This is a genomic window from Danxiaibacter flavus (genome assembly GCF_041060425.1).
In the GTDB taxonomy this organism is placed as follows: Bacteria; Bacteroidota; Bacteroidia; order Chitinophagales; family Chitinophagaceae; genus Danxiaibacter; species Danxiaibacter flavus.
On record NZ_JAULBC010000004.1, the window covers coordinates 1 to 57,671 of the forward strand.

Consider the following 57,671-nt stretch of genomic DNA (forward strand, 5'->3'; position numbering starts at 1 on the left):
ATCATAAGGCCGAATAGAAGATTCGATCGAAAAAAGCGGCTTAAAAGGCCGCCTTCCATGAATTATAAACAACTTTAGTTCTTATTTCAACGACATTGATTCACCATTCGCTATTGACGACATCTCGCCCATTTCACTATTGACCATTCGCTATTGACCATTCTGCGCTGCCAGCCCAGAACATTGCATGCCTCACATTTCACTATTCACTATTGACCATTGACGATCTGCACTGTTGCCCATCGACCCCAATCCGCCATCAATCATATTCTGCCTGTCCATTTTGTCCTACATTCGCGACAGTTTAGCATCACTTAAATACTACTCTAATGAAAAAGAAATTGTTATTGAGCTGTTGCCTGCTGCAGGGCGTTCTATCCTTTCCCCAGTCCGTTACAAAATACGTGGATCCTTTTATTGGAACGGCGGCCCATGGGCACACCTATCCGGGTGCAACCGTTCCTTTTGGAATGGTGCAGCTAAGTCCGGATAATGGCACGCAGGGATGGGACTGGTGCAGCGGTTATAACTATTCAGATTCAGTAATTGTAGGATTTAGTCACACACACCTGAGTGGTACAGGCATTGGAGACCTGGCCGATATTTCTGTGTTGCCGGTAGTTGGAGAGGATCCCAACGCGGGAAAATTGTCCAGCAATTTTTCACATGGATCTGAAACAGCTTCCCCGGGATACTATAAAGTAGATCTCAAAAAATACAACATACAGGCGGAGCTTACAGCCGGATTGAGATATGGCGTTCATCGATACACATTCCCGGCCTCAGAAAAAGCAATGATCCGTTTTGATCTTGGTTTCGCCATCAACTGGGATAAGGCCACCGAAACCAATTTCACCCGCATCGACGACAGCACTTTTGCCGGCTACCGTTTTTCAACAGGATGGGCAAATGATCAAAAAGTGTACTTTGTTGTACGGCTGAGCAAACCAGTACAAAAACTGGTTTTGTTTAAAGACGGACAAGAAGCGGGCGGAACTGCGGCCACATCAAAGAAAACTGTTGCGTGCCTTATGTTCAGCACCAAACAGGGTGAGCAAATAGAAATGAAAGTGGCGTTAAGCTCTGCCAATATTGAAGGTGCAATGGCCGTAATCGACAATACTAACGGGATTAATTTTGATCGCACATTAGAATTGGCTCAGCAGTCATGGGAAAAAGAACTTAGCAAGATTGCCATTGAAACAAATGACCAACAAAAGAAAATATTCTATACAGCATTGTATCACTCCTTTGTAGCGCCTACCATTTTTAATGATGAAAAAGGCAACTACAAAACGGCAACTGGAAGTATTGAAAATAGTACTGAACCAATTTACAGTACACATTCTATCTGGGATGTATTTCGTGCGCAAAGTCCCTTGTTTACATTGATACAGACTGATCGTGTTACTGATATCATTAACTCATTTCTTAAATTTTACAAACAGCATGGTTTACTGCCTGTGTGGGACCTTGCCTTTAACGAAACAAATTGCATGACGGGCTATCACGCTGTTCCTGTTATAACCGGTGCAATCCTTAAAAACATTAAAGGATTTGACGTAAATCTTGCATATGAAGCAATGAAAAAAAGTGCCATGCAAGACATTCGCGGCACCGATGTTTACAGAAAATATGGTTATGTGCCGCAAGACAAATATGGCAGCAGCGTTACCATCACACTTGAATATGCTTTTGACGACTGGTGCATTGCACAGGTAGCAAAAAAACTGGGTAAAACAGATGAATACAACACGTTTATGAAACGTTCTTCATCGTGGAAGCATCTCTTCGATACCTCAATTGGCTTTGCCAGGGCTAAAAACAGCGATGGTAAATGGGTAGTGCCTTTCGATCCGTATTATTCTGAACATGATGCTGACAAGGCCATGTTCACAGAAGGTAACTCATGGCAGCATAGCTGGTTTGTACCTCAGGATGTGAAGGGATTAATTGAGGCACATGGTGGTGATAAAAAATTCATTTCTAAACTGGATTCTCTATTTAGTGTATCATCTGCAATGACCGGAGCCAACGTATCTCCTGATATCAGCGGAATGGTCGGTCAGTATGCACAGGGCAACGAGCCTGGACATCACACTGCATATTTGTATAACTATGCAGGTGCGCCTTACAAAACGGCTGAGAAAATAAATCAGATCACTTCAGAATTGTATACAGATAAACCAGACGGATTATGTGGCAATGAAGATTGCGGACAAATGAGTGCCTGGTATGTTTTAAGCTCGCTCGGTTTTTACCCTGTAAATGCAGCAGATGGCCGTTATGTTTTCGGACGTCCGTTGTTTGATAAAGCAACTTTATCATTGGCTGAAGGAAAGAAGTTCACAGTTCGTACAATCAATAATTCTGCGAAGAATATGTATATACAGAGCATGGTGCTGAATGGAAAACCATATACTAAAAGTTATATCACGCACCAGGATATTATTAAAGGCGGAGAGCTGGTTATAACAATGGGCGATAAACCATCGATGAGTTTTGGAAAGGAAATTAAAGACAGACCATAAAGCTGTTAGCTATCAGCAATGAGCTTTTAGCTTTGGTAAAGATTTTTGCCACTGAAACACAGAAGCTCAGAATTTTTACCACGGATTACACAGAGTTTTTTTTCACAGAGGGCCACAGAGATTTTTTAACTCTGTGGCCCTTTGTGCAGCTATCAGCTATGGGCTTTTAGCTTTGGCAAACGGAGAAAGATTTTTTTGCCACTGAAACACAGAAGCACAGAGTTTTTTACCACAGAGTAAAAAGAGTTTTTTCACAGAGGGCCACAGAGATTTTTTAACTCTGTGGCCCTCTGTGCATCCTCCGTGAAACTCTGTGTAATTTTTATGGCAACAAAGGACTTGAAACACGCAGTTAACATCGTTTTTTGTATTACAATCGTGCAGCACCTCCCTTCTTAAGCAGACTTCTTTGTTGAGTCACGCACAACTAATGCTGACTTTAGTATAAAGGTCTCGTCGGGCAACGTGTAATTCTTTTTCTCCAGGGATTTAAACAGAATAGATACTGCTTCTTTACCAATATCAAAAGCCGGCTGTGTGATTGTTGTTAATGATGGATGTAACAAGGGCGCCACTTCCAGGTTACTGAAGCTTACAATCTTTATATCGTTAGGGATATTCAATCCAATATCGGCGCAAACATTATACGTTGAAACAGCCATCTTTTCTACTGCAGAAAAAATCCCGTCCGGCCTTTGCTTGCTACTTAGCAGCTTTTTTATCAGTTTGTAATTTTCAGTGTCATTGGTCGTTCCACTTACTATTAAATGAGGTTTTAGAGGAATGCCATATTTCTTCAGCGCATCTTCGTAACCAGCCATTCGCTTGCTGTTGATGGACTGCCTTGAAAAAGAGAAATAAGCCACATTTTTACAACCCTGCTTAATCAAATGTTCAGTAGCCAGGTAGCCACAATTATAGTCGTCTGTTGTAACCTTGGCCGTTGGAATGGATTCACATACTCTATCAAAAAAAACAATCGGTAAGCCCTTATCCTGCAGGTCCATCAAATGATCCACATTCACGGTTTCGCTTGAAACCGACATCAGGATACCGTCCACTCTTCCATTCTGTAAATGCTGTACAATGTACTTTTCACGCTCATAATCTTCATGCGTAAGATAAATAAGCACATGGTAATTCTTTTCGCGGGCAATTGCCTCTATCCCATTAATTACCAGGATGAAAAAATTATTGGCTATTTCAGGTATAATAACACCGATGGTCTTGCTCTTTTGCTTCCGCAGGCTGCTGGCATAAGGGTTAGGCTCATAATTCAGTTTCTTTGCCATTGCCATTACACGCTGCTTGGTCTCATCACTTATCTCGTGGCTGTTACGCAATGCCCGCGACACAGTAGATGTTGCCAATCCCAGCTCCTTTGCCAGATATTTCAAATTAACAGGTTCCATAGCTTATATGCCGGTGAATAATTATCCGCTACAAATCAGATTTACACTTTTGTATGATGTCAGTCATACAACCTCTTGGACGCGAAATTTACACTCTTTATCCAACAAATTTGCGGAATCGTTTGCGTAAAAAAACATATTATGCCTGCTATTTTACCTAAAATTGTGAGAACTTAGAATCCATAACTTTTGCTTTGCTGTAATAGCTGCAACACAGGTTCACGTTTACAGAATAAAACTTATTAACTAATCAACATGTCCTCAAGAAGAAATTTTATCCGCACTACTGCTGTAGGAATGGCCGGCACGCTGTCCTTTCCTGCAATATCAAAAGCCTCGGCATTCTATGCCGGTGATTCATCAAAAGCAACCACATTTTCTATTGGGATGGCAGGTTACACTTTCCTGAATTTTGATGTAGCTGCATCCATTGAAATGATGAAAAAGCTGGATGTACACAACATTTCGGTAAAAGATTTTCACTTGCCACTAAACAGCTCTGATGAAAAGATAAAGCAGGTATTGCAGCAGTTTAAAGATGGCGGCATAAATGTATACACCGTAGGCGTGATATACATGAAATCAAAAGAAGCCGTTGACCAGGCTTTTGATTATGCAAAACGTGTTGGAGTGAACATGATTGTGGGTGTACCCAATTACGACCTGCTGGATTACACAGAGGAAAAAGTTAAACAAACCAATATTAAGATCGCCATTCACAACCACGGTCCCGAGGATAAATTATATCCCGGTCCTAAACAGGTATGGGATCAGATCAAAGATCGCGATGCGCGTATGGGTCTGTGTCTTGATGTGGGACATGCATTGAGAGCAGGCACAGAACCGGACGAAGCGGTAAAATTGTACAGCAAACGACTGTTCGACATGCACATTAAGGATGTTGTTGCCCGCGAAAAAAATGCATCAGTTACAGAGATCGGTCGCGGTGTTATAAACTACCCGGCGTTGATCAAGGCACTGGAGAAAGTAAAATACAATGGGATGATCAGCGTAGAATATGAAAAGAATATGAAGGATCCTTTGGTAGGGATAGCTGAATCGGTGGGATATGTGAGAGGCGTGATGAAAACGGTGTGAGGTATCAGGTATCAGGTTTCAGGTATCAGGTTTCAGGTATTAGGTATTAGGTTTTGAGCTTTAGGCTTTAGGCTCTAAGCTTTATTTTTAATCAGCAAACAAATTTCAATGTATAAGAAATTATTATTCGCAGCAGGAATCAGCCTGTTGCTGTCATCACAGACAATCGCAGCGGAAAAGAAATCGCTGTTTAATGGCCGCGATCTTTCCGGCTGGAAACAACTTAACGGCAAAGCCAAATATGAAGTAAAAGATGGCGAGATCATCGGTACTACAACCGTGAATGAGCCGAACTCTTTCCTGGTAACAGAAAAAGAGTATGGCGATTTCATTCTCGAGCTTGAGTTTAAATTTGAAGGAGAGTTTAATTCAGGAATACAGGTAAGAAGCGAAAGCACACCTTCGTATCAAAATGGCCGCGTGCATGGCTACCAGATTGAAATTGATCCAAGCGAACGTGCATGGAGCGGTGGCATTTATGACGAAGCAAGAAGAGGCTGGCTGTATCCGCTGACTTATAATCCTGCCGCGCAAAAGGCATACAAAAAAGACGGCTGGAACAAATACAGGGTAGAATGCATCGGCAGCAGTATCCGCACATGGGTAAATGGCGTTCCCGCTGCTAACCTTGTTGACGATCTTACACTGAAAGGTTTTATCGCCCTTCAAGTTCATGGAATTGGAAGCAAGACAGAAGATGCCGGCAAAAAAATCCACTGGAAAAATATCTCTATCGAAACTGCCAATCTTAAACCATCGCCTAACGATGACGTATATGTTGTAAATCTTCTTCCTAATAATGTTTCTGCACAGGAAAAACAAAATGGCGTGAAACTTTTGTGGGATGGGAAAACATCTGCAGGCTGGAGAAGAGCTTTCAAAACTGAGTTCCCTGCAAGCGGATGGAAAATGGACAATGGCGTATTAACCGTGCAGCCTTCTAACGGTCATGAAGCTGGTGGCGGTGGAGATATTGTTACTGAAAAAGAATATAGTGCTTTTGATCTTCAGTTTGAATTTAAGCTGACTGACGGCGCCAACAGCGGTGTAAAATATTTTGTGAAGGAAGAAAATGATTCAAAAGGACTTTCTGCGATCGGTCTTGAATACCAGGTGCTGGATGATGAAAAACATCCTGATGCAAAGCTGGGACGTGACGGCGACAGAACTTTAAGTTCTTTGTATGATCTTATTCCCCGTAAAAATATTCCTGCAGCACTGAAAAAGATTGGCGAATGGAACAGGGGCCGCATTATTGTTTATCCAAATAACCACGTAGAGCATTGGTTAAATGGCTACAAAATGGTAGAGTATGAAAGAGGTTCCAAAGAGTATGAAGCACTTGTTGCGATAAGCAAATACAAGGTTTGGAAGAATTTCGGCACGGCACCTGCAGGACATATCCTGTTACAGGACCATGGCAATGAAGTTTCTTACAGAAGCATAAAAATTAAAGAGCTGAAATAGCTGTCAGCTTTTAGCTATCAGCTATCAGCTATCAGCTTAGTGAAAAACGCGCGACATTGTTTGTCGCGCTTTTTTATTGTATAATTCAATGAAATCCCGAAGGCCGCCTGACCGGTACTCTTTTGTCTGTAGCCCGCAGGGCTTAAAGTTCAATAGAAGTCCTAACATACAAGGCCCTTATTGTCCGTAGGACATTAACCTCCTTATTTCGATTAATGCCCTACGGGCAATGCTCTTCATCTCTTGATTAATTCTATTGAGCTCAATCCCCTAGGGGAAAATTGCAACTGATATGAGCTTTGTCAGCAGCACGACAGTACAGGTCTCTCAAATGTTGATCTGATATTAAAATATTTAAACGCTTAATATTGGCAACTCTTAATTAAATGGCATAGAACTATCAATTTTCAATTAGGGCTATCATCTCAAAAGAAAAGCGCGACAAAATTGCCGCGCTTTTTATCTATTTTTTATTGTGCTCCGCTTATCATTCGCTCCGATCCATTTTCAATTTTCACCTCTCAATTTTCAATTATCTCTCCAATCCATTGTCAATTTTCACCTTTCAATTTTCAATTATTTCACACTATCAACACCTGGAGCGGTAGTGCTATCCGGAGCCTGACCATTCATATCCATGTCAACACTTTCCTTGTGAGGAATGTTTTTTGCAGCTTCAGCTAAAAATTCTGCCAGTGACGCAAGACTGTTTTTCTTTCCATCAACCATTCTCAGCTGCATCGAGCTTTTGATCAGTTTACCGTCAAAATTTTCAGTAGAGCCAACGAGATCTTTAAAGGTGGTTTTAGCCTTATTCATTGTAGCAACCTGGTCCGCTGTTGAACTGGAGTCAAGCGGAAATGCCTGTAAGATCTTATTGATATCAACATACGCTCCAAATGGTTTACCACTTACTTTGCCGTCTACATCAGACGTGAAAGTAGCCTTAGCAGATCCGGCTGAATACTGACCAACCATCGCGCTATCACTTGCAACAATAATGTCCTTGCTGTTGATCAGGTAGCTTGTTCCGGGAAAGTTTTGCGGAAGCAGATACTGATCGCCGTTTTTGGTAAGCATGCCTTTTGAAACCAATGTATTCATAACCTTTTCAAAAGAAGCTTTATCTCCGACTTTTGCGTTGAAAAGATATTTCATATCCGGCTTGGTCATGGTCATCTGAGGATAGTACGGATTAGGTTGTTTAACCACTGCAAGATCAGAAACAACAAAGGAGAATTCTCCTTTAAATGCTTTAGCAACATCATCCAGTGTAAAGCCCATTTCATTCAAATACTGATTTGCCTGTACATCAAAGCCAGAGTATTTAATAATATCAATCAGTATTTGTGGATTAAATGACAACAAAATAAAACCATCAACATTGGATGATGGATATTTATTGATCATATCCATATTGATCTTTTGTCCCGGATATTTTTTCAGGATATCTTTTAAAGCGGGACTGCTATAGCCTTTTGAAGAAGCAACGATTTCGCCATCTTCGAAATTAATTGTCGTTGCAGAATATGCGTTATTGAGAAGATCACTCGCCTTAGTCATGCTGAGCATCGGTACATTGTTCAACAATCCCGAAGAATTAGTGAACACTGTGGCATCAGATTTTTCTTTAGCAAGCTCTACAAACTCAGGAATTGAAGCTATAGATTCCGCTTCTTTTTGCTCGTACAGTGTATTCAACAATAAATGTCCGTCGTCTGGTTGACCGCTTGAGGCTGTATTCCTGTTATATTCTTTATTACCTGCAACAATAATTACATCGCTGTTCCAACCTACCGTAACATCGTTATCTATCACCGCATATGAATATTTGCTTTCTTTCTTGATTGCAGCTTCAGGTTTCTGTTTTTTCAAATACGCCTCAAACTTTCCGGCATCCTTTATCAATGCAATTGCAGCAAATGCATTTTGCTGACCGGTCATTATTGAGCCTTTGTTTTTCAGGAAGAAATAAACATCGGAAGACCAGTCTATCCCTGCATTTTTAAGATCGCCAACAGCAGATTTCATTTTCGCTACCTCAGACTTAGCGGAGTCTTTAAATATGGTATTGAAAAGAGAATCGAGGTTCACACTGCTCTTAGACAGTTTTTCGGTAACACTCTTTGCGTTAACCGAAAACACCATGGTTGCATCTTTGGGAATAAATGTCACCTGCTTGGGAACGGACTTTTTACACGATGTTGCAATCAGCGCAACAGCCATGCAAAACAGGAGGCATCGGGTTACAAAATTTCTTGTCATAAATGTTTTTTAATAGAAAGCTAAATTAGTTTTTATGGTAATATTTAGCGTTTTATTTTTTATAACCGGTTTCCTGGTGGCCAAAAGAGCTATAGATGATTTCCTGGATGTTCGAGCGCACATTCAGATGGCTGAGCCTCAGATTGTCGCCTCCGGTCGGGCATACGCGGTTGGAGAGAAATATGTATACCAGGTTATATTTGGGGTCAACCCACACACATGTTCCCGTAAAACCGGTATGGCCGAAGGTTTGCGGCGAAACACTTCTCGATGGGTAAGGATCTTTGGAGTTGGCGAGATCCTTTTCAGGTTTGTCAAATCCAAGTCCCCTCCTGCTGATATTACTTTGATAAGCGGTAAAATAGTCGATCGTTTCTTTTTTAAGAAAACGCTGTCCGTTCATTTCTCCTCCGTTCGCCAGCATCTGGTACAACTGCGCCAGGTCATAAGCGTTGCTGAACAAGCCTGCATGACCAGCCACTCCTCCAAACATTGCAGCACCGGGATCATGAACGTATCCCCGGATCTGCTGCATGCGGAAATATTTCTCCTTTTCTGTCGGCGCAATTGCTGTCAGTGTTGTATGCTGTAATGGTTTAAAAGTTGTGCTGGTCATATTCAGCGGCTGATAGAATGTGGCTTTTGCATATTCATCCAATGGCTTTCCGGTTACCTGCTCCACAATCTTTCCCAGGAAAATAAAGTCATTATCGCTATAAATGTACTTTGGTTCTTTTCCAACAGGGCTTTCCAGTATCCGTTTGTAGATCGTATCCTCGTAGTCACTGCGCATAAACATATTCCGCGCGACTGGTATTGTGTAATGATCTTCATCTAAAGAATCGTAATAGCCGGGTTTGGGAACACCGCTTTTTTCGATTGTTGCTGTATAAAAAGGAATAAAAGCTACCAGTCCTGCCTGGTGCAACAATATGTTCCGCAAGGTCAACCCTTCTTTATTACTGCCTTTTACCCAGGGCAGATAATCTCCCAATGTTTTATCGATGCTGATCTTTCCTTCTTCGTACAATTTCATTATGCTTACTGTAGTCGCACTTGTTTTGGTAACAGATGCCAGGTCATACATGCTGGATGTACTAACGGACTCTGTACTGTCGTACGTCATGTAGCCATATGCTTTTTGAAACACCACTTTTCCATCTTTAGCAACCAGTACAACACAACCAGGTGTGGCCCTGTTGACAATTGCATCGTTGGCAATACTATCTATCAGCGACAGTTTTTTGCTATCCATCCCTACCGATTCAGGTTGCACCTGGGGGAAATAATAGTTGGTGGTAATGCCCTTGCCAAACTTCAGCTCCGGAGAAATGGTTACAGGCAACGATCCCTTAGCGATGAGTTTACCTGACAAAATATCAAAAGCAGCCTTTTGCGTGATAGAGTCATCCTCGTAACAAGCAAAAAGATTGCTGGAACGGCTGAAGTTCTTTATTGCATATGGATTGCCAAAAGCAAGAACAACGGCTTTACTCTTTTGTTGAATATCATTAACCAATGCTACTGCCTTATCGGGTATTCCAAAATTATTGGCAGGCCGGCGGCTATAGGCATGAACACCAACAATAACCAGATCGTATCTATTTGCGAGCGCAGATTTTATTTTTTCTATCCCGCCAGTGCTGTCTTTAAAGGAGTAATAGTATACATCAGCTTTGTACTGATCCTGCAACAGCGATGAAAATGTATTGCCGCCATCCAATCCTACACCAACGTAAGCCAGCTTTAGATTCTTCTGCAAAGGCAGCAGTTGTGGCTGTTCGTTTTTCAGTAAAGTGATTGCATTTTGCGCCAGCGTGGTTTTCAATGCGTTTGTACCGGCATTCAGATCTGCAGCAAGGTTATTAAGATCGATGGGGTGGATATTATTTAAACCGAGGGCATACTTATACAGCAAAACTTTTTTCACGCGGGCGTTAATGTCGTCCCATTGCAGCACTCCTTTTTTCAACGCTTTTCGGATTTTTTTAATGCTGCCGGGGATATCCTGTGGCAGGCATAACATGTCATTACCTGCGATAAGCGATTGTAAAGAAATTTCTCCGCCGGGGAAAAATTTAGTTACCCCCTTCATTTCCAGGGCATCAGTAAAAGTCAGTCCTTTAAAACCCAGTTCATTTTTAAGCAGTCCGTTTACATTTTTTGCAGAAATGGAAGTTGCCAGGTTGGGTGTTGTATCAATCGCGGCGACTGATAAATGCGCGCTCATTACGGCGCCAACCCCATTTTTAATCAACTCGCGGAAAGGATAGAGTTCCAGTGAATCCAACTGCGCTCTTGTTTTCTTAATTATGGGGAGATCAAAATGAGAATCCACCGCAACATCGCCATGACCCGGAAAATGCTTTGCGCAGGCAAGAACACCTTCATCCTGCATACCCGTTGTATACTCCGTTCCGAACAGTGCCACTTTGTATTTATCCTCGCCAAAACTTCTGTCATTAATTACCGGGTTAGCCGGATTGTTGTTAATGTCAACATCGGGAGCAAAGTTCACCTGTATTCCCAGGCGTTTGCACTGGCGGCCAACTTCCCGTCCAAAAGCATAGATCAACTGTGCATCCGGAACAGCGCCCATCATTAACTGACGTGGATAATTAATCACACTGTCAAGACGCATTCCGAGTCCCCACTCACCATCAATTGACACGAGCAAAGGGACTTCCGTTATGCTCTGATAATAATTTGTGAGATTGGCCTGGCGAACAGGACCGCCCTGAAAAAAACACAATCCACCTACATGATATTTTTTTACCAATCCGGTTACCTGTTTTACATGATCTGGTCCCAGGTTGCTGTGGGCCCGCACGATCATCAGCTGGGCAATTTTTTCATTTTTACTTAGTTTTCTGAATACACTATCCACCCATTTCGTGGCTTCCGGTGTAATTTTCACAAATGGCTGTGCATATAATAAAGATGTGACAGAGAGTAAAACAACAAGTGTCAGTACTTTTTTCATGTAAGGTCGCTGTTAGATGCACAAGATACTGCATTAGAATGTGCGAATGTGCAAATGGGTGAATGTGCGAATAGGAGAATATGAGTTGAGGGACTTTAAAATATTGTAAAAAATACCAATTTGTTGGACGGGCCAAATCTGATCAATTATTGTTTCGTTATTACCCCAATAATGGGCTGGCCGCCTCGTGGGGTTTCGCTTTCTTTTCCTACTTTTACCGGCTAAATTAAGAGGAACTGTGGCGGACATTATTCAATTATTACCTGACAATATAGCAAACCAAATAGCAGCGGGAGAAGTGATTCAACGTCCGGCAAGTGCGGTAAAGGAACTCCTTGAAAATGCCGTAGATGCTGGTGCAACAGAGATAAAGCTGATTATTACAGATGCTGGCAAAAGTTTAATACAGGTTATTGATAACGGAAAGGGCATGAGCGAAACCGATGCGCGTATGTGCTTCGAAAGACATGCTACCAGCAAAATAAAAAACGTAAACGATCTTTTCCATATACGAACAATGGGTTTTCGTGGTGAAGCGCTTGCCTCCATCGCCGCTGTGGCCCAGGTAGAATTAAAAACGCGGAAGGCGGATGAGGAATTGGGCTGCTACATTGAAATTGAAAACAGTGTGGTTATAAAGCAGGAACCTTGTGCTTGCCCTGTTGGTACCAGCATCGCCATGAAGAATTTGTTCTTCAGTGTGCCGGCGCGTAGAAATTTCCTTAAAAGCAATGCTGCTGAAATGCGCCATATAGTTGACGAATTTATTCATGTGGCCATGGCATTTCCACAAATTTTCTTTTCACTTACGGCCAACGGCGAGCAAATGTTCCACCTTGAAGCGGGAAACCTTAAACAACGTGTAGTACAGGTTTTGGGTAACCAATATGCTTCGAAGCTGGTGAGTGTTAAAGAGGAAACAGATTATATGAACGTTTACGGTTTTGTAGGCAAGCCGGATGCGGCCCGCAAGACCCGTGGCGAACAGTACTTTTTTGTAAACAACCGGTATATCAAAAGCGGATACCTGAACCATGCCGTGATGAGCGCATTTGATAACCTGATCAATAAAGACAGTTTTCCTTTATACGCATTATATATCGATCTTGATCCTACCCGTGTGGACATCAACGTTCATCCCACCAAACAAGAGATCAAGTTTGAGGATGAAAAGATCATTTATGCGTTTGTTCAGGCAGCAGTAAAGCATGCACTGGCACAGTTCAGCGTGGCACCGTCTCTTGATTTTACTTTAAATGCGGAGATCCAGCAGCTCGATGCCGTTAGTAAACCGTATACTGAAGGGACAAAAGAAGATGTCAGCGGTTCTCAGTTGTTTAAAACCTTCACTCAAAGACATCAGGCTCACAAAGTCGATCCAAGTGAAAAAAGTGAACTGAAGCACTGGAAAGATTTTTTTACAAGTCCCCAGCAACCGGCATCTGCTTCTCAGCCGGAAACCATTGGAGAGTATTCACTGGATATAAGTGCCGGTTACGCGGCGCCTCAGAAACAATCCAGCCTCTATCAGCAATCTGATAAACTGATTGCAACGGATGCGCATTTGTTGCAATTGCATACAACATATATCATTGCACCCACACAGAGCGGCTTTTTGCTGGTTCATCAGCAGCTTGCACACGAACGCATTTTGTATGAGCGCTTTAGCGTTGCTGCTCACGGCAGACAGATGGTGACACAAAAACTGTTGTTTCCCTCAACCTTAACTGTTTCCCCTTCTGACGCTGTTTTGCTCACAGATTTATTGCCCGAGTTAAAAATGCTGGGCTACGACGTTGAGCCGTTCGGCAAAGACAGTTTTGTTATACAAGGCGTACCGGCCGATGTTAGCCAGGGAAATGAAAAGCATTCTATCGAGTTGCTAATAGAACAGTTTAAACATTTTAGCAGCGATATCAAGTTCAGTAAGCGCGAAAAACTGATCCGATGCCTTAGCCGTCAGCAAGCTATTAAGGCAGGACAGCATCTTACCCAAACTGAAATGCGCACGCTTGTTGAAGAATTATTTTCATGCAACACAGCCAATGTAACGCCAACCGGAAGCCCGACTTATATCGAGTTTAAAGAGGATTACCTGGACAGGATGTTTGGACGATGATTCGATGTACGGTGATGCCATGTACGATGTTAGATGTACGATGTACGTTGTGGGTGTGAGCTGTATGATGTTTTAAGTACGAAGTTAGAAGTACGAAGTACGGGCGCCGCATAGAATTGTCGCAACGGTGTATTTTACGGCAATCCGGCGCCTTCGATTTGATAAACGTAGAACGTAAAACCTACAACGTACAACACTCATCTTCAGCTTTAAGCTTTGGGCTTTAGGCTTTGAGCTTAATACATCTCCGCCACTCCTGTCAAAAATGCTTCCACATCTTTCCTGATGGCGCGGACATTCCCCATGTGATTATTGATGAGGACAGAAAAAATCAGCAGTTTATTCTTATGTGTAATGAGATAGCCACTCAATGCAAGGTTATTACTTAACGAACCTGTCTTTGCGTAGATCTTTCCGTTAAGCGTCTTGTAGTAAGTGCCAAGCGTACCTGATCCCCCGGTAGGCAGAATAGCTGTGATCCGTTTCCAGTCAACTTCGTTATGCATCTTCCTAAGCAGCACAACAAAATCTTCCGGAGAAACGAGGGTAAAACGGCTCAGGCCGCTTCCATCAACCCATTGTGGCGGCTGGGGCAGATTTTTCAGATCTGAATGCAGCAACGTATCAACAATTGCCTCCTGGTTCATTATACCAAGTCGCTTGTTCGCAACCATCAGTAATGTCTGGTCGGCGTAGAAATTATCACTGCGGTACATCATATTTTTCAGCAATGAATCCACTGGCTGGGAGTAAATAACGTGGCCCGCATTTGTGTTGAGTTGAGCGGAAGAAGAACTTACATTCAATTGATAATTGGTCCGCAGAATATTGACTGCAGTGTTAATTCCGTTTACAACGAATGGCACATCTACTTTTTTTGATCTTCCGGGCGATACATAAAAAGTATTTGCGGTTCGGTCCCTTTTTATGCTGAAGCTATCTTGCAACAACGAAGCGTTACGAATGATATTGTTGTCCGGCAAAACCGGCTGCGCAGCCAATTGATTACCCTGAATGCTAAAAGTGACAAAGTTGCCGTGCAATGGAAATGCCGACCGCTCAACCATATAGTCGTCGCTATAATCGTCCCAGGACCATCCTGCACCCAAAACAATCTCGTTCCATTTGGCGGTGTTGATCACGATCTTTTTATTCGCGGACTTCAGTACTTCTAATAAAGGATGCGTTTTAAAATCAGGATGAAGAAAGGTAGGATCACCGGCCGCTTCAACAAGCAAAGCGGTGTCAGTGTCTATAACTTTTGCAGCTTCAATGCTGTCACCCAGATATTTCATTGCGGCATAACAGGTCAGCAATTTGGTATTGCTTGCCGGAATAAAATATTTGTCGCTGTTATGTTTGTAGAGAAATTTACCGGATTGCACATCGTACAAAGCAATTCCCACATGTGCTGTAGTAAGTTCCTGCTTGTCCACAACTTTTTGCTCTGCCTGTTTGCCTATTTTCTTGCTAACAGAACAGGACGTCAAATGCATTACTGACAAAGCCTGTAAACCAAACAGAAATAGTCGCGCGAATGATTTCCCGGTAAATAGCATAGTTGGATGTACGGCCCAAATTGTAGCAGCATAACAATTTGGGCCTTTGTTTTAAGGTTTGAAAAGCTGTCAGCTATCAGCTATCAGCTTTTAGCTATTAGCTTACTGCAATCGATTTCATCACGCAGTCCGATTGATACTGCAGCTCCATTTCAATTTTCCACTTTCAATTATCAATTTCCTCTCATCCGCACATTTGCAAATTTGCACATTTACTAATTCCTCTCCACCGCTCTCATCCATCTTTCCGGAATGTCGTTGTTAGCTGCAGTCATATAATCCCTGTAGCTGCAAGCTATAAACTTACCATCCGGCAATTGTACCCACCAGCGGCCGGTACGTTTGCTTTGAAGGAAGATCGTGTCCATCTCTGCGAATGCAAGGTGAAATTCGTTATAATCATCTTTATGATCAAAAGGAGCTTCGTATTTTCCTTTATAAAGACCGTCCATCAGGTACCACAACATATGGCTGATCTGTTTAGCGGTCAGATCATGCACATCCCTGTCCGGGCGATAGCCGTAAATTCCAAACGAATCAATGTTCGGACTCATTCCTGCATATTGCATCAATGTGCAGGCTTCTTCACCATTAAAGCCATTAGGCGTGAGATAATTACAAGGTGCATGACTATGCTGAATAGCGGCTATATCAAAAGAAAAAAGATTTGCGTTGCGGATCACCGGCTCCATTTCCTCCATGCGTTCCTTCACAACCCCCACCCTAAAGCAGTCAAAACGCAGTTTATCGATGGTTTCCAGCATATGCGGATGAACCAGGTAGCTTTGAAAACCAATATGGTTGTAATGCCTGACAAAATTTGGTTCCCCTGTCAGCATTTCAAATAAGAAGGTATCAGCTGGCAATACGCTGTCCGTGTTCAGATCTATTGCAGCATCTACACACGTGGCTTCAATAATTTTCTCCTGGGCGGCATATGCCTGGTATTGAGCCAGCGTAACATCATGAGAGCCTCCTAAAATCGCCACTTTCTTTCCCTGTTGTGTCAATTCGGAAACCACAGCGCGAAGTGCGGCATAGGTATCCTGCAGGGTTGCACCAATCTTTACGTTGCCCACGTCGGCAACAGTCACATCCTTATGCCAGTGAAAAAGGCTATAATAAGCTGAACGGATTTTGTCAGGTGCATTAAATTTTGTCACAGGCATGCCAATACCGCGGTATTCATTGCAGCCAACCAGCACCAGGTCCGCATTCTCAAGGGAAGGGAAGTATTCTTCGTATGCTTCAATATGATTGCCCAGCTGTGTTTCCCTGTACCCTTCGTCGTTTGATAACTCATCTTTATTTACCGGATCTAAAAAATCTATAATTGTGTGTAGCGACTCCAATGACATGTAATTTATTTGGCGGCAAACTTAAGGTTTTTGGTTTTGCCACAAAGGCACTAAGGCGGAAAGAAACACAAAGAGTACTGACAAGCGTCAATTTTCTCATTTTTGCCATAAAGACGCGAAGGCGCTAAGAAACACAGAGGGAAAAACTGATTTTTCAAATACTGCCAGATCCATGACTTTTGTCTTTTACGATGACACTAGAGGTAATAAACGTTTGCTGTTTAAAACCTTTCTTGGTGCACCTTTCTGCCTTGGCGTCTTTGTGGCACCTACCTTAAAAAGAGCTTAATTCTCCAAAAGCGGCGAACCATATATAAATATTATTTTACTTTCATTCCGTGCTCAGGAAAACATCTGCCATACTGTTGCTAACCATTTTTTGCTTTAACCTGTTTGGATACAGGGTGGTGTTTGAGTATTTTCAGCACAAAGCAGATCGCCAATTGGTTGATCAGTTAGACAGAAACGAGTACAGCGAAGAAGATCTTATTACACTTTCCGTTCCGCTTTCACTGCCATATCAAACCAACTGGAAGGAGTTTGAAAGGGTGGACGGAGAAATTGAAGTGAACGGTAAGATCTATAAATATGTAAAGCGCAAGGTGGCGAATGGAGAAATGGTATTAAAATGCCTGCCCGATCACCAGAAAATGCGCCTTGAATCAGCAAGGGACGACTTTTTTAAATATGCCAATGATTTTGTTCAGAGTAATTCGAAAAAATCTGGCGACTCCAAACCAACTACTTTCAAATTGGTTATTCCGGATTATGATGCTTTTCAGCAAGTATTCTTCACAAGCATTCCGGCAGAACTAACTGCTTATTTGATTTCCCGAGACACCTTTTTCGCGCCGCAACCAACTAGCAAGTTGCATGGACAACCTCCAGAGTGGGCTTAAATTCCCGCGAGGACAGCATTGTATCATGCAAATCAAACTAACGGTAACACCATTATGTATATAGTGTTATAGAAAATTGCATCTGCAGATAATGACTGTACAGGCTTAATTCAATCAGCCCTGTACGGTCTGCCTGCAAGAAGACCCGCAGGTCAAAATGCTTCTGCTCCTCACCGGGAAAAATTGATCATTTCCTTTTACTCATCGCTGTGTGTATTTGTTTCATTCATCAGAATGACGCATGCAGTTTTAATTGAACAAACCGAGTCAAAACCGGAATACACAGTATTTAATACATGCTATCAATTGCTTTCCGGATCGTTTTGCTAAAAGGATCGACTTTAGCCAAACAATAAATACATACCCAGGAATGAAAAAAGTACTCTTTGTTATTGTATCTGTAGCATTACTTACAGCTTGTACCCAAAATGAGAATTACAAGAAAGTAATGCACGACCCTTTGCTGTATTCACAAACCGTGCATGAACTAAACAGCGTGGTGATGGGCAATAATTTTACACCCGTTGTTGCGTCCAGGAATTATACTTATGCAAATATTGCCGCATACGAGGTTGTTGCCGCCGGTGACTCGGCATACACATCTCTCGCAGGCCAGATCACAGGTTTTGATGCAACGCCAAAAGCGCCTGCCGACAAGCAGCCGGATTATCCTTTCGCGGCATTGCTGGCTTATTGTAAAGTAGGTAATGCAGTAACTTTTCCCGAGGGGAGTATGGATGATTATATCGCTTCCCTAAAGAAAAAAGCTACAGATGAAGGCATGCCCTCTTCTCTGATGAAAAATAGCATCGATTATGCAAATGTTGTTGCCGATCATGTGCTTGCCTGGGCAAAAAAAGATAATTATGCGCAAACCAGGAGTGCCAGCAAATATACCGTTACCGAAGAAGAAGGCCGCTGGGTACCAACGCCTCCAATGTATGCCCAGGCTGTTGAGCCGCATTGGAATGAAATAAGACCAATTGTCTTAACCAATCTGAATGACGTTAAAGTGCCGAAGCCGTTGCCTTTTAATGTGAAGGACACTGCCAGCGCTTATTACAAGGAAGTAATGAGTATAAAAAAAGCAGTGGACAGTCTTACACCTGAGCAACAACACATAGCCGAATTCTGGGATGACAACCCTTTTAAGCTGAATGTATCCGGACACGTTCAATTCAGCACCAAGAAATTTTCACCCACGGGTCACTGGATGAGCATTGTAGGCATCGCATCTGAAAAAGCCAATGCAGATTTTGCAACAACAGTATACGCTTACACAAAAACATCTATTGCTATGTTTGATGCCTTTATAGAGTGCTGGGATGCAAAGTACACTTACAACACCTGCAGGCCGGAGACAGTAATCAATAAGTATTTTGATCCTGCATGGAGACCATACTTGCAAACGCCATCGTTCCCGGAATATACCTGTGGTCACTCAACAATTTCATCTGCTGCGGCAGAGGCACTAACCAGTGTATACGGCGACAATTTCAATTATACAGATTCTACCGAGCTTGAATTCGGTATTAAGAGCAGGTTATTCAAATCTTTCCGTGATGCGGCAATGGAAAACAATTGGGCCAGATTTTACGGAGGGATCCATTTTCATCAGTCTTGCCTTGTTTCAACCGAATATGGCCGCAAGGTTGGCGATATAGTCGTGCAAAAACTGAAAATGAAAAAACAGGACTCACTTGCTGCAAATAAATAAACACTAACTAACCGGGATTTACCAAAACTAGCCGCATGTAGTGCGGCACTACAAAAAAACTGTTATGAAAAATACCCTTCAAGGTTTCAGCATTTTTATACTGCTTGTTTGCTGTAACCTCATTTACAAAAAAGCATCAGCCCAAACGGATATAGATGCTATTATGATGACCAAAAAGAATTTTTGCACTGGCTTGCAATACAGCCATAGCAGCTGGAAAAACTATTGGGAAGGAACGTTGAAAAGAGACAACGAAAACCTCGGAAAGGTAACTACTCAATCTGTTAGCATTATGGGCAACTATGGGATAAGTGATAAGTTGAACGTATTGTTTAGCCTTCCTTACATACAAACCAAAGCATCAGGTGGTACACTGCATGGGATGAAAGGCGCACAGGATCTTGGTTTATGGGTTAAATACATGCCTGTTGAAACAGAGCTTGGTAAAGGTCTTTTTTCGCTGTATGGCCTTGCCGGTGTTTCGTTTCCTGTAAGCAATTACGTTGCGGATTTTCTGCCACTGTCAATCGGCATGCGCAGCACCAATATTTCAGGAAGACTGATGGCTGATTATCAACTGGGCAGTTTCTTTGCCACAGCATCAGGAACGTACAGCTATCGTTCCAATATAAAGATTGACAGAACTGCATACTACACCGATGTAATGCATCTTACCAATGAAGTTGAAATGCCTGATGTGTTGTCTTTTAACGTTAGAACAGGTTACAGAAGCAATTACCTGATTGCAGAAGCTGTAGTCAATAACCAGTCAACATTAGGCGGTTTTGATATTCGCAGAAATGACATGCCGTTCCCCAGCAATAAAATGAATGCAACTACTGCCGGCGTGAATATTAAGTACACTTTAAAAAGTCTTCCGGCATTGTCCATCATCGGCGGCGGAAACTATGTTGTTGCAGGTAGAAATGTGGGCCAGGCAACTACTTTATACGGCGGTGTTTTTTATATCATTGATTTTACAGGAAAAGGGAAACACGGCGATAACCAGGTGAAGAGAAAACCATAAAAGATCTGTACCACAACAAACTACTGCGAACTACTTAAACTTATTACTCATGAAGAAATTATTATACATAATACCTATACTGGCAATAACCTCAGCGTCCATTGTTGTTTCATGTTCAAAAAATGCGGAAGGCAGAACGGATAATCTTCCTCCGTTGCAGGCATCTGACCAGGACCTGAATGCCGGCACCTGGAAAACAGTATTAATAGCAGCCCCCGATGTAGTAAATGTACCTGTACCCGCACCAATTACAACCCCAAATTATATTGCTGAATTGAATGAAATAAAAAGCTATCAAAAAAATTTAACCGGGGCTCAGGATGCATCCATGAAATACTGGAATGCCGGAGGGGTTTTAAGATGGAATGAAATAATGCGTACACTTGTTGCAAAGTATAATCTTCCGCCTTATCAGAAGGCTGATGGAACATATCCAATACCAAGCGCAGCCAATCCTTTTGCATATCCATTGTTTCCTTTTGCAAACCCGCCTTATGCAGCACGGGCTTATGCATATGTGAGTGCCGCACAATATGATGCGCTGGTTGCATGCTGGCATTATAAACAATTGTACAAAAGGGCTGCACCTTATAAAACCGATAGTACGATTGAAGCGAAAGCAGGAAAATCCGACCTGCCTTCGTACCCATCTGAAGCAGCTGTTTTAGCAGGTGTTACGGCAGAAATGATGAAGCTTTTATTCCCTACTGAAATCGGCTTTGTTGAACAGAAAGCTGTTGAACAGGAAACTGCCGCAATCATGAGCGGAAATGCTACACGTAGCGACGTGCAGGCTGGCGATGCTTTAGGACGTGCCATTGCTCAGCAGTTTTTAGCCAGAGGCAGAACAGATAATGCCGGCAAAGCTGTTGGCACACCTGAACAATGGAAGGCATTTGAAACTATGTGCGAGAGCAGGGGAGAAACTCCGTGGTACAGCCTTGAAACGCCCAAGCGTAATCCAATGCTCCCCTTCTTTGGTAATGTAAAAGCTTTTCTGTTTGATTCTGCTACAAAAGTATCGCTACTTCCGGCTCCTCCACCATCAACCAAAGGCGACCAGATGAAGAAGGAAACTGCCGAAGTATATTCTTATGTAACCCATCCAACAAGGGAAAATATACGTATTGTACATTTCTGGGCTGATGGTGCGGGAACTTATACTCCTCCCGGCCATTGGGATGCCATTGCTGCCGAAGACTTCCTGGAAAAGAATTTCAGCGAAGTACGCTGGGCAAGAAATATGGCACTGCTGAATATGTCTGTTATGGATGCCGGTATAGTATGCTGGTACACCAAATATTACTATTTCAATCCGCGTCCAACACAGATGAATCCATCTATCAAAACGCTTACCGGCATACCTAATTTCCCATCATATATTTCAGGACATTCCACGTTTAGCGGAGCAGCAGCAGCAATACTGGCGCACATCGTTCCTGAAAAGGCGGAAAAATATATGTCTATGGCGCAGGAAGCATCCATGTCAAGATTGTACGGCGGCATTCACTATCGCAGTGATTGTGATGCCGGATTGGCTGTTGGTAAAAAAGTAGGCGACTACGCGGTTGCAAGAGCAAAAACTGATGGAGCAGAATAAACAAAAAACAACTAACTAAGAGGAAGAACTTTTAACAGAAATGGCAAAGCATCGGTTAATAATATCAGGACTTTGTTTGTTATGCATGACCGGTTTGGCGCAGGAGGTTAAGCGTGATACATTATTATACAATGAACTTGACAGCGTAACAGTGCGGTCAAAATTAATGGGTGTAGGACGACTAAACGAAATTGAAGGCACACGTATTTACGCAGGTAAAAAAAATGAAGTGTTATACGTGCAGAACATGGATGCAAACATTGCTGAAAAAACACCGAGACAGATATTTGCAAAAGTACCAGGAGTTTTCGTGTATGATATGGATGGATCCGGAAACCAGGTAAATATTGCGGTGCGCGGATTAGACCCGCATCGTGGCTGGGAGTTCAACATCCGCAAGAACAGCATCATTACCAACTCCGATATGTATGGTTACCCTGCAAGCCACTATAACATGCCAATGGAAGCAGTTGATCATATAGAAATAGTAAGAGGAACAGCTTCGCTGCAATATGGCGCACAATTCGGCGGCATGATGAACTATGTTACCAAACAGGCCGATACCACCAAAAAAATAAGTTTTGAAACAGTGAATTCTGCAGGTTCATACGGCTTACTAAGTACATACAACGCGATCAGCGGACGTATAGGAAAACTGGATTACTATGCTTATTACAGCAACCGGACTTCTTCTGGTTACCGCGATAACAGTAAGACTACTTCCAATGCCGAAGCAATTGCACTTGTATATCATGTAAGTTCCAGGGTAGATCTGAAAGCCGAGTTGGGCAGATCAACTTATACTTACCAGATTCCCGGCCCATTGACTGACAGTATGTTTTATGCCAGCCCAAGGCAGTCAACAAGAGCCCGGAATTATTTTAATCCGGACATCTATGTACCATCGCTTACACTGGACTGGAAAATAAGCGACAGAACACGATTGACATGGGTTGTTTCTGGTGTTTTGGGAGCACGTAACAGTGTTCAATACGATAAGCCGGCAAATGTTCCTGACAGCATAAATCCGGTTACGTTACAGTATAACAACAGGCAGGTAGATATTGATCATTTCAACAGTTATACAACCGAGTTGCGGTTATTGCACAGCTACAGAATCGGCAATATTTCAGGCGTATTCACCAGTGGCGTGCAGGCGATAAACAACGATCTCCATCGCCAGCAATTAGGTAAAGGCACAACAGGCAGCGATTTTGATCTGACAATTGTTGACGGCAAATGGGGACGCGATCTTCATTTTAAAACAAAGAATATAGCTGCTTTTATTGAAAACAAATTCAACCTGACTTCCAAATGGTCCGTTAGTCCTGGCCTTCGTTGGGAACATGGTCAGTCGGATATGACGGGAACAATTGTTTACTATGATCCCGGAGATCTTCCCAACCGCATTAAACATGATTTTGCATTGTTCGGACTTAATACGCAATACACATTCAGCAAAAACAGCAATGTGTATGCGGGATTTTCGCAGGCTTACAGACCGGTAGTGTTTAAGGATATTATACCTGCCAGTACTTACGAGCGCGTGGATAAAAATCTGAAAGACGCACATGGATATACATTGGAAGCAGGCTACAGAGGATCTTACGGTTTCTTCAAATGGGATGTGAGCGTATTTCATATGATTTACAACAACAGGCTGGGCATGTTAAGTGGACAGGATGATGCCGGTTCTCTGTACTTATACAGAACCAATATCGGTAATTCCCGCACGAACGGTTTGGAAGGATTTGCTGAATATAGTCTGCAAACGGGGAATAGAACATTCCTGAATTTGTTTACTTCTACCGCTTTAATGAAAGCAACTTATTTTGATGCAAACGTCCGGTCCGGCGACAAAAATGTAAGCGTAAATGGTAACGACGTGGAAAGTACCCCTAACGTAATTACCAGAAACGGCGTATCACTAAAATGTCATCGAGCCAGCGTTACGCTTTTGTACAGCTATACAGCAAAAAGCTATGCTGACGCGTTAAATACAGTGCAGCCTTCGGCCCCGGGTTCTGTTGGACTTGTTCCGGCCTATGGCTTGCTTGATATCAATACATCATACCATTTTTCAGAAATGGTTATGATCCGTCTGAATGTTAACAACGTAACCAATAAACAATATTTCACCAAACGTCCAACATTCTATCCGGGCCCCGGAGTCTGGTCGTCCGACGGACGTTCGGCGAATGTGAGTATCGGTGTTAAAATTTAAGAAGATAATGATGTTAATTTTTAATCAACAAAAATTACCTTAATGCACGAATAAAAAGTTTTAGCAGTCTTGAAATACATAAATGCACGTCTGTGCAATTATCCGCAGTGGCTCACCTAAAGGCAAACAGGGTGGGCTACTTTTTTTTGAAGACAGTAAGAAAGTAAGACCGTAAGATCGTAAGACAGTAGGACCGTAAGAGGGAATGTCGATAGATATTTGTAAATTTCAGGCAGGAAACCCTCATGTATGAAAAAAACAACATTCTGCACTATCCTGCAACTATTAACCTTAACTACTTTCTCACAGATGCCAGCTACACCTGACAAGATTTACGGCGAATTATTTGTGGATGTGCAAATGGGCCGGGTATTTCCGGATAACAAGACCTTTGTTGACTGCGTTCCCAAAAAAGATCCTGCGACAATTGTCGCCGAATACAAAAAGATCAGGAGCAACCCCGCCATCCGCTTTTCGCTTCAGAAATTTGTAGAGGGTAATTTTGAACTGCCAGCCAATCCGGCGGATAAATATCAAAGTGATAAGAATGCAGATGTGCAAACACATATCAAACAGCTATGGCAGGTCTTATCCAGGAATCCGGATACTGAAGTAAAAGGAAGCAGTCTTCTCCCCCTTCCTAATCCATACATTGTTCCCGGGGGGCGTTTCCGTGAAGTGTATTATTGGGATTCCTACTTCACCATGCTGGGGTTGCAGGAAAGCGGAGAAACAGCAATGATTGAAAATATCATCAATAATTTTTCTTATCTCATCAGCCAGTACGGACATATTCCCAATGGCAACCGTACTTACTACCTCAGCCGCTCGCAGCCGCCCTATTTTTCATTAATGCTTGGGTTGCTCGCAGAAAAAAAAGGTGATATGGTATATGCTCAGTACCTGCGGGCATTGCAGGCCGAGTATGACTATTACATGGATAAGACGGCAAAGACAAAACATGTTGTAAAAATGCCGGATGGGAGCATGCTCAACAGATATTATGACCAGGACGGTATTCCGCGCCAGGAGGCTTATAAAGAAGATGTGGAAGTTGCTGATAGTGCACTTAAATTATTGTCTCCGGCAATTCAACAAGACGCTGAAAGAAAAAACGTTTACCGCCATTTACGTTCTACTGCAGAAAGCGGATGGGACTTCAGCAGCCGCTGGTTTGCAGATGGACAAAGCATGTACACCATTCAAACCACGAACCTCATTCCTGTCGATTTAAACAGCTTATTATACACGCTTGAATTAACATTGTCGAAGGCTTATAAAGCCAGCGGCAATCTGTTACAGGCAAACCTATACAGCCAGCTTGCAACTAAAAGAAAAAATGCCATCAATAAATATTTATACAATAGTGAGGACGGTTGGTACTATGATTATAACATTACAGAAAAGAAGCAGCAAAATGAAATGACAATAGCAGCCATGTCTGCTTTTTTCTCCGAAGTGGCACCCAAAGAATATGCAGCCAAAGCAGCAGCTATTGTAGAATCAAAATTTTTGAAAGATGGTGGCGTTTTAACCACTTTGAAAAATACGGGTCAACAATGGGATGCTCCTAACGGATGGGCACCACTGCAATGGGTAACTATAAAAGGTTTGGAAAACTACGGCCAGGATAAACTGGCAAAGGAAATTTCTTCGCGGTGGATCGCCTTAAATACCAAAGTCTACAAAGCCACCGGCAAGCTCATGGAAAAGTACAATGTAGAAGATACCCAAAAAGAAGCAGGCGGCGGAGAATATCCCTCGCAAGATGGCTTCGGCTGGACGAATGGGGTGCTGTTGAAGCTTTTGAGTAGACAGTAAGATAGTAAGACAGTAAGACGTGTAAGACCGTAAGATAGTAAGACGTGTAAGACCGTAAGATAGTAAGAATGGGAGAATTGAGATGTGCGTAAGATGAATACAAGATTGACCGAACACATCTTTCCCACAATACGACACTTACTCCTCAAACCTTATACCTCATGCCTTACACCTGATACCTGACACCTGATACCTGATAGCTAATAGCTAAAAGCTGATAGCTCACAGCTATTAAACCGCCAAATGCCTGAACGCCTCCATGGCGCCGATATGTTCGCTGGTTGTGGCTCCGGCTTTGTTGGCATTGTACACGATGGACTTCCATTCTTCAGCAGAAAGGTTTTGGATCTCTTCTGTCGATTTACGATGCAACTGAAATAAAATTGAACCTACGAATGCATCGCCGGCACCAGTAGTATCTACTGCGATGGCAGGCACTCCGTGAACTATTACAATTTTCCCCTGGTGGGCAAGTAACGCACCTTTTTTCCCGAGTGTTATAGCGAATGAAGCATCAGAAAGTTTTTCCAGTACCTGCACAGCTTCTTCAAGTGTTGTTGTATTTGTTATCAGCAATGCTTCTTCATCACTCATTTTAAAGAAGTTGCAGCACTCAATAAAATGAAGGCTTTGCTCAATAAAACGCTGCTGATCATCTTTAAACAATAAATGGCGGTAATTGGGATCAAAGCTGATGAACTTTTTTTCAGCTATTGCTTTTTGCAGCAATACCGTATAGGCCTTCTGCAAAAGACCAGGCAAAAAAGCAGTGGCAGAACCAAAATGAACAACAGAAATATCTGAAAGATCAATTTTTTCAATGTCATCTACAGAAAGCCATCCGTCAGCTCCGCGGTTAAAATAGAAATCCCGCTCTCCTTCATCAACCAGCGATACAAAAGCTAATGTGGTAAAATGCCCATCATCTTTTAACATCCATTGAGTGGAGACGCCAAACGACTCCAGGGTATCAATCAAATATTTGCCAAATGGATCGCTGCCAACTTTCGCCGTAAGCGCAACATCTCCACCTAGTGCAGCTATTACTGCCGCTACATTCGCGGGAGCACCTCCCGCTTTCTTCAGAAAATTATTTGCATCGCTGAGAGAAGTGTTGGTGTCTGTGCAGATCATATCAATCAGGGCTTCTCCAATACACAGTACTTTCATATGGAAGTTTTATTCGTTAGTAAATTTTATAAGATTGAGGCACGTAGTCATTCTGTGATCCGGGCATTACAAAAGTTCCGCCAATAACTGATCGCTGTTCTCCATTTCCACACGCTGCGATTACATGCTCACACAACACGAATATAGTTCAATAAAGTGCTTTTTACCAACACCTATAGCAGAAGTTTCGCAAGCTTCTGAACATACCCTCCATATGATTAGATAAAGTACGAAAGGCATCAGTCAAACAATTACAGCTAGCATCATTTGGCCGTTACCTTTTCGTATCATTAAAAATAAATATCTCAAAAATGCCCTCAGTTTTGCTATATTGCTTTAATTATGCGTTTCTATTTTGGAGACGATGCCGCGTTAAACAGCTTAATCTCTTTACTTTTTAAATCAGATGTATGCTTTTATCAATGACAGGATTCGGGAGAGCGGAACAATCAGTTGCGGACAAAACCTTTTTGGTTGAGATGCGCTCACTTAATGGTAAACAATTTGATTTACGCTTGTTAATCCCTGCATTATTAAAGCCCTATGAATTTGACATCAGGAATATCATCAGCGAAAGACTGGAGCGCGGAAGTGTGGAGTGCGTTATAACCCTTAAACAAAGCGGGGCATCAAAACCCGTAACGATCAATACAGAGCTTGCCAAAACATATTATCAGCCTGTGTATGATCTCGCTACTGAACTGAACCTTAATACGGGAGATATATTAAGTACTTTACTTAAGCTTCCTGAAGTTATTACACCTTCTTCAGAAACACTTAAAGATAACGAGTGGGAAGAATTTAAAAAGGTTCTTTCCGCAGCGGTTTCAGACCTGACTGATCATCGTAAAGATGAAGGAGAAATGCTGGAAAAAGACCTGATCTTACGTATTAACAATATAGAGTCGCAACAGGATGCGATTTCTGAAATTGAGCCGCAACGAAGGATTAAAATAAAAGATGGTCTTAAAAAGATCCTGGAAGATAATGTTGGAGCTGATAGTTACGATGCCAACCGTCTTGAACAGGAACTGATCTATTACATCGAAAAAATTGATATCAGTGAAGAGCAGATCCGTCTGAAAAACCATTGCGATTATTTCAAAACGGTATTGAAGGAATCGGATAATGCCAAAGGCAAAAAACTTTCATTCATCCTGCAGGAAATTGGCCGCGAAATAAATACCACCGGTTCAAAAGCCTACAATTCTGACATCCAAAAGTGCGTGGTTCTAATGAAAGACGAACTGGAAAAGGCTAAAGAACAAGTATTGAACGTGCTTTAAAAGCTATCAGCTATCAGCCCCGATCAGCACCCGAGGCTTGGAACTTACTTAATGGATGGTTTAAACGTAAAACGTATAACACATAACGTTCAACTCAGCGCTACTTCCCTATTTTTGTAAAAAAGTATTACTTGAACAAGTTTAAGCTTCTAATCGCAGGTAGATTGATACGCGTCTTTATCGTATTATTAATTATTTCCATTTTTGCTTCCTGCACAAAAATCGATTTTTTTGAAAAGACCGTTTCGTTCAACAAGCACGAATGGAGCTCTGCTAATAAACCTTCCATTAATTTTTCCGTTTCCGACACATCTGCTTATTACAACCTTTTTGTAGTATTGAGGCATTCGGATGCATATGGATATAATAATATCTGGTTAAACCTTACTGTTATTCCCCCCGGCGATACTGCCCAATCTGAACTAAAAGAATTTCAGCTTGCTGACAACAAGAAAGGATGGCTCGGCAGCGGCATGGATGATATTTTCGAACACCGCATCCAGGTAAACAAGCAACCAATAAAATACAAGGCGGGCAACTATACTTTTATTCTGCAACAAATGATGCGCGAAGATCCACTGGAACATATACTAAACGCGGGGATAAGGATTGAGAAAGCAAAATGAGATCGCTGATCGCTGATTTTTGATCGCTGATTTAGGACGATGCTGATCGATCAGAACGCGTTTTATGCGTCACCTTCAATGTAAAAAGTGATATGATCTCAAGGCCGCTGATCGCTGATTTTTTGATCGCTGATTTAGGACGATGCTGACCGATCGGAAAACTTCTTATGCGTAATATTCGATTCAGCAAGCTGTCAAAGATCAATTGCCAGGCCACACTTGCAGAAATCAGACATCAGAAAATCAGAGATCCTCAGATCGATCTATTACGAACTCGCAGGTAAACAGACCAGACATCAACAAATCAGACATCAGAAATCCACATCTATTTTGTCAACCCAAATCCAATCACGAACTTGCATCCAGACAAATCAGACATCAACAAATCAGACATCAGCGATCAAATGAAGTCTTTCTATAAAAAACAACGGCTCAGGATTATCACACTTGCTTACTGGTTTCTGCTGGTCTACATACTGTCTGGTTTTGTTTGGTGGTTCATTTCTCTTGAAAACCAAAACAACCAGACTTTTGCATACAAAGTTGAAGAACTAAAAAAAGACGATCCGAAATTTCCGCAAAGGCTTTCTGAACTTGAGGACGCCCGCAAAAGGAAACATTACGGCTATATTGGCGAAGGCATCACGTTTTTGCTTGTAACACTGGTTGGAGCCGTGTTTGTTTACCGTGCAACAAAAAGACAGCTCAACCTTAACCATCAACAGCAGAATTTTATGATGGCCGTAACGCATGAATTAAAAACACCCATTGCGATTACGCGCCTGAATCTTGAAACGCTGCAAAAAAGAAAATTGGAAGAAGCCCAACAACAAAAGCTTATTTCAAATACACTGAATGAAGTTAACCGTCTGAATGTGCTCTGTAACAATATACTCGTCGCCTCACAGCTCGACGCAGGATCTTACAGCATTAACAAGCAGGATATTGATCTGAGTAAACTGGTTGATGAATGCATAACGGATTATCGCCAACGTTATCCGCAGAGAGCCATAACGGGCAATGTGCAGGAAAATTTGTATTTTGAAGGAGAACCTTTGCTGTTGCAAATGCTGGCGAGCAATCTCGTGGACAACGCTTTGAAATATTCTCCCAAAACGTCTGAAATAGCGGTGACGTTGCGTACAGATAATAATTCAATTCTTTTTTCGGTAGCTGATGAAGGCGAAGGCATTCCGGATACTGAAAAAAAAATGATATTTGAAAAGTTTTACCGCGTGGGAGATGAAGCAACCCGCAAAGCGAAGGGGACCGGCCTGGGCCTGTATCTCTGCAAGCGGATTGTAAAAGATCACGGAGGGCACATTGCTGTTACGGATAATCATCCGAAAGGCAGTGTATTTACAGTGAGATTCTGAAATACTTGAACATAACTTGAAACACTAATTGTCTCCAAACCTCTTTTATATTGTTAACAATGGAAGGTAGTAAAGGAAATATCCTGTTGGTTGAAGACGAAGAAAATCTTCATGAGGCTTTAAAACTGAACCTGGAAATGGATGGCTATACCGTTACCTCTGCATATGATGGCAGTGCAGCGGTTAAAGCCACGCAGAATGAATATTTTGACCTGTTGATTGTTGACATTATGCTTCCGGAACTGGATGGCATTGCAGTTACTGAAACAGTAAGGGTGCACAACAACGAAGTGCCGATTCTTATTTTAAGCGCCAAGAATACGAGTGCGGACAGGGTGCTGGGACTAAAAAAAGGTGCAGATGATTACCTCACCAAGCCTTTTAACCTGGAAGAGTTGTTGTTAAGGGTTGAGAAGCTGATCATGAAGAATAAGAAACTGCAGGACAAAACATCTGTTGGAGATACATACGAATTCAATGGCAACAAGGTTGATTTTAAAAGCCTTACTGCCACTACTTATGATCAGAAGGAAATTGAATTGAGCAAGAAAGAAGCTATGCTGTTAAAGCTTCTGATAGAAAATAAAGAAGAGGTTGTTACCCGCGAAAAAATACTGCAGGTAGTTTGGGGCTACAATGTTTATCCCACAACAAGAACCATCGATAACTTTATTTTGAACTTCCGCAAATATTTTGAAAAAGACAGCCGCAATCCGCAGCATTTTCACTCGGTGAGAGGAATGGGATATAAATACACGGATTGAATGATAATGGAGAATTGACAATTGACAATTGACAATGGCTTATATTAATTGAAAATTGATAGTTGACAATGGTTTACACTTTGGGCTTCATTTTCAATTATCAATTTTCAATTGTCAATTACCGGAGCATTTATGAATCACCTCCTCCAACTCGCCGATCAGCACCTCCTTAATATTATCTTCCTTAATACCTGAGTATAACGCATATTCGCAGGTTTGATAGATATGATTGCATTTGTCCACGAGTAATTTTGCGCCATCCTTCTTTTCAAGCAGTGCTATTAATTCAGGATATGAGGCATCTGAGTTGAGGCATTCTTTTAAAGCCTGTACCACTAACTTCTTTGTTGAATTAAAGAACAGCACATCTTCATCCATTTGCCGAAGCATATCTATGGCCGTCACGAAGTCTGTTTTCTTTTTTACCGGCGCAGGTGGTTCATTTTCTGCGACTGCCGGTTGTACAGGAATCGTTGTTCCATCAGCTTTAGGCTGTGGAGGTGTTGACGGCTTGTTTTTTTTCAAGGTTAAATAAAGCAGAAGGGCAGCTGCTATGGCAATTCCAAATACAATCCACAAATACTTTTTATTGGAAAGATCTTTGTGTTGATTTTGAGCATCCAGAGCCACATTACTTTTTACCGCCTTTGTAAACACAAGTTGAAGGCTATCGGTCTTTAAAGTTTTGTAGGTTGAAGTAGACGGATCAAAATAGCTCCATTCCAGCGAAGGCAGTTTTTGCGTTCCTTCTGCAGTGCCCATAAAAGGCATTTCGAAAACAATGCTGCCCTGCATGGGATAGACAGTCTTGTCGATATGCTCTCGCCTGTTAACATCAAAATGCTCGGTGTTCGCGGGCCATTTAACAGAAGGCGCATTTATGCTTTGTAAATCGCCGGAGCCACTTATCGTCACGATCAGATTATCACTCTCGCCAACGGGGATTGAACCCTGGTTAACTTCAGCTTTTATCTCAAACTGGCCAACTGCACCGGTGAATGTCGCCGGCTTTTTTTGTGCGGGCAGGGCGTTTACCGTTAATGTCGCCGGCTCACTACTGATTATGGAAGAATATCGCTTTGAATTGTTGGGGTCTGATGCAGGCGCAATCTCCACAAAGCTTTCAACCGCCGCGTTATCCAATGTTAATTTACTTTCCTGTAGTGGAATTAAAATAACTCTTCTTACTATATCAACGCGGTAGTCTTTACCATTCAATGTTTCCTTCTGCGGCCTTTCATCCGGCATTAGGTCAATCACGCTGCAACCGCTGAATGTTGGCTGCTTGGTTACCCGTGCTTCCGTATGAATGGCAGTATACAATTTATAAGTTACCAATACCGGCTCACCAACATAACAAGAGCTCTTGCTAACGATTGCTTTTACGAAAATGTTTTTCCTGATAAAATCCTGGGGATCTTCATTGGCCTTAAGTACAGGGTCACGTTTGAGCATCTGGTAAAAATCCGGATCATCGAGCAGCGATTGTAAACCCTGGGCAGGAGCTTGTTGAGGAACCACAACATTTGCCTGTGAAGAAACATCTATGTTCACACTACGGCAGGAGACTTTTTTACCATCCACAAGCACACTCGCGCCTGGAACCGTTGCAGTTCCTGTTTTGCGGGGAGACAGCACAAAAACATAGCTGAAAGTTCTCGTTGTCTGCCCGTTATAAGAAACTACACTTTGCGAAGTTGAAGGACCGGCCACTACGTTCCATTGCTCAAAAGGTGGCTGGGAAAAACCGGTAATATCATTGCCGTCCTTAATTTCATATTCCACTTGTAGCACATCGTTTTTGCCAATGGTTTTACTGCTAACCTTAAGGCTTAATGACTGCGCCTGTGTAATTTGGTAACCACACAGCAGTAAAATCAATATTAAAATCCGTTGTACAAGCATGTAACAAATATAATTTGCATAGGGTTAAAGAGAATAAAAAATCTGCCTGGCTACGTGTCCTACATCTTACAGCAATAAATGCCTTCGAAGAAAGTACTCAAAGGTGTAGGACACGTAGCCAGGTTTGGAGAATGAGCAAAAACACGTACATGTGTCCTACACCTTGCAGCCATAAAGGCGTTTGGGAGAAAGTACGCAAAGGTGTAGGACACGTAGCCAGGTTTGGAGAATGAGCAAAAACGCGTACATGTGTCCTACACCTTGCAGCCATAAACGCATTTGGGAGAAAGTACGCAAAGGTGTAGGACACGTGGCCAGGTTTGGAGAATGAGCAAAAACGCGTACATGTGTCCTACACCTTGCAGCTATAAACGCATTTGGGAAAAAGTACGCAAAGGTGTAGGACACATAGCCAGGTTTGGAGAATGAGCAAAAACGCGTACATGTGTCCTACACCTTGCAGCCATAAACGCATTTGGGAGAAAGTACGCAAAGGTGTAGGACACATACAGAGGTTTGCCGAAAGCGCAATGCTATTGTTTCTTTTTGTAATAACCGTTTCAACAAGTACATTAGCAATTTGTTGATTACGCGCTAAAAATAAGGTTGCATGAAAAAATGGTTAATAAGCTTTGCTGTTGTGATAGTATTGATGTTGATCGCTTTTTATTTTATAATTCCTTCAAGGCTGGTTATCACCAATCAGTTAACCATACAATGTACCGAAGCGGCTACCAAAAGATTTCTTTTCGATAATACGCAATGGAACAAATGGTGGCCCGGAGAAAAGAAAGATTCGTCTTTTACATATAGGAATGATTCTTACGCCTTAAGAGCAGGTTATTATAACAGCGCGGCAATTGTAATTCAACATAACGGAAAATTTATCAGCAGCGTTGTAAACGTTCTTTCTTCCGGAAAAAATGCAGCTACGGTAACCTGGCAGAGTGAAACCGGTGAATACAAAAATCCGTTCAGCAGAATAATACATTATTTAAAAGCCAACGAGCTAAAGCAAAGTATAGATGACATTCTGAGTAACCTTAAAACATTCCTGGAAAAGCCGGAAAATGTTTATGGCATGAAGATCGAACAGATCATTGTCCGGGATACATTTCTGGTTTCTACACAAAAAACATTGCCTGCCTACCCCGCCACCGCTGATGTATATGCACTTATCAGCCAGCTTCAGACGTATATAAAGCAGCAAGCCGGCAAAGAAACCAACCCTCCTATGCTACATGTGCTTCATGAAGACTCAGCGACCTACACAGTTAAAGTGGCGATACCCGTAGACAAAGAAATTAAGGGCAACGGCACAATATTTTTTAAAGAAATGGTAAAGGGCAACATACTCGTTGCTGAAATTAAAGGTGGCCGGTATACCGTCAGCCATGCAATGGACATGCTGAAAACCTATGTGCTGGACAATCAAAAAACTTCACCGGCTATTCCATTTGAGTCGCTTGTCACAGACCGAAGCGCGGTGAGTGATACGAGTAAATGGGTTACGAAGATTTACTATCCGGTACTGTAAAGGGAAGTCAAAATTTAAAAGTAAAAAGTAAAAACTTCCTCTTTGATCTATGATCAACATTGGGAACACACTGCACGTCCGAAATCTTTTTGAATTTTGATTTTTTAATTTTGACTTATTTGACTTTCCCACCCCTGGTCAGCATTGGAAACACATGGCGCGTCGAAACTTTTTTGACTTTTGAATTTTTAATTTTGACTTTTTAACACCATCGCACTATCATTATTTCTCACCAGAACCATCGCCTGTTTACCGGCAATATTGATTTGTCTTATTTTTCTAACCTGTCCTTTAATGTTTAAGCCGTTTACGCTTTGGCATTCAAATGCGCCATTGCCTTTGTTTACAAGAATAGTTCCATAATCTGCATCGTAACGGCCCATTTCTATATTGTTTTCGTAGAAGTTTCCTGCAATAAAAATATCAGGCAGGGTGTCATTGTTGGCATTTACTACAATGGCATCTTTATAAGGTGACAACTGGGCCTGCCAGGGAAGTGCCTTCGTTTCAAAAACGCCGTTTCCTTTGTTAAGGAGTACTGCATTTGAAAAGTAGTCGGCAGTAAGTTTGTCAGCGTCATCTAACTTTTCCTTGTCGAATAATTCGGCAAGCGTGGCTTTTGCAAAATCTTCTGCGTACAAGAATTTCTTTTTGAGAACCGGCATCTGCCTTTGTAATTCGTCCTTTGTTGCAAACGGAATTTCTTTACCGTTGAGATAGTAAGTAAGCACCTGCTCTTTTTTTCCGTTGCCATCAAAGTCGTTGTAGTATAATCTTACCGGCTGCTCCGGCGATGCTTTCAGCCTGCTGTTGAGGCCTAGATTTCCGGCTATAAAATCAAGATCTCCATCGTTATCTATGTCGCACGGCAAAACAAAATTCCACCACCCTTTTTTTGTAGTCAATTCTTGTTTAGTAAAACTGCCTTTATTGTTCATGAAAGCAACGATCTCTCCCCATTCCTGTGTAACAACAAGATCTTTACTACCATTTTTGTCAATATCAATCCAAAGCGCACTGGTTACCAAACCGGCATTTTGAATAGATTCCCCATAAGTCTTTGTTACATCTTTAAACCGCCCGGTACCATCGTTCTTCAACAGATATGAAACAGGACTTTGACCGTATTCCCACGGAACACATCTTGCACCAATAAACAGATCCATTTTGCCATCTCCATCAAAATCGTAAGGAGCCACGCAAGATGCAGTAAGATAAATGCCATCAAAAGCATGTTGCTCTTTTGTAAGATTTCCTTTACCATCATTCAGGTACACGCGTGGTTGCATGCGTTCATCTTTTCCATAATATTCATTGCCACCACTCGCTACAACAAGGTCCGGATGATGATCGTTGTTTACATCCACCCAACACGCATCCACATCTTCATACATACTATCCTGCTCAATTGCAGGCTGCACTTGTTGAATAAATTTCCCTTCTTTTGTCTGCAGGAATATTGCACTCTTAAAACGTTTTGCAGAGCCGATAAACACATCATCCAAACCGTCATGATTAATATCTGCGATAGCCAGCGCGGGCCCTTCTTTGGATACCATATGCGGAATCAGCGGCTCGCGATCAAACTCTACAAAATTGTTTTCCTGGTGCTTGTATAAGAGCCCAGTACTTTGTGTTATATCATCAATAGAATTCAGTTGACTGGGCCATCTCTTTGTGAGTACCTGAAAATCAAATTTTGGCAGGCCTTTCTTATAAATTACTGCTTGTTTTGGCTGCTGAAGGTTAATTTGCTGAAAACTGTTGTCTGGCCAGATAAGCACTGCGGAATCAACAACCGTATTACTTAGTCCAATGTGAACAGGAATATCCATGCTCGATAAAAAACCACGTGCAGGATATTTCTCATAAGTCCTCACCTGTTTGTTTTTTGTGAAAACAACAACCCTTGCTCCTACTGCATGAATATTTGTCGAATCACCTTTGAGTGTTATCTCCGCATAATTATTTTTTGCAGTATCATTGCTCGCATTGCGGTACACCATGGCCGCATCATCAACATTGTTTACCACTACGTCAAGGTCTCCATCGTTATCCAGATCAGCATAGATAGCACCATTGGAAAATGTGGGCAGATCCCTGGCAATATTCTCGCCCATGTCTTTGAACTGCATATCACCCATGTTCTTGTAAAAACGGTTGGGCAATTTGATTTCAGGAAATTTGTTTACCAGCGCCATTTCTTTTTGGTCGATGCGATTGGCCTTAATCTTTTCCTGCACCTCACCGTTAGATACATAATTCACATAATCTATATCATTCAATCTCTTTGGAATACCATTGCTTATAAAAAGATCTTTCAAACCATCGTTGTCAAAATCCATCCACAGTGGCGCCCAACTCCAGTCTGTGGCAGATACTCCGGAGTACAGGCCTGTTTCGCTGAACATTCCGTTGCGCCTGTTCCATTGCAGGTTATTCCGCGTATACTGATAATTGTAGCCCGCATTTATTTTCATGTTGAATACATTGTATTCATCTTCTCCCAATGAGCGTTTAAGGATATAGGGATCTGAAGGCAACATGTCCATTGAAATAATTTCAGGATAGGCATCATTATCAGCATCCGCCACATCTACGCCCATTGAGAACTGGCTGGTATGCATTATGTGATCATTCAGTTCTTCTTTGAATGTTCCGTTGTGTTGATTGATGTAGAGATAATCATTTTCATGAAAGTCGTTGCCAATGTACAGATCCGGATAACCATCCAGGTTTATATCAGCTACACAAATGCCCAGTCCGTAACCTATTGCAGAACTGTTGATGCCAACTGTTTTTGTAACATCGGTAAACTTGCCTTTATCATTTCTGTACAACCTGTCGCCAGAAAGTTCATTGTATGTACCCAGGAAAAGTTTTCTTTCAGCAAATGTTCCATTCTGATGAACCGAGTGGTTCAGCAAAAACATGTCAAGATCTCCATCCATATCGTAATCAAAGAAAGCAGCCTGCGTGCTAAAGCCGGAGAAATTAAGACCATATGCGACAGCTTCATCTTTATAAAGCGGCACACCATTTTTTATTCCCTGGCATATCAACAGTTGATTGGCTCCATGCAGGTTTTCAAAATTTCCTACACGACAAACATATAAATCCATCAGGCCATCGTTGTTAATGTCAACAACAGATACGCCAGTACTCCATTGTTTATCATCCGGAATTCCGGCTTCTTTGGTAACATCCTTAAAATGCATGCCGCCCGTGTTGAGGTACAATTTATTTTGCTGCTGATTGGAGGCAAAGAACAGATCGATCAAGCCATCATTATTAAAATCAGCAGCGCCAATGCCTGCACCGTTATAAAAGTACATGTACTTAAACATGTTAAAACTATCCGTTGGTGTAAGCTTGTTCACAAAATTTAACCCGGTGCTGTCGACCGTTAACAAGGTGAACATCACCGGATGCTTCTCTGACCGGCTGCAAGCTGTAGCCACAAGCACAACCAGAACACACGCAGTTATATATTTTTTTAACGGACTCATCATATTGGTATGCTGCTGGGTTAATCTTTCGTTCTGGTATCTTTCTTAACAATATCTTTTTTAAGGCCGTTGCTTTTATACAACAACGGATATTCATTGTTTTGTAAAACAAGAATACCGGTTCCTGTTCCGCTTTTTATCAGGCGAATATCTCTTACCTGGCCTCTTGTTTCAAGGCCACTTTTATCTTTACCAATGGCAGTAAAATTGCCCTTACCATCATTTAGCAATACACTTCCAAAGCTTGCATCAAGCCTGCAGAGTTGCGGAGGGAAATCGAAGATATTACCGCCTGCTATAATATCAATATATCCGTCATTGTTGAGATCTGTACAGGCAATTGCATTCACGCTTGAGAATTGCACCTCATCAGGCATTCTCTTTATAGAGAATTTTCCATTGCCTTCATTAACAGCAATAATTGATGGCGTATAATTAAATGTTTTCACAAGGCTTTTTTCGACAAGGTTAGAAGGAAACAACTCTTGTATCGATTTGCTGGCGAATGTTTCATGTTTAAGATTCTCCTTCTTGAGTGAAGGCAGCTGATCAACGATTTCTCTTTTGAGAAATACCGGCATATCCTTGCCGTTCACGGTGTGAGTGATGATCTTATCTAACGCCCCATTGAGATCATAATCATTCATCCAAAGCTTAACAGGCTTGTTTGCATTGGGACGCAGATAAAAATTGTCACCCATGTTTCCAAGGATCAGATCCTCGTCTCCATCGCCATCAATATCAGCAGTACTAATGCTTTGCCACCAACCGTATAAGCTGTCGAGATTTGTTTTTATTTCATTGAATTTGCCATTGGCAAAAGAAAATATTCTTGGTGTCATCCATTCACCCACAATAATCAGGTCCTTTTGTTTATCGCCGTTTACATCGGACCATACAGCGCCGGTAACCATTCCAATCCTGGCAATATCGGGATTTTTGGAAGCGGCAATATCAGTAAATCTTCCCTTACCATCATTTACATACAAATAGCTTGCAGGTGAAATACCATAGTTCATAGGTTCACTTCTACCGCCGACAAATAAATCAAGATCACCGTCGTTATCAAAATCACTGGCAACTACTACGGCTGTATTTGAGCGGCTGGCCGGTATTGCATTTACATCAACTTCAAAATTTCCCTTGCCATCGTTCCTGTATAAATGGCTTTGCATTTTGCCACTGCTTCCTGGTGCATTGTTTCCGCCAGCCCCAACAAACAAATCAAGGTCACCATCATTATCGCAATCAAAGAAAAGTGCAGCAACGTCCTCCATATCTGCGTACTTCTCAAAGGCAGGCTGCTTCTTCAGCACAAAGCCACCATCGTTAGTTTGCAGATACAACTGTCCAGCCTGTCCGGCTGCACCACATATATACACATCCTCACGTCCGTCGCCGTTCACATCGCCAACTGCAGCCTTCGGCCCTTCCTGGGATAGCATTCGGGGTATATTTCTTTCGTTGTAATAGTCTATATAATCATCTTCCTTGTGTTTCTCAAAATGTTGCGAGGAAGTGGCAAGTAGCGGCGATTCCTGCGTAACTGTTTTAACAGCTATCATCTGCGCAGAGACAGTCTTTTGATCAACAACAAGTACTTTATTTATCTCAGGATGTGCGATTGTAGTTGCGGTAAGATCCGGCCAGCGTATAACCACTGAGTCAACCTTATCAACTGCGCCCAGGCCAGCAATCATTTTATAATCTACTGAAGACTGAAAGCCCCTGCTTGGTATCAGCTCTCTCGACATGATCTGCCCTCCTGCATAGATCTTTACCTTGCTGCCTACCGCATAAGTATTGGTTCCCTTGCCTTTCAAACTCACCCCGATATAATTATTCTTACTCTGCTGACGAGCCTTATTCTGATATATAAACGCTTTCTGATTTACATTATTGATGACGATGTCAAGATCGCCGTCATTATCCAGATCTCCATACGCAGCTCCATTGGAAAATGAAGGTTCAGTAAAGCCCCATTGTTTGGCCGCATCTGTAAATTTCAGATTACCGTTGTTTCTAAATGCTTTATTAACGAGCGGATGACTTGGCATTTTACTGATAATATCGTCCACATCTTCTTTCTCTCCTGTCATTACCATTCGCTGAACCACATTGTTCGCAAAAAAATCAATAAAGTCCTGATCTGTCAGATCACGATTAATGCCGTTGCACACATATATATCATTATTGCCATCGTTATCTGCATCAAACATTAAACCGCCCCAACTCCAGTCAGATGCGGCAACGCCACTATAAAAGCCAATTTCAGAAAACTTGCCATTCTTGTTGTTCAGTTGCAACGTGTTCTGCTGAAACTGTTCGTAAAAACCTGATTTTTCTTTCAGGCGATAAACATCAATATTCTCAAAAGAGGTAGTTGTTTTAAGCCTGTATTCATCATCGGGCAGCATATCCGTAACAAAAATGTCGGGATATCCATCGTTATTAATATCGCCCATGTCGGCGCCCATGGATGCAAGACTAGTATGTTGTACCCATTGTTCCAGCTCATCCTTAAAGGTTCCGTTCTTTTGGTTGATATAGAGATAATCCCGCTCAAAAAAATCATTAGAAACATACACATCCGGATATCCATCGCCATTTACATCACCCACTGTTACCCCCAAACCAAAGCTGATAAGGCTTCCATAAATGCCAGCCTCTTTGCTTACATCTGTAAACTTGCCATTATCGTTACGAAGCAACTTGTCACCACCTCCTTTTAAAAAATCTGCGACAGGCCAGTCTGCGGCACGCAAATCTCTTTTATTGGCATAGTTTAATGTGTTAACAGGAATAAAGCTATTGTTGATGATAAAGCAATCAAGATCGCCATCGAGATCATAATCAAAAAAGGCCGCGTGCGTGGCATACCCGCCATGATTTGTTAATCCATAAGCTGCGGCGCTCTCAGTAAATGTGAGATTGTGGTTATTGATGTATAATTTGTTTTCAGGAGCCTTTCCGTTCAGGTAACCGGCATTACAAACATAAATATCCAGCCAGCCATCATTGTTTACATCGGCCAATACAACGCCTGTGCTCCACTTTTCAGATCCGCCCAGGCCCGCTTTATCTGTAATATCGTCAAACTGCCAGTTGCCCTTATTCAGATACAATTTATTGCTGCCCATGTTGGCTGTAAAAAATACATCTGCAAGGCCATCATTATTAATATCACCAATTGCAGCACCGCCGCCGTTATAGAAGTTGCGATAGCTGAAAATATTGAAGTCTTTGGTGTTGTGAATATCGTTGGAGAAATTAATACCGGTAGTCTTCATCAGCTCAAACAAAGCAGGCTCCTCCTTTTTTGTGCTGCAGGATATGAACAGCAGAAAACACAAAGGCACACACAATGCAATCTTGTAAAACTTCATACACAGCAATATAAAAAGGCCATTTGATAAATGGCCTTTTTACTTTATTAAAATTTAAAAATATTAGTAGCCCGGGTTCTGTTCCAGGTTTGGATTTACCGCCAATTGCCTGTTTGGAATTGGATAGATCAGGTATTTTGGATCATCTGTGCCATCTTTTTCCTGCCATGGATCAAGGAACTTGCCGAAACGGATCAGATCAGTTCTGCGGTGGCACTCAAAGTAAAATTCACGTCCTAATTCATCCAGCAGATTGTCCAAAGTTAATGATGCAAAAGGCGTAACATTTCTGGCAGCTCTAACCTGGTTTACAAGTGTGAGACCACCTGCTGCATTTCCAGATCTTAACATTGCTTCAGCTTTCATCAGCAATACATCGGAATAACGATAAAATACGTAGTCGTTGTTTGCAAATGTACCATCGCTTGACGCATAGTCTATCGTATATTTCATTACCCGAATACCTGTAAATTCCAACGTATTAGGATCCGTTTCTTTAATTTTTACTGCTGCTGTAAAAGCAAGCGGGTGTCCTTTTCTATCTGTAAGCGCCTTACCTGTCTGATCATATTGCTGACCAATCAAAAATCCAGCTTTAATACCAGATTTATCAGTCATACCTGGGTAGCTTTCACCTCTGCGTTTATCAGCAGCATCAAATTTGTTATAAAAATCAGATAGTGTGGTAAAGCCATTCCATCCACTTGGATTTTGATTATAGTGTAAACCCATATACCAACGGGAACGAACGTCGCCACCTTCAGCACCACCTACGTTGTTTGCAGTAAAGATATTTTCGGTAGACTTAGTGTCGTTATCAGGTGCAAAGTTGTCAAAGTAATCAGTGCTGAACTTGTACCTGCCACTGGTTATGATTTGATCAGCCAAAGTGATTACCTGGGCCATATCTGCGTTATCAAAAGTTGGCGCTGCTCTATTAGCAATTACGCCTTTATTCAAATAACATTTCATTAATAACACACGTGCAGCATCCTTATTTGCCTGGTTAGCAGGAGGCCCATCTGGCAAATCTTTAATAATAGCATTTAACTCACTCATTATATAATCCAGCGCCTCCGAGCCTTTACGTACGCGTGATGCCCCAACGGTACTTTCACCAGGATCACGGTAAGGAACCTGGTTCCAAATATCCAATATATCGAACATGGCAAAAGCTCTAAGGAAACGAGCCTGAGCCGCCTGGCTTGCCGACGGGCTGTATTGCAACAAATCGGTAGACGAAAATACAACGCCACCTAAGTTATTAAAAGTGTTATTAACATAAGCGTGATCGGCCGTCCATTTGTGCGCATGAAGCACGCGCCAGATACCGTTATCATCCCAGTCGCCACCGCGTGTTGGTCCAAGACACTCGTCTGTAGAGTGTTCCTGTAATGCCCAAACACCGTCTTGTTGCTGATATGGAACCCGCATCGCATTATATGCGCCTTTCAAAAGAGCATCAACATTGTTGCTGCCTATACCACCAGTTGATACCGTTGAGTGAAGTGTTTCATCCAGCTTCGTGCACGAAGAAATACAACAGGTTGACGCAAGTATATATGTAAGAACTTTCAGTTTCATTTTTCAAAATTTATTATTGAAGAGAAAAATTTATACCCACATTAAACGTCCTTGATGAAGGATACGGCGTGTATTCTATACCCGCAGAAGGCACGTTGTTGTAGGTTTTATCTGTGTTAACTTCCGGATCAAATCCTTTGTACTTTGTAAACACCGCCAAATTTTGTCCGGTTACATATATTGTAGCGTTTTTAAGAGATTTTCCGAGATTGCCCAGGTTATAAGAAAGTGTAACGTTGGCTAACTTCATGTAGTTACCGTCTTCAATATATCTTGAAGACGAAGTAATCGGGTTGGACAATGATTCTTTAGGAGTTGTCGTAATTATCGATTTCTCTATATTTCTTGATCCCAGGTTTGGCGCCGGTAAATATGCGTTGATAGTATTGTTATAGATCTTATGACCAAACGCACCGTTCATATTTACGATAAGCGCAAACTTCTTGTAGTTAACTGATGTGCTGAGACCCAAAATTGTAGTTGGAATTGGACTACCTACGTAATAAAATGTGTTACCATTGTCTTCATACATTGCCTGGCCGTCTTTATCCAATCCAAGATAATGTCTTGTATAGAAAACATTCATTGGGTGGCCGTTAGCCATTTGCTCTACCCTTGTCTCGGACAAGCCCTGACCGCTTAAGCTACCGGTACTGATTGGTGCAGCAAGACCGTTTACTACATTCTTTATAAATGTTGCATTAACACCCAATGTCCAAAGTAAATTTTTATTGCTGATAATGTCTCCATTTACAGTCGCCTCTACACCTTTATTGGAAACGTTTCCGTCAATGTTTCTCCAGGTAACAACTGTTCCGGGAGGTGCTGGCTGAACCGCGTCAGTTGGAAATAACAGGTCAGTTGTAAGCTTATCAAAGTAATCAACGGTACCATATATTCTATTCTTAAGCAACCCGAAATCAACACCAATATTGGTTTGTCTGTCTGACTGCCATTTTAGACTTGAGTTAGCATTTTGTGCTTGTGACAAACCACCAGAGGTAATATTGTACGTTTTTTGCGAAGCACCTGATGGAAATTCCTGGTTACCGGTTTTACCCCAACCAACTCTTAATTTTAAAAGGTTAACAAAACTGTTTCCTTTTAAGAAATCTTCATTGGTAATATTCCATGCTCCGGCAAATGATGGAAAATATCCCGTTTTATTATCGCCACCAAATTTTGTTGATCCATCTGAACGAAGTGTTCCGGTAACAATGAAACGATCTTTCCAATTCAAAGTCACTCTTCCGAAGTACGATTTCAATTCAGTTACAGGATCATTAAATGAACTTATATTTCTGTTTCCAGGATTTGAACCTTGCAGATAATCGGTGTAATCTAAACCTGGATAACTCTGGAAGCCTGACGCTGTAATGCTGGCGCCTTTATTGGAAAAGCTTTGGTATTCATAACCGATCACAGCATTAAGATTAAACGAAGAACTAATCTTTTTATTATAGCTCAGTGTTTGTGTAAATTGCTTGGTAAGCAATTCATTGTTTGCATATCCTGCCCAGCCTTTGCCTTTCACATCATTCAAATTTATCCAGGATTGAATGGATGTTCTTCTTACACCTGAACTGTAGTTAGCGCTCGCCAGGATACGATATTCTAAATCGTTGGTGATTTTGTAATAAGGAGAAATACTTGCCAGCACCGTGTTTACAACTGAGTGATCATTATAAGCTTCAGACATACCCAGCGGATTGACGATATCGCCAGCAAGAATGTTTAAAGAATCTCCGATTTTTAACGCCTGGGTAGGATTCCATTGTAAGGCATGGCCGATGAGGCTACCGGTGGCACCTGCATCATTTGAAACAGGGGCGATGGTTTCATTAATTTGGTTAACCAATATATTTATGTCAACACCGAGTCTTTTGTTATTCAGAAATTTAAATCCGCTGTTAAGATTTGCGGAATATTTTTTAAGTCCAGACTTTCTTAAAATACCGTCCTGATTTTGATAGCCCAGGGTTACACGATAACGGGCGTTTTCATTGCCTCCACTTGCTCCTACCGTGAAATTCTGATTCCACGCAGTTCGTGTGATCGCGTCCATGGCGTCTACACTTGAACCATAGTCACCATAGTTCAGACCGTAGGATTTTAATGCTCCGCGATATTCATCTGCATTCAGCACGTCAATTTTCTTCAGCAACTTGCTAAAGCCGGTGCTTGCAGAAACATATAATTTGGGAGGACCTGATTCACCCTTTTTTGTGGTAACCATTACCACACCATAGGCAGCACGCGAACCGTATATCGCTGTGGCAGATGCATCTTTTAAAACGTCGATGGATGCGATGTCATTTGTGTTGATGAAGTTAAGCGGGTTTGTAACGGGTGTGTTACCTATATTCTGTGCGTTAACAGCGGGACGGGCGGACCTTCCATCCAAAGGAACGCCGTCAATAACATAAAGCGGCTGGCCGGTTCCGGTAACTGCAGAGTTACCGCGAATGCGTACTGTTGTAGCCGCGCCAGGCTGACCACTGTTACCAAGTACCTGTACACCGGCAACCTTGCCTTGAATTAACTGGTCGGGAGCTGTAAAAACACCCTTATTAAAGTTCTTTTCAGTAACCGATCCAACAGATCCTGTAAGATCTTTTTTACGGGCGGTACCATATCCCACAACAACCACATCGGTTAACGTAGTGTTGTCAGGCGCAAGGGAAACTGTAATGTCTCCCGTTGCTGGAATGCTGACAGTTTGAGCAGCAAAACCAACGAATGAAATTTCCACAGAAGACGCGGATGCAGGCGCTGAGAGTTTGAAGCTCCCCTGAGCGTCTGTTGTTGTACCCACCTTGGTTCCCTTAACAAGAACAGATGCACCAACAACGGGCGCGCCCTTGTCATCTGTTACTTTTCCGGTTACCGTTTTTGATTGGGCTAAAACAACCTGCGTCATGAGTACGAAGCAGTAAAGCAGTAAGGCTTTAAGTTGTAATTTGGCAAACATAGATGCAGTTTTAGTCTTGAAGTATCACACAAAAAACATGTGTAATTAGTACACAAATAACACTTTTTTTTCCTGAATAACTAATTAAAAAACACTTAAACGGGGTGAATTTCAGGCGAAAATTATTGAGTTTTTTATGCAATCCTTTGCATAGCGGGCACAAAAAAACCACCCACTAAAACTGGTGGATGGCTTCTTGTAAAAAATTGATGCAGGTCGTTATTTCAAAGCTGCAACATGATCATTATAAAACTTAACTGTTTCGATAACATCAGGCAGATTATGCTCCCAGTTTGACTCATGTTCAATAGACATCATTCCATTGAAATTCTGGCGTTTTAATTCCTGGAAAACCGGGTCGAACTTAATAACACCTTTTCCAACTACTGTGTCTGCTGCATCAGTTTTATCAAATGCAACGATGTCTTTCAGGTGCACGCCATAAATGTGACCATCTAATTTCTTTAAGCAATCAACCGGATCCAGGCCATTGCGGGACCAGTGACCGATATCAGCACAAGATCCAATATTTGGATGTCCCTGGATAGCAGCCAGCACAGAATCAGGATGCCAGTAAGCATTTGGTTTTGGATGATCATGAATGGCTACTTTAATACCGTAAGCACCAGCCAGGCTGTCAACTGCACCCCATTGGTCCTTTTTAGGTTCAGCAGTAATATAGCTTAGCCCGAAATATTTAGCGAGGTCGAAAGCTTTTTTCCATTCAGCAACATCTTTTGGTGAAATAACACCCATTGCAACAATGTTGATTCCTTTTGAATCCAACCAACCTTTTACTTTGGCTTTATCAGCATCTGTCATGTCCCAACCAAATTTGGCGCTTCCACCTTTTACAAGCGGCATACCCACAAAAGCTTCAATATGTTTAACACCGGCGCTGTCAACTTTAGCCAGCGCTTCTTCAAATGAGAACAATCTGAATGTCCACATCTGGATCCCAATCTTAAAACCTGCAGTTGAACCGGAAGAAGCTGTAGTACTGTCTTTTGAAGTTGCTGTAGAATCGCTTCCGCCAGTTTGAGAAGAAGGATTGTTACACTGCGTTAGCATCATCGCACAAACGATGCCGAGGCATGCACAAGCAATTTTTTTCATGATGTTAGATGTTTGAGTAATTAAATAGGAAGCAATTTAATGGAAATGTGCGAATGTGCGGGTGTGCAAATGTGCGGGTGTGCAAATGTGCGAATGTGCGAATGCCTAAGAATTGAGAATTGACAATTGAAAATTGAAAATGAACGGAGCGAGTCTTATTTCACTCATTATCTCGTTTAAATACCCACATTCTATCAGATATCTGCACATTTGCCATTTGCACACCTGCACATTTACTCATCTGCACATTCACGCATTCTCCCTCATTTTCAATTTTCAATTTTCAATTTCACCCATCTGCACATTCGCACATTTACTCATTCGCACATTCACCCATTCACCCTCATTTTCAATTGTCCCCGCCTGAATGACGTCAGTCGGGCAGGAATTTTCAATTTTCAATTGTTGAAGTTTAAGGGTACGCTTACCTTAAAAGTAAAATTGCGGCCCATATTAAATACGCCTGTGCGGCCTGTTACATTGTTTTCTGCGGTGTATTTCAATCTGCTGAGATGGTTTTGATAAGCTATATCTCCAAGGTTGTTGCCTGCAATGTTTATCGAGAATAGCGTCCTGCCCTTGCTCGCAATATCAGCTCCGATGCCTGCATTTATCAACCAGTAATCGCTTGTAGCAGTTTCCGTATTATACCCTGTAAAGGGATGGCTTTGCTTAAAATTGTAATCGCTTTGCAGGCTTACATAAAAGTTTTTGATGGATTTTCCCTTGGTAAGAAAATTACCTCTAAGCTCGGAAAATAATCTTGCGGCAGGAATCATTGGCACGTTGGAAGATCCGTCAAGTGCCTCTTTAAATTGTGCCCTCGTATAAGAAAAGCTGTTTTCAAAATGGAGCCAGTCCAACGGGTGCGGATGGATATCGATGGTTGCTTCTCCACCATATAAATATGCATCATGCTGAGAAAAACGAAATACATTTAATAAGGCACCTGTTTCGCTATCAACAATGATTGAATCCTGGCCTGCGCCATTCAATACTTTCTGATAAAAGATGTAATTGCTGATGTTATTGTAGAATAAGCTTGCATTAATGGAAACGTGTTCCGTATTAATATCAACTCCGCCATCAACCTGGAAACTAACTTCAGAAGAAAGATTCTTCTCGCCAACTTCATAACGATTGGTGCCTTCGTGCGCACCGTTGCTGGCTAATTCTGCAAAATTGGGAGCACGGAAACCACGAGCCACATTCAGCTTCAACGTAACTAGTTTGGATACTTCATAGCTCAGGCCGGCACTTCCAGAAACGTTGGCAAAATTCTTTTCAAACGGAGCAAATTTCTGTTCATTGTCAACCAGCATTTGTTTCCCTTCTGCATGCCTGTTATCTACACGCAGACCACCACTTAACTGCAATCCATTCTTATAATATTGTGTATAGATAAACCCTCCAATATCAAACAATGAATAATCAGGTATTATTACTTCTTCTGCCCTGTTGGTGTTGGTTTGCGACATTCCCGTTATACCAAAGCTTGTCTTCCATTCTTTTTTACCGGTTAAATGATAGCGCGCGGCATAAGTAATTGTTTTCAGATCAAAATAGGCATTTGGCACATCCACCGCATCTATGTTGCCAAACTCGCGGCGTTGATTGCGCTGGTAGCCCAGTGTTACGTCCAGTTTATTTTTGCCGATGTTAAAACTATTGTCAGCCGTTACTTTGAAATGCCCGATGTGCTGGTAAGGAATTAAGGGGGTAATGCTTTTAAAATCATTGTCAGTTGCAATTTCTTCTCCTCCGCTTACTGCTTTAATAAACTTTCCGGTAGCGGAGTCCCGATCACCTTCCACCATTCCTGCCTTTAAATTAAAGTCGCTGACATACAACCTCGTAAAGCCCCACCTTCCGGCATAGCCAGCCATCGCACCAAAATTATGTTCGGCAAATTTTGAATTGAATACATAACCGTCATATTGGTTTTTGTAGTCGTGAGAAGCTTTATATGTGCCATAAGCATTCCAGCTAAAGCCATTTTTTGTACCGCCAATGTTACCGTTAAATCCACGCAGGGCACTATTGGTTTGATATTCGGCCAAAACGTTTCCTTTTATTGTTCCTTCGGGCGCCGGCACCTGGCTTTGAATGTTAATTACGCCTGCAATAGCATCGCTTCCGTACATCATAGAAGCCGGCCCTTTGAGCACTTCTATTTTCTGAACATTGTAATCATCTATTTCAATACCATGCTCATCACCCCATTGTTGGCCTTCCTGTCTTACGCCATCATTTATTACTACAACTCTGTTATACCCAAGGCCGCGGATAAAGGGCTTGGCAATAGCCGGACCGGTAGTTACCACAGAAACGCCCGGAACGGCCTTACTTAAACCTTCCATTACATTTGTAGATGATACATGCAATAAATCATTTTGCCTTAACACGCTTACCGGCTGCGGAGATAACCGTAAACGGATGGCAGAGGCCACGCCGGTTACCGTTACAGCCTCCTGCTCAACAATTGCCGGCTTTAGCGTATAATTTTTTTCCGTATTGCCTTTAATAATTACCGTTTCCAATATACTCGTATAGCCCTGGTAAGATATCTCTACAAGGTATTTGCCTTCTTTAACACCTGTTGTTTTAAACTCACCGTTATTGTTGGCAATAGCACCGGCGTTTGCATCATGAATAATAATACTTGCCTGAGGTAAAGGCTTGCCTGAAGTTTCATCCCTTACAGTACCCGATAAATAAGATTTTTCAGTGGTTGCAGTAGAGCGGTTAGCCTTTTGCGCCGTTGCATATACTCCTAAAAGCAACGTGGCAAAAAAGATTGAAAGTCGTAGCATATTCATTTTTTGTTACAATGTTGCAAATATAGGGGTTTATTATTTTTTTCAACAATGTTGCAAAAATTAATTCATTGTAAACATTTGTCGATTCATGCAGCATTGCATTAATTTTTTTGTCTAAATTTATGGGTACTTCAAATACCTTATGACCGAAGAAGCACTCATTTACGGTTGTCTCCAGAACGATCCCACAGCACAAAGGGAGCTGTACAACAGGTACAGTCCTAAAATGCTATCGGTTTGTTACAGGTACGCGCAGAACCGGGAAGACGCCGAAGACATGCTTCAGGAGGGTTTCATTAAGGTTTTTACCCAAATAAATACATTTCAGAATAAAGGAGCTTTTGAGGGTTGGGTTAGGAAAGTCATCGTTCATACTTGTATCAATTTTTTAAAAAAATACAAGAAATTTAATGAGAACGTTGATCTGGCTTACGCCACCTATCTGCAGGTAAAGGAAGAAACCATTCCTTCACTAATGCAGGCGAAGCAGGTGGTTGAATGCATAAGACTTTTACCCGTTGGATATAAAACAGTCTTAAACCTTTATGCTATTGAAGGGTACAGTCACAAAGAAATCGCAGAAATGTTGGAAATAGAAGAAAGTACAAGCAGAAGCCAATATACCAGGGCAAAAGCCATGCTGGAAGCCATTCTGATAAAGAAGAAAATATTGGAAAAGCCGGAAGCAGATCTGGCACTGCATGTTGTGTTTAAAAAATAACCAGGACTAAACGTAATGAGGAGCCCATTACATAATGATGATTTTGAAAGTTTTCTTCAAAAGCAGGTGAATCAGCATCGGATGTATGCTGCCGACCAGATTTGGAGGAACATTCAGGAAGAACTGCATGGCAAAAGCCGGTGGCCCGCTCTTACATTTACTGCTATTGCTGTTATTGCTCTTCTCGTTGCCGGAACACTTCTTGTAAAGCCTGAAAAAAGACTTCAAAACGTCGAACTATATGCCCGGACGCATGCAAAAGCGCAACAACCGGCGCCTGAAAAATCAGGCGATGGCTACCAAACTATCGAAGAACGCATTTTACCCAATACTGTAACTGAAAAGACAATAGCTGCGGTAAAAAACAAGCTGAACGGTCAGCAGGTTCAACAGGAAAACCCTGCCGGCGACCTGGTTGCGAAAGTGGATGAAGCAAACCTTTCAGCCGTTTCAGATAAAAAGACAGTTGCAAAACCTGATTTAAAAAATGACGAAGTAACACTCGCCAAACTGAATAACGTTGATGTTACAGAATTATCTCAGGCTATTATCATAAATAACCCGGCAAATTTGCTGGCGTTAACATCGCCTTTAACCAATCAGGCTATAGCAGATGAACAACTTTCCAATCATGCTCCGCTTCCGATAGAATTTACATTGTCAAAACCCAAGGCGTCCAGCATGAAGCAATATTCATTCTTACAGCGCCTGGCTTTACAATTTTATATAACACCTTCTTCAAGCTACCGCACTTTAATTGATGATAAATCACAGAGAATCAATTCAAGTTACCTTAACAACACGCCATTGGCAAATACGTCACTTGACGCGAACAGCGCGGTAAAACAAAAACCGGCCATGGGTATAGAAATAGGCCTTGGCGTTGGTTACAATCTGAGCAAAAGGTTTATGATCAAATCCGGGCTTCAGTTTAACGCCAGACAATATAATATTGAAGCATATAATGTTCCGACTCAGCAAACTTCAGTCGGCCTGGGATACGACAATGTGTACAGAACAACCTCTTCCTACAGCACTACTCCTGCCGGAAGTACTTCAGTTACAACCATACAGAATAAAACTTACGAGTTGTCGTTGCCAATTGGCGCTGATTACAGGATCCTTCGTTCAGGTTCTGGTAAAGTAGCATGGAACGTGGCGGCTTCCATTCAACCAACTTATACTTTTGACAAAGAACCATTCCTTCTCAGCACCGATCTGAAAAATTATGCGGACGGAACCGACCTGATGAGAAAATGGAATTTCAATTCCTCTATAGAAACTTATGTAAGTTTCCAATCAGGAAAATACAGGTGGCAAATAGGCCCGCAGTTCCGTTACCAGGTACTGCCAACTTACATCAAGAATTACCCGATCAAGGAACACTTGTTTGATTACGGCATCAAGGTTGGATTTAGCAAGAGGCTGAAGTAGGTAAGGTATCAGGCATTAGGTGTCAGGTATCAGGTTTGGTGTGTGCAATAAGGCGTTAGCAGCCACAATTTTCAATTCTCCATTTTCAATTGTCAATTACCTAATTTCGTTTGATGAAAAAAATTGTTGCCGTCGCGACACTATTGGTTTTATTTTCCTGCAATTCAAAAAACACTCCGGAAGAGGGCGCTAAAATTATCAACAACGATTCAACTGTTTTTTATCCCATCCGCCAGTTTTTTACAGAAGACAAAAAGGATGTAGACAGTACGCCTTATTTTCTTTACAGGATTGCAGAGAAAGATGGCAGGCGTGATTCCACACCCATTTCAAAACGGACTTTTGATAGCCTGGCAAGCATGTTCACCGCCTTTGATATAAATGATACTTCGGTAAAGAAATATTACGAGGAAAATGTCTTTAACGATCTTACAACAAACAGCATTACGTTAAGTTACAGGAGCATAAATAAGCGATTGCCGGTTCAGAGTATTGACGTGCTGCTAAACAACGAGAGCCAAAGGGTAAAGCGAATATTTGTAAGCAAATTGAGCAATAAAGGCGACACCGTGATAATAGATAAAATGGGATGGAAAGCAAATGAAAGCTTTTACATAAACAGGCTGATCCAGCTTCCGGGAGGAAAGGAACAATCTGAAAAAAATACCGTAATATGGAATAAAAAAAATTGAAAATTGAAAGTTGAAAATTGACAATTAAGAACTCCGCCGCCGGCTTCATTTTCAATTATCAATTTTCAATTGTCAATTAGTGTAATTATGACATCTGCAGAATTTCAACAAATAGCACATAAAATTCCGGTACAGCCGGGTATTTACAAATATTTTGATTCAAAAGGGGATCTTATATACGTTGGGAAGGCCAAAAGCCTTCGCAAACGGGTAAGCTCGTACTTCAATAAAACTTTCTCAGGTTATAAGACGCATGAACTGGTTCAGCGCGTTCATCATATCGAATTTACCATTGTAGGTTCAGAGCAGGATGCTTTCCTTTTGGAAAATTCACTCATCAAACAATTTCAACCCAAATACAACATCAACCTGAAAGACGATAAATCTTATCCCTTTATCGTCATCAAAAAAGAACCTTTTCCACGGATCTTTCTCACCAGGAGAAAGATCAATGATGGCTCCGAGTACCTGGGGCCGTTTACTTCCGCAGGAAAAGTGCGCGAATTGATCGGCTTCATCCGCCAGTTTATTCCGTTAAGAACCTGCAAATTGAATTTAACCAAAGAAGCCATACAAAGAGGTAAGTTCAAAGTTTGCCTGGAGTATCATTTGGGAAATTGCAAAGGCCCGTGTGAGGGTTTACAGTCGGAGGAGGATTACGCAGAAGCATTGCAAGAGGTTCGACAGATGTTGAAAGGAAACCTCTCACCCGTATTTGAAAAGCTCAAGGCGCAAATGCAGGAACATGCGATGAATCTTCAGTTTGAAAAAGCAGAGCAAGTAAGAAAAAAGATCGATTACCTGGAAAGCTACCAGGCAAAATCAATCATTGTAAGCAGGCATATTGGAACGCTGGATGTTTTTTCTATTTTGAAGGAAGATGAAACGGCATATGTAAACTACCTGATGGTAGAAAACGGAACGATTGTCCAAACTCATACCATTGAACTGGAAACAAAGCTGGAAGAAACGGAGAACGAAGTATTGGAGTTTGCAGTCGGCAACCTGCGCGAGACATTTAATAGCCTTGCAAGAGAAATTGTACTGCCATTCGAAATAGATTACCCCGAAGAAACGGTTACCGTAACAGTTCCCAAAGGTGGCGATAAAAAGAAGCTGCTCGAGCTGTCCCAAAAGAATGTAAACTACTTTAAAGAAGAACTGCGCAAGAAGAAAATACTCGCGCTGGAAGGCAAGAGTGATATGGAAAAGAAAAAAGTGCTTTACCAGCTACAGGAAGCATTGCATCTTAGAGAAGCGCCTGTTCATATTGAGTGCTTTGATAATTCCAACTTCCAGGGCAGTTTTCCCGTTTCAGCAATGGTTTGCTTCAGAGATGGAGTTCCGAGTAAAAAGGACTACAGACATTATAATGTAAAGACCGTTGAGGGCATCAATGACTTCGCTACCATGAAGGAAGTTGTTTACCGCAGGTATAAGCGTTTAAAGGACGAAGAAACGTCACTTCCGCAACTGGTCATTATAGATGGAGGGAAGGGACAATTAGGTGCTGCAATGGAAAGCATAAGAGAACTGGACCTGGTGGGCAAGATGACCGTTGTTGGGCTGGCGAAAAATGAAGAGGAAATATTTTTTCCGGGTGATCAACAATCTATTAAGTTGCCCTGGGACAGTGAGAGCCTGAAGCTGGTGCGGAGAATAAGGGATGAAGTGCACCGCTTTGGCATTACGTTCCATCGCCAGAAACGATCAAAAGGCACGTTTGTAAACGAGTTGGAAAGCATTAAAGGAATAGGCCAGCAAACAGCGACGCAATTGCTACAGCATTTTAAGTCTGTAGGCAATATAAAAACAAAATCCGCTGATGAAATCGCCCAGGTAATAGGCAAATCAAAAGCGGATATTGTGGTGAATTATTTTGCAGAAAAACAGAAATAGCCATGTAAGATGTACGATTTTAGATGTACGATGTGTAATGTACTTTATCAAAATCAACCTGCACCTAAGTACGAAGTACGATTTACGAAGTACTCGACTGCAACAGGCTTATGAAACTCAAGCCGGCCTGTATTTATCAGCTCACAGCTGATAGCTAATAGCTGATAGCTCCTTAGTTTCTGTTTCTGTTTCCCAGGAAAATGAAAATATACTGTACCAGGGTAACCAGGCTGGCCAATGCGGCAACAACATAGGTCATGGCGGCCCATTTCAGGGCGTCTTTTGCTTTATCATGCTCTTGCCCGCGGGTTATATTGGTGCTGTTTAACCAAACCAGGGCCCTGTTGCTGGCATCAAATTCTACAGGCAACGTAATCAGCGAGAAAATGGTTGTCATTGCAAAAAGGAAAATTCCAATTAATAACAAGGCAGGAAATACTTTAATCATCAAAATCCCGCCCAGCAAAACCCACTGCACAATATTACTGCTGAACTGAACAATAGGTACCAGTTTGCTACGCATTGTCAACCAACGGTAAGCGGTTGCGTGTTGAACCGCATGCCCGCACTCATGGGCTGCAACAGCAGCTGCCGCAATACTGCTTCCCTGGTAAACTTCAGGGCTAAGATTAACGGTCTTGTCCAGCGGATTATAATGGTCTGTAAGATGTCCCTCAACAGAGGTTACTGTTACATCATAAATGTTGTTATCCCGAAGCATTTTTTCAGCCACTTGCCGCCCTGTCAAACCGCTCGAAAGTGGCTCCTGACTGTAGTGCGCAAACTTGCTTTTGAGCACCATCGAAACCAGCATACTAATACCCACAAAAAGAAGGGAAACAAGGAAAATTGAGTTCATTTTTTCTTATTTAAAAGATAGTCTACAAATAATTAACCAACTCAGAAACAATGACTTATTGTACCTCGCGTACGCTTCCAAAGGTCATAATGACATAATAAATTTATGAAATATTACAATTTGGGCAAAATGTCAGTATTAACCGGCTATTTTAGGGGTTGAAAGTTATCAACAAGGGTAAAAATTAATTTTGAAATGTGCCTCATTATTGTAATTTAGTGGCAGAATTTAATGGGTTAGTAAGTAAAAGGTCGGTAGCCATACCGGCCTTTTTACTGTCCGGAAGTTTCTCTTTTAACTACCACAAAACTCACTTAAAAAATCAGGTACTTTCATCAAAACTGTCAACAAATCTCACCTCGTTATTGTTCTTCGCGAAGATTTATTCGCACTAAAAATGGAACTGATCTTTTGCATAAAATTTCAACGCATAACTCTTCTATCTTTACCGCATGAGTAAAGTAAAAAAAGCTTTCTTCTGTAGCAATTGTGGTTACGAAAGTCCTAAGTGGCTCGGTAAGTGTCCCTCGTGTAATCAATGGAACACATTTGTGGAAGAAGTGCTTGAAAAAAGCAATGGCAAAGCACCAAATGAATGGAAAGAATATAGCACCAATCCAACCAAACCACGCATCGTTTCATTACATGACATTGCAACTACCGAAGAAAACCGGCTGATTACCGGCGATGCTGAATTAAACCGTGTGCTTGGTGGCGGTATAGTTCCAGGAAGCATTGTACTGGTAGGCGGTGAGCCCGGTATTGGTAAGAGTACATTGTTTCTACAGAATGCACTTCAACTAAAGAACGTAACCACCCTTTATGTAAGCGGCGAAGAAAGCGAGCAGCAGATTAAAATGCGTGCGGACAGATTAAGAATTCAAAATGAAAATTTTTATCTGCTTACCGAGGCACAAACCAATATCATTTTTAAAGAGATTAAAAAGCTAAAACCGGATCTTGTAATCATCGACTCTATACAAACGCTACAATCAGAATTTATAGAATCATCACCCGGCAGTGTTTCGCAGATAAGGGAGTGTGCAGCAGAGTTGCAGCGGTTTGCAAAGGAAACAAACACGCCGGTATTCCTGATCGGCCATATTACTAAAGACGGCAGTATAGCAGGACCAAAGATTCTGGAGCACATGGTTGACACTGTACTTCAGTTTGAAGGCGACAGGCATTACACGTATAGAATACTCCGGACGTTGAAGAACCGTTTCGGAAGCACATCTGAACTTGGCATTTATGAAATGACAGGCGACGGAATGCGACCGGTATTAAATCCTTCAGAGATACTACTCACACAAAAGGAAGAACAACTGAGTGGTAGCGCCATCGCTGCAACTATGGAAGGTTTAAGACCTTTGCTGATAGAAATACAGGCACTGGTAACGCAAAGCGTTTATGGAACACCGCAACGCACCGTAAATGGTTTTGATCTTCGCAGACTGCAACTGCTGCTCGCTGTGCTGGAAAAAAGGGGAGGCTTTCATTTCGGTATGAAGGATGTGTTCCTGAACATTGCCGGAGGCATAAAAGTGGAAGACCCGAGCATTGATCTTGCCGTTATTTGCGCATTGCTTTCTTCTTATGAGGATGTGCCATTACCAGCACATATTTGCTTTGCCGGAGAGGTTGGACTTAACGGAGAAATCCGCGCCGTTAATCGCATAGAACAACGCATTGCAGAAGCAGAGAAACTGGGCTTCGAAAAAATCATCGTCTCACGTTATAACAAGAAAGGACTTGACCATGCCAAGCTTAAAATTGAAGTGCTTGCGCTGGGACGTGTGGATGAAGTGTACCGGTATTTGTTTTAGTGAATAGTGAATGGTCAATAGTGAAAGGTGCTGGCTGGCTAAAATTAAAAAAACAGTACCTTACATAGTTACTTTAGCAGCTGATAGCTGATAGCTGATAGCTGATAGCTG

General features: G+C 41.9%; 35 protein-coding genes. 20 read left to right on the plus strand and 15 right to left on the minus strand.

The window, feature by feature from the left end; all coding sequences use genetic code 11:
- Window positions 1–329 precede the first annotated feature (329 nt).
- Window positions 330–2,531 (plus strand): GH92 family glycosyl hydrolase, encoded by a 2,202-nt coding sequence (locus QTN47_RS12815; RefSeq protein WP_369329782.1) that lies wholly within the window; start codon window positions 330–332, stop codon window positions 2,529–2,531.
- A gap of 395 nt (window positions 2,532–2,926) precedes the next feature.
- On the opposite strand, the gene QTN47_RS12820 is transcribed toward QTN47_RS12815, so the two are convergent.
- Window positions 2,927–3,943 (minus strand): LacI family DNA-binding transcriptional regulator, encoded by a 1,017-nt coding sequence (locus QTN47_RS12820; protein ID WP_369329783.1) that lies wholly within the window; start codon window positions 3,941–3,943, stop codon window positions 2,927–2,929.
- Between the two features lie 255 nt (window positions 3,944–4,198).
- Here QTN47_RS12820 and QTN47_RS12825 point away from each other — a divergent pair, with 255 nt between their 5' ends.
- The gene (locus QTN47_RS12825) at window positions 4,199–5,041 is read left to right on the plus strand and encodes a sugar phosphate isomerase/epimerase family protein (protein WP_369329784.1); all 843 of its coding nucleotides are present in this window, start codon (window positions 4,199–4,201) and stop codon (window positions 5,039–5,041) included.
- A 108-nt stretch (window positions 5,042–5,149) separates the two neighbouring features.
- The gene (locus QTN47_RS12830) at window positions 5,150–6,508 is read left to right on the plus strand and encodes a 3-keto-disaccharide hydrolase (RefSeq protein ID WP_369329785.1); all 1,359 of its coding nucleotides are present in this window, start codon (window positions 5,150–5,152) and stop codon (window positions 6,506–6,508) included.
- Between the two features lie 576 nt (window positions 6,509–7,084).
- Here the strand turns inward: QTN47_RS12830 and QTN47_RS12835 are convergent.
- Window positions 7,085–8,773 (minus strand): DUF4836 family protein, encoded by a 1,689-nt coding sequence (locus QTN47_RS12835; RefSeq protein WP_369329786.1) that lies wholly within the window; start codon window positions 8,771–8,773, stop codon window positions 7,085–7,087.
- 52 nt (window positions 8,774–8,825) lie between these two features.
- Entirely contained in the window at window positions 8,826–11,756 is a 2,931-nt protein-coding gene (locus tag QTN47_RS12840; RefSeq protein ID WP_369329787.1) for a serine hydrolase domain-containing protein, read from the minus strand.
- 238 nt (window positions 11,757–11,994) lie between these two features.
- Here QTN47_RS12840 and mutL point away from each other — a divergent pair, with 238 nt between their 5' ends.
- Window positions 11,995–13,875: a DNA mismatch repair endonuclease MutL gene (gene mutL, locus QTN47_RS12845; protein ID WP_369329788.1), complete on the plus strand. Its 1,881-nt coding sequence runs from the start codon at window positions 11,995–11,997 to the stop codon at window positions 13,873–13,875.
- A 236-nt stretch (window positions 13,876–14,111) separates the two neighbouring features.
- Here the strand turns inward: mutL and dacB are convergent, their stop codons facing one another.
- A complete protein-coding gene (gene dacB / locus QTN47_RS12850; RefSeq protein WP_369329789.1) occupies window positions 14,112–15,434 on the minus strand; it encodes a D-alanyl-D-alanine carboxypeptidase/D-alanyl-D-alanine endopeptidase in 1,323 nt (440 codons plus the stop codon).
- A 215-nt stretch (window positions 15,435–15,649) separates the two neighbouring features.
- Window positions 15,650–16,792: a formimidoylglutamase gene (locus tag QTN47_RS12855; protein WP_369329790.1), complete on the minus strand. Its 1,143-nt coding sequence runs from the start codon at window positions 16,790–16,792 to the stop codon at window positions 15,650–15,652.
- Between the two features lie 338 nt (window positions 16,793–17,130).
- Here QTN47_RS12855 and QTN47_RS12860 point away from each other — a divergent pair, with 338 nt between their 5' ends.
- The 6 genes from QTN47_RS12860 to treA all read left to right on the plus strand — a co-directional run bounded on the left by QTN47_RS12860 (window position 17,131) and on the right by treA (window position 26,080).
- Window positions 17,131–17,691 carry a hypothetical protein gene (locus tag QTN47_RS12860; protein WP_369329791.1) on the plus strand — a complete coding sequence of 187 codons (561 nt, stop codon included), beginning with the start codon at window positions 17,131–17,133 and terminating at the stop codon, window positions 17,689–17,691.
- A 370-nt stretch (window positions 17,692–18,061) separates the two neighbouring features.
- The gene (locus QTN47_RS12865) at window positions 18,062–19,408 is read left to right on the plus strand and encodes a vanadium-dependent haloperoxidase (RefSeq protein ID WP_369329792.1); all 1,347 of its coding nucleotides are present in this window, start codon (window positions 18,062–18,064) and stop codon (window positions 19,406–19,408) included.
- 64 nt (window positions 19,409–19,472) lie between these two features.
- On the plus strand, window positions 19,473–20,435 hold the full coding sequence (locus QTN47_RS12870; RefSeq protein WP_369329793.1) for a hypothetical protein: 963 nt from the start codon (window positions 19,473–19,475) through the stop codon (window positions 20,433–20,435).
- 49 nt (window positions 20,436–20,484) lie between these two features.
- The gene (locus QTN47_RS12875) at window positions 20,485–22,035 is read left to right on the plus strand and encodes a phosphatase PAP2 family protein (protein ID WP_369329794.1); all 1,551 of its coding nucleotides are present in this window, start codon (window positions 20,485–20,487) and stop codon (window positions 22,033–22,035) included.
- 40 nt (window positions 22,036–22,075) lie between these two features.
- A complete protein-coding gene (locus QTN47_RS12880) occupies window positions 22,076–24,259 on the plus strand; it encodes a TonB-dependent receptor family protein (protein WP_369329795.1) in 2,184 nt (727 codons plus the stop codon).
- 249 nt (window positions 24,260–24,508) lie between these two features.
- Window positions 24,509–26,080: an alpha,alpha-trehalase TreA gene (gene treA, locus QTN47_RS12885; RefSeq protein ID WP_369329796.1), complete on the plus strand. Its 1,572-nt coding sequence runs from the start codon at window positions 24,509–24,511 to the stop codon at window positions 26,078–26,080.
- 231 nt (window positions 26,081–26,311) lie between these two features.
- Here the strand turns inward: treA and QTN47_RS12890 are convergent, their stop codons facing one another.
- A complete protein-coding gene (locus QTN47_RS12890) occupies window positions 26,312–27,250 on the minus strand; it encodes a carbohydrate kinase family protein (RefSeq protein ID WP_369329797.1) in 939 nt (312 codons plus the stop codon).
- A 410-nt stretch (window positions 27,251–27,660) separates the two neighbouring features.
- Here QTN47_RS12890 and QTN47_RS12895 point away from each other — a divergent pair, with 410 nt between their 5' ends.
- From QTN47_RS12895 to QTN47_RS12910, 4 genes are all read left to right on the plus strand, one after another.
- On the plus strand, window positions 27,661–28,536 hold the full coding sequence (locus QTN47_RS12895; RefSeq protein WP_369329798.1) for a YicC/YloC family endoribonuclease: 876 nt from the start codon (window positions 27,661–27,663) through the stop codon (window positions 28,534–28,536).
- A gap of 131 nt (window positions 28,537–28,667) precedes the next feature.
- Entirely contained in the window at window positions 28,668–29,162 is a 495-nt protein-coding gene (locus QTN47_RS12900; protein ID WP_369329799.1) for a gliding motility lipoprotein GldH, read from the plus strand.
- Window positions 29,163–29,518: 356 nt separating this feature from the next.
- Window positions 29,519–30,538, plus strand: a complete 1,020-nt coding sequence (locus tag QTN47_RS12905; protein WP_369329800.1) for a sensor histidine kinase — start codon at window positions 29,519–29,521, stop codon at window positions 30,536–30,538.
- A gap of 59 nt (window positions 30,539–30,597) precedes the next feature.
- Window positions 30,598–31,302, plus strand: coding sequence for a response regulator transcription factor (locus tag QTN47_RS12910; RefSeq protein WP_369329801.1), 705 nt, complete (start codon window positions 30,598–30,600; stop codon window positions 31,300–31,302).
- A 114-nt stretch (window positions 31,303–31,416) separates the two neighbouring features.
- Here QTN47_RS12910 and QTN47_RS12915 read toward each other — a convergent pair whose 3' ends face one another.
- Window positions 31,417–33,207, minus strand: coding sequence for a BatD family protein (locus QTN47_RS12915; RefSeq protein ID WP_369329802.1), 1,791 nt, complete (start codon window positions 33,205–33,207; stop codon window positions 31,417–31,419).
- A gap of 610 nt (window positions 33,208–33,817) precedes the next feature.
- On the opposite strand from QTN47_RS12915, the gene QTN47_RS12920 reads away from it, so the two are divergent.
- Window positions 33,818–34,744 carry a GyrI-like domain-containing protein gene (locus QTN47_RS12920; protein ID WP_369329803.1) on the plus strand — a complete coding sequence of 309 codons (927 nt, stop codon included), beginning with the start codon at window positions 33,818–33,820 and terminating at the stop codon, window positions 34,742–34,744.
- A gap of 188 nt (window positions 34,745–34,932) precedes the next feature.
- Here the strand turns inward: QTN47_RS12920 and QTN47_RS12925 are convergent, their stop codons facing one another.
- The 7 genes from QTN47_RS12925 to QTN47_RS12955 all read right to left on the minus strand — a co-directional run bounded on the left by QTN47_RS12925 (window position 34,933) and on the right by QTN47_RS12955 (window position 50,123).
- Entirely contained in the window at window positions 34,933–38,256 is a 3,324-nt protein-coding gene (locus tag QTN47_RS12925) for a VCBS repeat-containing protein (protein WP_369329804.1), read from the minus strand.
- Between the two features lie 17 nt (window positions 38,257–38,273).
- Window positions 38,274–41,639 (minus strand): FG-GAP-like repeat-containing protein, encoded by a 3,366-nt coding sequence (locus QTN47_RS12930; protein WP_369329805.1) that lies wholly within the window; start codon window positions 41,637–41,639, stop codon window positions 38,274–38,276.
- Window positions 41,640–41,702: 63 nt separating this feature from the next.
- Window positions 41,703–43,223: a RagB/SusD family nutrient uptake outer membrane protein gene (locus QTN47_RS12935; protein ID WP_369329806.1), complete on the minus strand. Its 1,521-nt coding sequence runs from the start codon at window positions 43,221–43,223 to the stop codon at window positions 41,703–41,705.
- Window positions 43,224–43,236: 13 nt separating this feature from the next.
- A complete protein-coding gene (locus QTN47_RS12940; RefSeq protein WP_369329807.1) occupies window positions 43,237–46,194 on the minus strand; it encodes a SusC/RagA family TonB-linked outer membrane protein in 2,958 nt (985 codons plus the stop codon).
- A gap of 219 nt (window positions 46,195–46,413) precedes the next feature.
- The gene (locus tag QTN47_RS12945) at window positions 46,414–47,310 is read right to left on the minus strand and encodes a sugar phosphate isomerase/epimerase family protein (RefSeq protein WP_369329808.1); all 897 of its coding nucleotides are present in this window, start codon (window positions 47,308–47,310) and stop codon (window positions 46,414–46,416) included.
- A gap of 276 nt (window positions 47,311–47,586) precedes the next feature.
- Complete coding sequence (locus QTN47_RS12950; RefSeq protein WP_369329809.1) at window positions 47,587–47,712, minus strand: hypothetical protein; 126 nt, start codon at window positions 47,710–47,712, stop codon at window positions 47,587–47,589.
- A complete protein-coding gene (locus QTN47_RS12955) occupies window positions 47,709–50,123 on the minus strand; it encodes a TonB-dependent receptor (protein ID WP_369329810.1) in 2,415 nt (804 codons plus the stop codon). The genes QTN47_RS12950 and QTN47_RS12955 overlap by 4 nt, the downstream gene beginning before the upstream one ends.
- Before the next feature lie 148 nt (window positions 50,124–50,271).
- Between QTN47_RS12955 and QTN47_RS12960 the strand changes: the two genes are divergently transcribed.
- The 4 genes from QTN47_RS12960 (at window position 50,272) to uvrC (ending at window position 54,875) form a co-directional block, all read left to right on the plus strand.
- Complete coding sequence (locus QTN47_RS12960; RefSeq protein ID WP_369329811.1) at window positions 50,272–50,850, plus strand: RNA polymerase sigma factor; 579 nt, start codon at window positions 50,272–50,274, stop codon at window positions 50,848–50,850.
- 15 nt (window positions 50,851–50,865) lie between these two features.
- Window positions 50,866–52,284, plus strand: coding sequence for an outer membrane beta-barrel protein (locus QTN47_RS12965; protein ID WP_369329812.1), 1,419 nt, complete (start codon window positions 50,866–50,868; stop codon window positions 52,282–52,284).
- A 113-nt stretch (window positions 52,285–52,397) separates the two neighbouring features.
- Window positions 52,398–52,976 (plus strand): hypothetical protein, encoded by a 579-nt coding sequence (locus QTN47_RS12970; RefSeq protein ID WP_369329813.1) that lies wholly within the window; start codon window positions 52,398–52,400, stop codon window positions 52,974–52,976.
- 87 nt (window positions 52,977–53,063) lie between these two features.
- Window positions 53,064–54,875, plus strand: coding sequence for an excinuclease ABC subunit UvrC (gene uvrC / locus QTN47_RS12975; protein ID WP_369329814.1), 1,812 nt, complete (start codon window positions 53,064–53,066; stop codon window positions 54,873–54,875).
- Window positions 54,876–55,047: 172 nt separating this feature from the next.
- Here the strand turns inward: uvrC and QTN47_RS12980 are convergent, their stop codons facing one another.
- Window positions 55,048–55,734: a zinc metallopeptidase gene (locus QTN47_RS12980; protein ID WP_369329815.1), complete on the minus strand. Its 687-nt coding sequence runs from the start codon at window positions 55,732–55,734 to the stop codon at window positions 55,048–55,050.
- Window positions 55,735–56,186: 452 nt separating this feature from the next.
- Between QTN47_RS12980 and radA the strand changes: the two genes are divergently transcribed.
- Window positions 56,187–57,560, plus strand: a complete 1,374-nt coding sequence (gene radA / locus QTN47_RS12985) for a DNA repair protein RadA (RefSeq protein WP_369329816.1) — start codon at window positions 56,187–56,189, stop codon at window positions 57,558–57,560.
- The last annotated feature ends 111 nt before the right edge of the window (window positions 57,561–57,671 follow it).

Coding starts and splice junctions, on each gene's coding strand:
- QTN47_RS12815 (WP_369329782.1), top strand. CDS start 330: ATGAAAAAGAAATTGTTATTGAGCTGTTGCCTGCTGCAGGGCGTTCTA.
- QTN47_RS12820 (WP_369329783.1), bottom strand. CDS start 3,943: ATGGAACCTGTTAATTTGAAATATCTGGCAAAGGAGCTGGGATTGGCA.
- QTN47_RS12825 (WP_369329784.1), top strand. CDS start 4,199: ATGTCCTCAAGAAGAAATTTTATCCGCACTACTGCTGTAGGAATGGCC.
- QTN47_RS12830 (WP_369329785.1), top strand. CDS start 5,150: ATGTATAAGAAATTATTATTCGCAGCAGGAATCAGCCTGTTGCTGTCA.
- QTN47_RS12835 (WP_369329786.1), bottom strand. CDS start 8,773: ATGACAAGAAATTTTGTAACCCGATGCCTCCTGTTTTGCATGGCTGTT.
- QTN47_RS12840 (WP_369329787.1), bottom strand. CDS start 11,756: ATGAAAAAAGTACTGACACTTGTTGTTTTACTCTCTGTCACATCTTTA.
- dacB (WP_369329789.1), bottom strand. CDS start 15,434: ATGCTATTTACCGGGAAATCATTCGCGCGACTATTTCTGTTTGGTTTA.
- QTN47_RS12855 (WP_369329790.1), bottom strand. CDS start 16,792: ATGTCATTGGAGTCGCTACACACAATTATAGATTTTTTAGATCCGGTA.
- QTN47_RS12865 (WP_369329792.1), top strand. CDS start 18,062: ATGAAAAAAGTACTCTTTGTTATTGTATCTGTAGCATTACTTACAGCT.
- QTN47_RS12870 (WP_369329793.1), top strand. CDS start 19,473: ATGAAAAATACCCTTCAAGGTTTCAGCATTTTTATACTGCTTGTTTGC.
- QTN47_RS12875 (WP_369329794.1), top strand. CDS start 20,485: ATGAAGAAATTATTATACATAATACCTATACTGGCAATAACCTCAGCG.
- QTN47_RS12880 (WP_369329795.1), top strand. CDS start 22,076: ATGGCAAAGCATCGGTTAATAATATCAGGACTTTGTTTGTTATGCATG.
- treA (WP_369329796.1), top strand. CDS start 24,509: ATGAAAAAAACAACATTCTGCACTATCCTGCAACTATTAACCTTAACT.
- QTN47_RS12890 (WP_369329797.1), bottom strand. CDS start 27,250: ATGAAAGTACTGTGTATTGGAGAAGCCCTGATTGATATGATCTGCACA.
- QTN47_RS12895 (WP_369329798.1), top strand. CDS start 27,661: ATGCTTTTATCAATGACAGGATTCGGGAGAGCGGAACAATCAGTTGCG.
- QTN47_RS12910 (WP_369329801.1), top strand. CDS start 30,598: ATGGAAGGTAGTAAAGGAAATATCCTGTTGGTTGAAGACGAAGAAAAT.
- QTN47_RS12915 (WP_369329802.1), bottom strand. CDS start 33,207: ATGCTTGTACAACGGATTTTAATATTGATTTTACTGCTGTGTGGTTAC.
- QTN47_RS12920 (WP_369329803.1), top strand. CDS start 33,818: ATGAAAAAATGGTTAATAAGCTTTGCTGTTGTGATAGTATTGATGTTG.
- QTN47_RS12925 (WP_369329804.1), bottom strand. CDS start 38,256: ATGATGAGTCCGTTAAAAAAATATATAACTGCGTGTGTTCTGGTTGTG.
- QTN47_RS12930 (WP_369329805.1), bottom strand. CDS start 41,639: ATGAAGTTTTACAAGATTGCATTGTGTGTGCCTTTGTGTTTTCTGCTG.
- QTN47_RS12935 (WP_369329806.1), bottom strand. CDS start 43,223: ATGAAACTGAAAGTTCTTACATATATACTTGCGTCAACCTGTTGTATT.
- QTN47_RS12940 (WP_369329807.1), bottom strand. CDS start 46,194: ATGTTTGCCAAATTACAACTTAAAGCCTTACTGCTTTACTGCTTCGTA.
- QTN47_RS12945 (WP_369329808.1), bottom strand. CDS start 47,310: ATGAAAAAAATTGCTTGTGCATGCCTCGGCATCGTTTGTGCGATGATG.
- QTN47_RS12955 (WP_369329810.1), bottom strand. CDS start 50,123: ATGCTACGACTTTCAATCTTTTTTGCCACGTTGCTTTTAGGAGTATAT.
- QTN47_RS12960 (WP_369329811.1), top strand. CDS start 50,272: ATGACCGAAGAAGCACTCATTTACGGTTGTCTCCAGAACGATCCCACA.
- QTN47_RS12965 (WP_369329812.1), top strand. CDS start 50,866: ATGAGGAGCCCATTACATAATGATGATTTTGAAAGTTTTCTTCAAAAG.
- QTN47_RS12970 (WP_369329813.1), top strand. CDS start 52,398: ATGAAAAAAATTGTTGCCGTCGCGACACTATTGGTTTTATTTTCCTGC.
- uvrC (WP_369329814.1), top strand. CDS start 53,064: ATGACATCTGCAGAATTTCAACAAATAGCACATAAAATTCCGGTACAG.
- QTN47_RS12980 (WP_369329815.1), bottom strand. CDS start 55,734: ATGAACTCAATTTTCCTTGTTTCCCTTCTTTTTGTGGGTATTAGTATG.
- radA (WP_369329816.1), top strand. CDS start 56,187: ATGAGTAAAGTAAAAAAAGCTTTCTTCTGTAGCAATTGTGGTTACGAA.